This window comes from Ruegeria sp. AU67 (assembly GCF_900312795.1).
Taxonomy (GTDB): domain Bacteria; phylum Pseudomonadota; class Alphaproteobacteria; order Rhodobacterales; family Rhodobacteraceae; genus Ruegeria; species Ruegeria atlantica.
In genome coordinates, this window is record NZ_OMPH01000025.1 from 1 (window position 1) to 57671 (window position 57671).

Consider the following 57671-nt stretch of genomic DNA (forward strand, 5'->3'; position numbering starts at 1 on the left):
CACTACCCGGTCTCAACTAGCCAAATAGGCGGTAGACCAACGCAAACTGTCGCGGGATGGAGCAGCCCGGTAGCTCGTCAGGCTCATAACCTGAAGGTCGTAGGTTCAAATCCTACTCCCGCAACCAGCGTCGCAGAACGGCCCGAAGCACATCGCTCCGAGGCCGTTTTTGTTTGCCCTAACGCCAGCAATCCCGCTAGTTCCCCAACAAGTTCAATCGCATACTTTCCATCATCCGGGATCAACCTGATCTCCGATAGACAGCTGCGAATGATGGATGTCGCTTTCGCCTGAGATGACGGATCGCGCAGTGCCGTGGTCAGATTAGCGACTTGTTCACGATACACATCGGACAATCCGGGATGCAGCAAAACCGGCGGTTCATCTGACACTGAATTGATAATGCCTTCGAATTCGACTTTGCGCGCTTCTAACTCAGTCAGCTTTTCTTTCATGCTGGGGTGGAACATGCCATCGCTGATGGCGTTTATTAGATTGGCGATCTTACTCTCTACTTTCGCCAGATCCCGTTCGGCCTTACTCCGTTCCTGTTGAATGGACCCAGCAAGACGATTGTATTCCCCTTGATAGGCGATGGTGAATTCCGCGATCAGATCAGGGTGCAGCAACTGTTCCTTGAGGCCGGAGAGAACACGGTCCTCCAAGTCTGTGCGTTTTATCGTCAACCGGTTGCCGCAGGTGCCTTTATTCTTGTGAGCGGAGCACCCGTAATACTGCTTTCCGACTTGGATGACGCCGCCACCACAACACCCACAGGTCAGCATGCCGGAAAACAGATGCCGTGCCCGCTTGGTGCGGCCCAGCTTCTTGATGCCATCGCTGATCGCAGCATTGCGCGTCTTTTCCTGCCGCGTCTTTACCGCGTTCCACAGGTCATCGGGCACGATCCTCAGATCGGGTACGTCTTCGATTACCCATTCCTCGGGAGGGTTCGCTTGGGCTTGCCGTTTACCACTATTAGGGTCTTTGACGAAACGCTGCCGGTTCCAAACCAACCGCCCGATATAGAGTTCGTTGTTCAAGATGCCGGTTCCACGCTGGTGGTTGCCGTAGATCGTCGATGCGCCCCATGTTCCACGTGGGCCGGGAATGCCCTCATCGTTCAGGTGGGCAGCGATGTTGCGTGGGCTCAGCCCATGGCTGTAGTCCTGAAAGATACGTTGAACGATCTGGGCTTGGCTTTCATTGATCCGCCGTTCCCCTGTGGTGATGAACCCGTCTGCGCCCATATCTCGCACAACGTCATAGCCATACGTGATACCACCGGCTGATTTACCTTTGCGCACACGTCCTTCAAGGCCGCGATGGGTTTTTTGAGCCAGGTCTTTCAGGAACAGGCTGCTCATGGTCCCCTTGAGGCCGATATGCAGTTCGGAGATCTCTCCCTCTGCCACTGTGACGATCGGGATGCCTTGAAACCGTATTTGTTTGAAGAAGGCGGCGATGTGTTCCTGATCCCGGCTGATCCGGTCTAGGCCTTCGGCCACAACGACATCAAACACATTGCGTCGCGCGTCCTCCAGCAACCGTTGATACCCGGGACGAAGATGAGACGCTCCGCTCAGCCCCCGGTCGGAATAGGTCTCGGCCTCCTGCCATCCATTGCCATCGATCAGGCGTAGACACAGCCGATGTTGGTCCTCAATGGAGGCGTCACTTTGAAGATCGGTGGAGTAGCGGGCGTAGATGGCGGCTCGCATGGGCAGGGGCCTTTCGGTCACAGAAGTAAGTCGGCCCAACCCATTATAAGCATGGATCGGGTCGTGTCTTCCACTTTCGATTGCAACCCGTTGCACCAGTCTTTCGCTGCTGATCTCTTCGAAGCCCTTCTTTCTGTTGCAACAGTTGCAATGAGGCTTGGAAGCTTGAGAAGGCTACATGTGTAACAAAATCAGTGATTTAGGTATTGAAGATAAGTGTCAAATAAGACAGGCTGGGTTCGGGCGTCGGAGAGACCCGATGGAAGTGTCTTCCTTGGTGTTTCTTTCTTTCTGACAATCGAACAATGGATCTCCAAGGATCATTTGATCCTTGTGTTCATTCCGACGCCTAACATGCATCCTCACCAAAGAACCGATACGTATCAACGCTGAGACTTTTTGAGTTGATTGATGACACTCTGGTATGCGTCGCATGCGGATAGGCTGAAGCCGTGTCATCCACGATAGCCAGTACCCATAAATCTGGCGCCGTTTTTTGCGACTGCCGTCAGACCAATCAACGCATGGACCTGTTCCGTCAAAGATGTCGCCAGTTGCGAACAAGGCATTCCAGGCGGTTTTATCCGCTTGGGGCCAGTCTTGGTAAAGAAGAGCAAGAGGGATCGTCTTAGTCATCAGGCTTGCCTTTCCATTTGGAAAGAACCACTTCGTCATAGTGGTCATGTGCCCATTGGTTGCTGAGCGATGCGTAGAAGTCCATCATCGTCTGGAGCCGCCTATGTTTGAGCAGGCGGCGCACGGTCTCGAAGTCGCCGGGGCGTTCTTCTAGATAGAGCTTGGCCGCGATGTGGCGGAACAGATGTGGGTGAACCTTCAACCCGGTCTCACGAAAGACGCGTTGGGTGAGTTCACCACCAAAATTGCTGGGCGCCCGAGGCATTCCATCGCTGCTGCGTGGGAATAGAGCGCGCCCACCCGCTTGCGACACCTGCGGTCGGAACTGCATGATATAGCGGTGCAAAATCTTGGAACTGCGGGCATTCAGTTTGACCTCAATCGGCTCCCCATTCTTGACCTCGATCCCTTCGATACGGATGGAATAATAGGTGTGCGTCCCCGAGCGGACCGGGATCAAATGTTTGTCCAAATTAAGGTTCGCGAGGTTTTTGACGCGCATGGGACAGCTCAGGAGGATCGTAAGCGCTGCTGCATGCATCGCCGCCAGTGCGCTGTCGCGCCGGGTCGGACTGTCTTCCGCCCGTGCCATCAGCGTATCCGGCAGGCTCAACAACAGGGCCACGTTCTCCCAATCATTGAACTGCGCAAGGCGCTCGGCGTTCTTGGGGCTCATGCCGCGCGGGTTTACGGCGACCCGTTTGTGAATGTCTTTGAGTGCCTTGATGACGTCTTCTGGCGCGTTCAGGTGATGCCTTCCAATCGCGATAAAGGTTGCAGCTATATTGCTCAGCCCGGAAGGCACGCAATTGCTCCCATGTCGGTCCATCATCGCCTGCAAGGCAGTTTTAAGACAATCTGGTGTGACAATACAGAAAGGCTGGTGAAATCTTCCGGGTTGCGACCCGTTGTGATCAATGTGTCCAGCATTTGACGCAGATGCGCTTGGGTATTGCGCAGGCTGGTCTCGCGCAGCGGTCTATCCGGTCCGTCACCGCTGAACAGATCGCGTTGCGCCAAACGGTCTATATAGGCCTTGATCTCTGCTTGCAGGCTTTCCGGGTAATCCGTCAGTCTTTGGGTGTTGTAGTCGATCCTCCAGACTTCAATGACTTTCCGAGCTTCGGCGAGATTACCAAAGATGTGTTCGTTCAGGCATTTGTTTGTTGTAGCGCCACTTGCCGTATCGGACAGGCTTGTCGCGCGATTTCCGATCTAGGATACAGGACCTTATTTCTCCGTCATTAGAGGCTTCTCGGGAACAGTCTGCATCATAACCGGGATTCCCCATCAGCCAGTCAGCCGATGGTAGACTGTTCAAGAAGGCCCTTCTGGCCTCTGGGTAGTTTCTAACCTGCCAACGGGTTATGAATAAGCAGATGGGGCATCCATGGCTGTCAGTAACGGCGTTGTATCGTAATCATGCTCCCTTGGTGCAACTCTTTCTCTTCGCTGCTAACACCGTCTATCAGGCAGTGATCGGTCTGCCGCGCCCTCCCTTACAACCGCAGACTAGAGGCTGCTCGGTGCGCTTTGAGGTATGTTGCGTCAATCATGGCTGTCTTGTGATAGGTTCCTTGAGTAGCCAGGCTAGTCATGATCCGAGTGAATACGCCCAGATCGCTCCACCGTTTCCATCGGTTGTACAGGGTCTTTGGCGGACGATACTCGCGAGGCGCATCGGACCACCACAATTTATTGCGATTTATGAAGATAATTCCACTCAGTACACGTCGATCGTCAGCCTTTGGGTTGCGATGGTTTCCTGGAAGATAAGGTTCAGGGCGTACCATCTGCTCGTCGGCCAAACAGAATATATTTTTCATCAAACGCGTCCTGAATCTCGGGGGCTTGAAACATGTGAACCAAATACCGGCAGTCATAATAATGGATTCAGAGCCCAGCTTATCCAAAGATGTCTTCCAGCCAAGCTTCAAAACGCCGTTTAGCCACAACATCTTCTTTTGAGTTTCGTCCCGCAATCAAATAGTGGCTCTGTTCTATTGGAATTGGTTCACCAACTATTGCGATCTTTCTTCCCGTCTCAATGGCGGTCTTGGCAAACCTTTCGACAACGATCGCATTGCCGCCACCTGCGGCAACGAAATCCATCGCCGCTATTGTCGTATCAACCACAAAGGTTGATGAGTGCTGGGTTTGTTGAACCCCGATTGCAGAGAAATACCGTTCCCACATTTGTTGGAATCCCAGAATGTGAATTAGCGGCTGTTGTCCTAGATATTCGGGGGACGGGGGTTCTGCCCCAAGTACCTTGGGGGCAATAGGGACGATCCGTTCAGTGGATATTTTCCGAGCTGGGATATCAGTCCACTCGCCGCTTCCCACACGCAACTCGACATCGACATTTTCACGTCCTGCGGATTCAGCCCAAATGTTCGAGACCAGCTTTATGGAAATATCGGGGTGGATCCGCAAAAACTTGGGCAACCTGTGAACAAGAAACAAGGTCGCCGTGGATATTGGCGCGCGCACGACCAGCTCATGCTTCTGATTTGATCCGAACAGGCTGATCGTTGACAGATCGATGTCTCTTAGGGCTTGCCGCACAGAAAAAGCGTATGCCTGGCCAACTTCGGTCAGGCTTAGGTTGCGTGCGGCGCGATAAAACAAGGGGCAGCCAAGTTGCGCCTCCAATGAGCGGACATGAAGGCTAAGCGCCGATTGAGTGATACCCAACTCGGCCGCGGCCGTCGTAAAGCTGAGGTGTCGCGCGGCGCATTCAAATGATCGAAGCCAAATAGGGTTAGGAGATTGCGGCATTCTTAGCACCGAAAATTTTCGCTGATACTTGTCGATTTTATTCGTTTTACACAATGCCATCAACGTTTGTACTTTTTGCGAAGTAACATCTTTGCCGATCATCCGGCGGGAAATGAAACAGGGAACCACGCGCATGAAAGTTGGATTTATTGGTCTTGGAAATGTCGGCGGGAAACTCAGTGGCAGTTTGCTGCGCAATGGCATTGATCTAACGGTGCATGACCTCAACCCCAAACTTGTGGATGATTTCGTTTCGCGTGGGGCGGCCCGGGGTGAAAGCTCGGCGCAACTGATGCGCGATTGCGATGCCGTAATCACCTGTTTGCCATCGCCCGCTGCCTCTGATGCCGTCATGCAACAGATGCTGTCCGAGGTGAAGCCGGGTAAAATCTGGATGGAGATGTCCACCACTGACGAAGCCGATGTCAAACGCTTGGGCGCAATGGTGATGGACGCAGGAGGCGCAGCCGTGGATTGCCCGGTATCGGGCGGATGCCACCGTGCGGCGACGGGCAATATCTCGATCTTTGCGGGCTGCGACCGTGCTACGTTTGACCGCATCGCGCCTTTCCTTAAAACCATGGGGCGCCGCATTCTGCACACTGGCGATCTGGGCTCGGCTTCGGTTCTGAAAGTTGTGACGAACTATCTGGCCACGGCCAATCTTGTCACTTGCTGCGAAGCGCTGGTCACCGCCAAGGCGGCCGGTATGGACCTCAACACGACCTATGAGGCGATGAAGATTAGCTCCGGTACGTCATTCGTACATGAAACCGAAAGCCAGGTGATCCTAAACGGCAGCCGTGACATTTCTTTCACCATGGATCTGGTCAAAAAGGATGCCGGCCTGTTCCAGCAGGTGGCTGACCGTCACAATGTGCCGCTGGAAATCTCGCCTATGTTGGTTCAGATCTTTGAGGACGGCATCGAACGCTATGGCGAGCGTTGTTTTTCGCCCAACATCATCAAACGTTTGGAAGAGGCCACCGGTCTGGACATTCTCGCCCCCGGTTTCCCGCCGGAAATGATGGATGATGAGCCGGAAGAGCCCGGTTACGAGGTGATTCCGAAAGGGTCAGAACGCAAGGCCGCCGAATAAGAAAAGTGCGGCCGTAATGCAGCGGATCTATACATTCAGCGTGCACTCGGCGAAGCGCAAGCAGACGGTGGCGGATATCAAGGCAGGCAATCGCACCAATAAATTCGTGCAGACGACCGCCGTGAACCGCTCCGAGGCTGCCGTGGCTCAGGCTGGAGGGATCAGTCATCTTTAAATCGTCGATCATGACCTGACCGAAATGCGAGCAGGTGCACCTGGTAGGTTCACCACTGCCGCGCTGATGGTCGACGTAGGGGTGGCGTTTCAGGATCATCTGGGCCAGGTGCCCCGCCCTGTCGACCAGATCAGAGAATTGCGCGCCTAAGAATTTAGGTTTGTGTGCTTCAGCACTATTCAAAGAGATAGAAGCTTTTTGCCGTGCCGTGGAACACATCGTCCTGGTTTGATGCGGGGACGAGTTCCTGATGCCTGGAAACTACTTTTTTGTAAGTTGAACTGAGGCTGTCGACCGGAAAATTCGACCCGAACATGCAACGGTCGGCACCAAACTGTGACAGGCAGGTTGCAACGATTGGTGAGACGCTTTCAGCGCTCCAGTTATGATCAAACATTCCGAGGCCGGAGAGTTTGCAACAGACTTGAGGGAGGTTTGATAACGTTTTTAACCCGTCCGCCCATCTCTGCAAGCCTTGTGCGGTTCGGTCGTGGGGGGACCCTGCATGGCAAAGAGCAATCCGGGTTTCTGAGGCCTGCGACAACACATCTGCGGTCATTTCCATTAACTCAGGCAGAAGTTGAAGATCGAAGGATAGCCCGCGTGAGCCCAGTTGCTTCAGACCAGCCACGAACTTTGGATCTTCAAGCAGCGTATTTGTGCCGGTGATTGCATCCTCGCCCGGAGCGCGGCCGATGATTTGACGAACGCCGCGTACAGACGGCAGGGTTTGAAGGCGATCGAGTTGTTTGTCCAGATCATCAGCGGTCAGATCGCAGAACGCCACTTGCACCAATGGCCAGTCCGGGAACTGGTCGGCCACTGATTGCACCCATTGCGCTTCGGCCCAGGGGTCAGCCGCGCCCACCTGAATATGTACCGAAGCGCCGAAACCCTCGGTTTTGGCATCTGCTCGAAATTCCGGCAGCAAATAGTTTCGTTGGATGGGGGAGGGGTCGCCAAAGAAACGAGCGACGCCCTTTTCCATGAGCCAGGGATAGGTCACGGCAGACAGGTCCCACAGGTGGTGATGCGCATCTATCCTCATGGCGTTTCGACCTCTGTGGTTCGGGCCAGAATGTCGACGCCTTGCCCATTCCAGAAGTGCAGCAAGTCGATGAAGACCCAGTTTTCCGCCAGTTTGTCGCCCGCGCGGCGATAGATATCGATCACCCTGAATTCGCCGGGTTTACCAGTTGCGGGCATACCCATGAACCCGCCGGACGGAGTGGCCGTGAAATTGGGCCAGCCAAAGAACCCGCCATAATGCCCCTCGGCCATGCGGCAGACATGATTGGTTTTAGATCGGTCTGAGAAGGCGGCCCGGTACGGTCCAGAGTGTTGTTTGGCATAGCGTTCTATCGTGTAGGTCGCGCCGATCCCTTCGGGTCCCCACCAGATCATGTCTTGGTGCCAGGTTTGGGCCAATTCATCCTCAAGCGACAACCCACTGTCCCATTGCCCGAGATCCGAGATCATCGCATTGATGATCGCCAGGGTCTTTTCGCCTTCTTCAGCAGGTTGTCCGTTCAGCAGCAGGCCGTCATGGGGTCTTGGTCCGGGTTGCACCAAATGCGCCGCTGTTTGTGGGGGGAACGGATTCTGCCCGGCTTGCACCATCAGGTGCGGTATGTCGAAATACATCGCTGTTTCGACAATCCTGTCACCGGCGACCTTGTAGAACGCGCAATAGCGCAGGAATGCCAGCTTGCCAGTTGGGCGAATGCCCAGCCACGGACGGTCGAACAGCCCCATCAAATGCCCCATAGATACGACCCAGACGTCGGCCTCGTCCCGCAGAGAGTTTTGCCCCGCAAACAGGACATCTACACGGTTCTGCTGGCGGGTCAGGCTGCTCCTTAGTATTTGCCAGAACTGCCGGGCAACCTGTTCGGCGCCATTGATTTCGTTGAATGGGTGAAAGCCGCGCCACTTCAGTTCCGGGGCGCAGTATTGGCTCATTACCTTCGGGATTTCTTGTTCTGTCGCGGAATCCAACGCGGTGTGAAACGCAGAGACGAGTTTTTTTTCTGTCTGAAAGGTCACGATATTTGCCATTGTGATCAAAGTTTTACGAGAGGCACGAAGCCAGGTTGAGTCGGGTATTTGCGTCAGTTTTGCATACGTATGCAAAAAAGTCTTGCCTGAATTGACGTATGCGAATTACAGTTTTGCAAACGTATGCAAAATGATTCCTTGCAGGGGGCACCATGGCGGAAATTCAATTGCGGAACGTCGGCAAGCGATGGGGCTCATTCGTTGGGGTTCACAATTTCGACCTGACCATTGCTGATCGCGAGTTTCTGGTATTGCTCGGCCCCTCGGGCTGCGGCAAGACAACGACGATGCGGATGATCGCAGGTCTTGAGGACGTGACCGAGGGCGAAATCCTGGTCGACGGCAATGTAATCAACGATCTGGAGCCGAAGGACCGCGACGTTGCGATGGTGTTCCAGAGCTACGCGCTTTATCCCAACATGAACGTCTACGAGAACATCCGCTTTCCGCTGAAGGTGCGCGGCATCGACCCGTCGACCCACGACGAAAAGGTACGCCGCGCCAGCGCGATGGTCGAGCTGGACGATTTTCTGCATCGCAAACCCGCCGAGCTCTCAGGTGGTCAGCGACAGCGTGTGGCACTCGCCCGTGCCATTGTACGCGAACCAAATGTGTTCCTGATGGACGAACCGCTGTCGAATCTTGACGCCAAACTACGGGTCTCCACCCGGGCGCAGATCAAGAACCTCAGTCACGAGCTGGCGGTGACGACGATCTATGTGACCCATGACCAGATCGAAGCGATGACACTGGCCGACCGCGTAGTGGTGATGAAACAGGGCGTGGTGCAGCAGGTTGGCAGCCCCACGGAAATCTATGACATGCCGGCAAACACGTTTGTGGCCAGCTTCATTGGTTCACCCGCGATGAATTTAATGGATGGCGACGTTTCAGGCGGAATGTTCCGTGCCGAACACGTCGAAATCCCAGTGGATGCCCCAGACGGTCCTATGACGCTGGGCTTCCGCGCCGAGGATGCCAGCCTTGCCGAAGGGCAGGGCCAGATCACAGCGCCGATCTACACGCTGGAATTGCTGGGAGACGCGACCATGATCTCGGTCCGGGTCGGCGGTGCACTGGTTTCGGTCAAAGCCGATAAAGCCTACCGCGCCGAGATTGGCGAGACAGTCTCGTTCTCGGTGCCAAAAGAAATCTGTCACCTCTTTGAAGCTGAAAGCGGTGCGCGGATTGGGGACCACCCCCACAAACAGCCCAAACGGGCTTAACACCGGTCCGGACGTCGACGACGGACCGATCCTGACAGGGAGAAACGCATGAAACTCAAGACGATCCTTATGGCAGGTGCCATGTCCATCGCCGCCACCGGCGCATGGGCGGAATGCGCCTTCGAAAACGACGTGCCACTAAAGTCGCTGTCCGCCGGGTTTGAAGCCTGGAAAGCGGTCACCGATGCAATGGCGGAATGCGGCAACTTCAGCGCTTCGCTGGACCAGGAATTCCGCGAAAAGCAACCTGAGGCATTTGCGGCCGATCCAGCGCTTTATCAGATCGGCGGTGTTTCGAATGCAACTCTGGTGCCTTTGCTCAACGCCGGTACGATCCGTCCGCTGGACGATCTGGTCGAGAAGTACGGACAGGATTTGCTGCCCAACCAGTTGATCAAGGTGGACGGACAAACCATGGCGATCGCGATGATGGTGAACGCTCAGCACCTGATGTATCGCGACGATGTTCTGGCCGAACTGGGCATCGAAGAGCCCAAGACTTATGGCGATGTTCTTTCCGCAGCTGCCAAGATCAAGGAAGCCGGCGTCATGGACTATCCCATTGGTGGGACGTTCAAGACCGGTTGGAACCTTGGTCAGGAGTTCGTCAACATGTATTTGGGCGAGGGCGGTTCGTTCTTTGGTGACGGCAACATGCCTGCCATCAATAACGAACAAGGCGTAGCAGCGCTTGAGACATTGAAGGCCATGACCGAGTATATGGACCCGGAATACCTGGTCTCTGACTCGACCTATGTGCAACAGCAGTTCCAGCAGGGCAAGATTGCAATGGCGAACCTGTGGGCCAGCCGTGCCGCTGCGATGAACGATGAGGCCGAAAGCCAGGTCGTTGGCAAGGTGACCATGGCTGCGGCTCCAATGGGATCGGCGGTTCCGGCGACCACAATCTGGTGGGACGGTATTGTTCTGGCTTCGAACATGAGCGACGAAGAAGCGGATGCTGCCTTCCGCGTCGCACTTGAGGGCATGGACACCGATACGGTCAGTGCGAACAACGATGTCGCAGTATGGCTGAGCACGGCCTATTCGGCAGGTCCTTTGGCTGCAGGTGCTGCAGCGTCCGCTGAAGGCGGTGCCAAGGCTTACCCGGCTTCCGGTCCTATGGGCATCATGCACACCTCGTTGGGTAACGGGCTGGCCGACTACCTGACCGGTGCCAAAGACGCGCAGACGACTCTGGCCGATATCGAGGCAGACTACGTCACTGCCGCGAAAGAAGCAGGCCTGATCAGCAACTGATCCTCCCTTGGGAGGGCTCCGGCCCTCCCATCCCTTTCCCCCGAGAACCATTAGAAAGGCAGAGCCATGAACTTCCGGACATTTGCTGCTTTTGTCGGTCCCTCTGTCTTTATGATGCTTCTCTTCATCGCGTTCCCGCTGGTCAGCGTGTTCAAGCAGAGTTTCTATATCACCCAGCCGATCTATGAGACGGTTGAAAAAGAAACCTGTACCCCTGGTTTCCTGACCCAGACCTGTGTGACCGAAAAGGTGTCGCAGCCAAAGCTGGATGAGCATGGTGAGATCATCACGCAAACCCAATACGTGGGGTTGCAAAGCTATCGCAATGTTCTGGAACCTGACCGCGCATGGCGAGCCATAAGTGACGGCAGCTGGCATGTGCTGTCGACGATCAATTTCTGGAAGGCCCTGCGATTCACGCTGACGTTTACTTTGATCACTCTGCCGCTGGTGGTCGGTTGCGGGTTAGGGATCGCGATCCTGATAAACAATGCCGCGCGTTCTATCCGCGGCCCGGTGATATTCGTCTCTCTACTGCCTTTCATCATCACGCCGGTGATCGGAGTTCTGTCAATCAATTGGCTGTTTCGCGGCGACGGTATCCTGACTGCGATGATGGAATGGTGGCTGAACCGTGATATAGCCCTGTTCGCGCAGGCTTGGACGATTGAAGTCCTGATGATGATCTACCGCGTCTGGCACGTGGCGCCCTTTGCGGCCATCATCTTTTACGCCGGTCTGCAAACGGTCAATCAGGACAGTCTGGAAAGCGCGGTTATTGACGGGGCGACCCGCTGGCAGCGGCTGAAATACATCGTCATTCCGCATCTGATGCCGCTTATCATCTTCGTCTCGATGATTCACCTAATGGACAGCTACCGCGTGTTCGAAGAGATCGTTGGCTTCTCAAGCCAAGGCTATGTGATCTCGCTACAGTGGTTGACGTTTGACTACCTGACGCCGGATCAGGCGGGCAACCGGTCGATCAGCCGGGCCTCAGCCAACTCAATGCTGACCATGATTGGTGTTGTCATCCTGCTTATCCTTCCGCTGCGCCGCACATGGCGCGATCATAAAGGAGGCCACTGACATGTCCTCGCGCGCGCTTCGCCAACCGCTCAGCCTGCGGCTAACCTCGAACATCTTTCTGGCGCTTTGGTGCCTGATCGCGGCCTTCCCGATCTTCTGGATCGTGGTGATGAGCTTCAAATCGCCGGTCGATGCGTTCGACAGTAACGCGCTGAACGTGATTTTCGGCCCGGCCACGCTGGGCGTCGGTAAGGGGCTATCGCTACTAGATATCATTCTGGGCGTCGCGGTGATCTGGGCAACGATAATCATCGCCACCAAAACACTGCCGTCGATGGTAAAATCCTACTCGAAACCCGGACAGGAATGGTTCGGCTGGGTCATTGGCGTACTGGTCGTTTTGGTGGGCTTTCTCGTGGTGTTCTTTGTTGTCCTGCCTGCCGTTCTAAACGTACTGAACCCGTGGTTCGGGCCATTGGGTCGGGACGTGCTGGGACTAACCACGGAACACTACAAGACCGTTTGGATCGATCGGGGTTTTTCGAACAACTTCAAGAATTCTCTGATTGTGACGACAGGTGTGGTGACAGTGTCGCTGACAGTCGGCACGCTGGCGGGCTATGGCCTGGCGCGCTCGGGATCGACCTTAGCTTTCTGGATCCTGATCGTCGCTTTGGTGTTCCGCGCGCTACCGCATTCGGTACTGGTGGCGGGTTATCTGCCAGTGTTCATCAATTCGGCCGAATGGCTGGCCCCGATCCTGGGTGAAAACGCGCCGACGCTGTATGGCAAGCCCTTTGCGGTGATCGCCGTTCTGGTCGCGATCAATCAGCCATTCACCATCTGGATGCTGCGTTCGTTCTTCCAGAATATCCCGGCAGAGCTGGATGAGGCCGCCCGCGTTGATGGTTGCAGCCATTTTCAGGCCTTCCGCCGTGTGATCATGCCGGTAATGTGGCCGGGGGTGATCACCACAGGCCTGTTCAGTTTCCTGCTGGCCTATAACGACTTTCTTGTCACCGCGTTGCTGCTGGACGCGCAGAACCAGACGATGGTTCCTGCCATCGTCGGCATGTTCAACCGCGAGACGACTACAACCGACCAAGTGGTCGCGGTTGCCGCCGCCGTGTCGATCACTGCGCCGCTGATCTTCCTTGTTCTGATCTTCCAGCGCCAGATCGTCAGCGGTCTGACAGCCGGAGCGGTCAAAGGCTGATGAGCAACCATGCACGCCATAACGCCATGTCGCGCCACCCGGCGCTGAACAGGATGCCGAGGGACTTTCTGAGTATCGGGGCTGTGATCCCCAAACTCTCTCTCTGGCAACCTGAAAGGACATAGACATGAAAGGTTCCCGTCCCGAACAAGCGGTTCTGACCCGCGACACGGACATGAGCAAAACCGAAGACACGCGCCGCGTGATCGAAACCATGGTGGATGGTCTGAACGATCACCGCATTGATGACATCGGAGAATTCTTCACCCAAGGCTTCCGCTGGATGGGCAATCAAGGCTGCGGCACCAAAACCGGGCTGAAAGAGTTTCAGGAAAACTGGCAGCGCCCGTTTCAAGCGGCGTTTTCGGACAAAACTTGCATCGATGAGGCCCGTCTTTACATGGGCGAATGGGCAGCAGCCTTCGGCCGTCAGGAAGCAACCCATACGGGTGAGTTTCTGGGCATCGCCCCCACCGGCAAGCGGGTCGAGATCCGCTATATGGATTTTTGGAAAGTCGTTGACGGCAAGATCGTCGACAACTGGGTGAATGTCGATTTCGCACATGTCGCGGCGCAACTAGGCGTCGACCTGTTCAACGGCGAAGGCTGGGAAGCATTTGACCGGGGTGAGAAATGTCCACCCCGGCCCGAAAACTGAGGATTGGAAACATGGCAATCGAGTATCTTAAACGCGGCAAATCCGATGCGGACCGGGCTGAAGATGATGCCAAGACCCGCGCCGTGGTTGAGGCGACGCTGAAAGACATTGAAACCCGCGGTGATGCTGCGGTGCGTGAGTTGAGTGAGAAGTTCGACAACTACTCGCCAGCCTCGTTCCGCCTGAGCCAGAAGGAAATCGATGACTTAATCGGTCAACTGACCGATAGGGAACTGGCCGACATAAAATTCGCACAGGAACAGGTGCGCAACTTTGCGCAGGCTCAGCGGGATTCAATGCTGGACATTGAGGTCGAAACCCTGCCGGGCGTGATCCTTGGCCATAAGAATATCCCTGTGCAGTCCGTCGGATGCTACGTCCCCGGTGGTAAGTTCCCAATGGTGGCCTCGGCCCACATGTCCGTGGCCACGGCTTCGGTTGCGGGTGTACCTCGGATCATTGCCTGCACGCCTCCGTTCAAAGGCAAGCCGAACCCAGCGGTGATTGCGGCCATGCATTTGGGTGGCGCGCATGAAATCTACGTTATGGGCGGTATTCAGGCCATTGGTGCGATGGCTTTGGGCACCGAGACAATTGATCCCGTTCACATGCTGGTTGGTCCCGGCAACGCCTTTGTCGCGGAGGCCAAGCGCCAGTTGTTCGGGCGCGTCGGCATTGATCTGTTTGCAGGTCCCACCGAAACCATGGTGATCGCAGACGAGACCGCAGCAGATGCTGAACTGTGCGCAACCGACCTGCTGGGGCAGGCCGAACACGGCTATAACAGCCCCTGTGTGCTGCTGACCAACTCTCACAAGCTTGCCAAGGAGACACTGTCCGAGGTGGACCGCCTGTTGGGCATCCTGCCGACTGCAGACACCGCGAAAGTGTCCTGGGAGGAATATGGCGAGGTGATTGTCTGCGACACGTATGACGAGATGCTGCAGGTCGCTGATGATACCGCCTCGGAACATGTGCAGGTGATGACGGATCGTGACGACTGGTTCCTTGAGAATATGACCTGCTACGGTGCGTTGTTCCTTGGTCCGCGCACCAACGTGTCAAACGGGGACAAGGTGATCGGTACGAACCACACGCTGCCAACGAAGAAGGCTGGGCGCTATACCGGTGGGCTTTGGGTTGGGAAGTACCTGAAAACGCACAGTTATCAGAAAGTTCTGACCAACGAGGCGGCGACACTGATCGGCGAATACGGCTCGCGTCTGTGCATGTTGGAAGGTTTTGTGGGCCACGCAGAACAGTGCAACGTCCGCGTGCGTCGCTATGGCGGTATCAATGTCCCCTATGGCGAGCCGGCGCCTTATCGGGATGCTGCTGAATGAGTGACAGGCATACACAGCATAAGGCCCTGATCGCTCCGCTCAGGGCCGCGATGTATGATTTTTCCGAGGCCGGTGTTCGCGCGGCACTGGCCGAGGTAACGGCCTCGGACACCGTTTTCCACCTATGCCATCCCTTTGGCGACAGCATTGGCAGCGACGCTTTCTATGACTGCGCCTATAAAGACCTGTTGGTTGCCTGGCCCGATCTGGAACGGCGGGATTATATCGTCATGGGTGGACCGGATGAACATGGTTCTGACTGGATTGGATGCGGCGGCTACTACACCGGTACGTTCACCGGCCCGTGGCTGGACATCCCGCCGACAGGCCACCAGGTCACCATGCGGTTTCATGAGTTTTACCGTTTCGAAAACGGCAAAGTTGCTGAAATGCAAGCCCTTTGGGATATCCCCGAGGTTATGATTCAGGCAAGTGCCTGGCCAATGGCCCCCAGTCTTGGCCGCGAATGGCATGTGCCCGGGCCGGCCACGCAGGACGGGTTGGTGCCTGGGCCCTACGATGAGGTCAAAGGCAAAGAGACCTGTAAACACATCATAGACATGCTGGAGCACCTCAAGAAACACCCGTCGCAAGGCGGCCCCGAGGTGATGGAGATGGAGCGGTTTTGGCATCCCCGTATGAACTGGTATGGCCCCTCAGGCATCGGTACTGGACGAGGTTATGCAGGATTCCGCAACTGGCACCAGATTCCGTTCCTGAACGGGATGCCGGATCGCGGGAAATACGTCGAGGACATCACCTACCATTTCTTCGGCGATGGCGAATACGCTGCCGTGACCGGATGGCCCAATATGATCCAGACCGTCACTGATGACGGTTGGATGGGCATCGCGCCCTCGAGCAAGAAAATCACCATGCGCAGCCTCGATTTCTGGCGGCTGGAAAACGGGCGTATTCGTGAAAACTGGGTGTTGGTCGATCTTCTGGATGCGTATCGCCAGCTAGGCGTTGACGTCTTTGCCCGTCTGCGGGAATTCAACAAGGCCCGAAACATGGGGCGCATTGATATACCGGATGGAATGAGCTGATGACTGAACTGCCGCGCACCCCTTCGTTTTCCCTCACAGGAAAGACCGCCCTGGTGACAGGGGCCTCTTCGGGCATTGGGCAGGGCTGTGCCGTGGCGCTGGCCGAGGCGGGCGCGCATGTCGTCTGTGCGGCCAGAGGCGAAGATCGGTTGAATGCAACTGTCGCTGCTCTGCAGGCAGAGGGGTGGTCGGCCGAGGCGCTGGTTCTGGATCAGGGCGATCTGGATGCGCTAAAGCAGCTTTTTGAAACGCGCAGCTTTGATGTCGTGGTGAATTCGGCCGGGGTTGCACGGCACAGTGCTGCTATTGAGACAACGCCTGAGGATTTCGATGTTGTCACGGGCGTTAATCTGCGTTCGGCTTACTTCCTGTCGGCCTATGCCGCTCGTGCCTTGATCGAGGCTGACAGGCCAGGTTCGATCATCCACATCTCCAGCCAAATGGGGCATGTTGGAGGGGTCGAACGGGCGCTTTATTGTGCCACCAAGCACGGGCTTGAAGGGATGGTAAAATCAATGGCCATCGAGTGGGGCAAGCAGGGCATCCGAATCAACACGGTCTGCCCGACTTTCATTCGAACGCCTCTGACCCAATCCACCTTTGACAACCCCGAACGCGCCGCGTGGATCATGGACAAGATCAAACTGGGTCGCGTGGGAGAGGTCGAGGATATCATGGGTGCGGTACGTTACCTCGCTTCGGACGCCTCAGCGCTGGTTACAGGCACTTCGATGTTGATTGACGGAGGTTGGACGGCAGACTGATGGCCGAGAAAGTAACATCACTTCAGGTCGCCCAGCTTGCAGGTGTAAGTCAGTCTGCCGTTAGCCGCGTCTTCACGCCCGGTGCCTCGGTCAGCAAGAAGACGGAAGAAAAGGTGCGCAAAGCCGCGACCGAACTTGGCTATCGCCCCAATGTGTTGGCGCGCGCGATGGTGTCGGGCAAAAGCCGCATCATTGGTTTGGTCGTCGCCTATCTGGACAACTATTTCTATCCCGAAGCGCTTGAGAAGTTGTCGAACGAGTTGCAGGAGCAGGGGTATCACGTCCTGATCTTCATGGCCTCCAGAACCGCCGGAAACATTGACGACGTTATGGAGGAAATTCTTGATTATCAGGTTGATGGCGTGATCCTGGCCTCGGTCGCGATGTCGTCCGATATCGCAACGCGGTGCCAACAAGCTGGTGTGCCGGTCGTACTGTTCAACCGTAGTCAGGATATCGACGGGATCACCTCGGTGACCTCTGACAATTACTCCGGCGGTCGCAAGGTCGCTGAATTTTTTGTTGCCGCAGGCCACAGTCGCATCGCTTACATTGCCGGTTGGCAGGGTGCCTCAACCCAGCGAGACCGCGAGGCTGGGTTTCGCGCCGCTCTCGGTGATGCAGGGCAGGATCTGTACGCCTACGAAATCGGAGAGTTCCTGACCGAAAATGCGCGATTGGCCGCGCGCCGCATGTTTGATGTTGAACCGCAAAAACGACCCGACGCGGTATTCGTCGCCAATGACCATATGGCGCTTGCCGTGATGGACGTCATTCGGTTTGAACTCGGAATGCATATACCAGAAGACGTTTCTATCGTTGGATACGATGACGTACCGCAGGCCGGATGGCTTGCCTATAACCTCACCACCATTCGTCAACGCGCCAACCTGATGGTTGCGGAAACCGTTGATGCCTTGTTGGACCATATTGAAAACCCGGCAGTTGCCGCAGCCCGCAAGGTCGCGATTGATGGACCGTTGATCGTGCGCACTTCGGCACGGCTGCCCAAAGGCTGGACCCCGCAAAGGATGAAAACATGAAAGGCTTTGATCCCAAGTTCCGGGATTTTCCCGACTATATCATCGGAATTACCAAAGAGATCTGGGAAGACCGGGGCATCGCAACCCTGCACGAGTATTACAGCGAAGATATCGTCGTTCGCTCACCCGGTTCGGTTGTTTTGGGAAATCAGAATGTGATCGGCGCGACAATGGCGACCCTGGCTGAATTTCCGGACCGGCAGTTGATGGGTGAAGATGTGATCTGGTCGGGCGCGCCGGAAGAGGGCATGCTGAGCTCTCACCGCATCCTTTCCACGGCCACGCATCTGGCCGAGGGGGTTTATGGCAAGCCTACGGGTACAAAACTATGCTATCGAATTCTGGCCGACTGCCACGCCATCGACAACCAGATCAACGACGAATGGTTGATCCGCGATCAGGGCGCGATTGTGCGGCAGATGGGCTGGGACCCGAAAGAATACGCCGCTGATCTGATTGCGCGCGAGGGCGGTAAGGGCAGCTGCACCAAGCCTCTGACCCCCGAAATCGACCAGCCCGGTCCCTACAAGGGTCGCGGCAATGATAATGAGTGGGGGCAGCGATATGCTGATATCCTGACCCGGATCATGAGTGCCGATATGGGCACAATCGCGGCTGAATATGACCGTGCGGTGCAGTCTGAGTATGTGGGCGGCGTCACGGGGCACGGCCGGGATGCCGTCGACCGGTTCTGGATGGGGCTGCGGGCGAGTTTCCCGAATGCTGAATTCAAGATTGAACACCAGATCGGGCGCGACGACCCGGATATGCCGCCGCGATCAGCAATTCGCTGGAGCCTTTGGGGCAAGCATGACGGCTGGGGCATGTTCGGGGCGCCGACAGGGGCACAGGTTTATGTCCTCGGGATCAGTCACGCCGAGTTTGGCGCGTTGATTGCGGGGCAGCCGCAGCTGCGCCGTGAATATACTCTGTTCGATGAAACCTCGGTCTGGAAACAGATCCTGTTGCAGAGCGGTGAGGTCTGAGTGGCCCGCCCGGTCGCATATCGCATCCTTGCAGGTGGTCTGCGTGAAACCGGAGCATGTCGACGTTTCCATATGTTTCGTCAGAGCCTGCGGGCGCGGCGACTGAATCTGCGCCCGCCAGGGGAGTGAGCGCCTGTGCCGCCAGAGCACACGAGCTTGCATTCCTGAAAACAAAAAATCGGATCATACGTCATGACCAAGTCAGCCATCACTTCCCGCATTGTCCGCTACGGCGAGCTTCAACCCTGTAAAACCGCCTTTATCGATGCCCATACGCCGGGCAGCGATCAGAAAGAGAATTTCACGATCATCGGCGGTGGCGTCTCGGAATCTCCGGATCAGCACGTGCACATCACCGATAAGATCGGCTTCAACATCGGTGCCGCAGGTCAGCCGCCGAAATGCCGGAACTCACTGCACAGCCACACAACGGCCGAGGTTTTCTTTGTTGCCAAAGGACGCTGGCGCTTTTTCTGGGGCCGTTATGGCACCGCTGGTGAGTTCATCGCCGAGGAGGGTGATATTTTCAACATCCCGACCGGCATCTTCCGTGGTTTTGAAAACGTTGGCCAGGACTACGGTATGATCATGGCAATCCTGGGCGGAGACGACGCGGGAGGGGGCGTCACGTGGGCCCCGCAGGTCATCGAAGATGCGCAGGCGCATGGTCTGATGCTGGGCGACAATGGCGTTCTGTACGACACCAAAAAAGGGCAGGAGCTGCCTCATAATGTGCACCCAATGCCCTTGCTGACCGAAGAGCAGTTGAAGGGTTACCCTGAGGTTCCGGTTGAGGATGTCGTCGGCAAATATGTTGCACGGTATTGGGATCTGATGGCGTTGTCGGCCAATAAGCCTGCGCAGGTGATTGGTGAGAGCGGGTTGATCAAGGATAAGCCGGGGTTTGCGGTAGACTTCCTTGGCCGGGGGTCCTCTGTGACCGAACCGATTGCGGCGGATAAACCTGTGGTTCTGATGCCAGCCAGCGGTCACTGGCATATCTCGATCGACGAGCACGAAACCACAATTTCGACAGGTGACACGGCTCTGGTTTTGCCCGGTGAATCCTATAGCGTTCAGCCATCAATGACCGGGCAGGCGGGCCTGTACCGGATCACTGCAACCGATGAACCGGCAGGAGCGACCTGGACAGGATGAGCGCAGACCCGAACGACACCCAAGCCATATATGAGCGGCAAGCCACAGAGTATGACATGCGCCGCTCAAAAGCCCTGTTCGAGGCGCGCTGGCTGGCGCGCTTCACGGCCAGCCTCAAACCGGGTGACCACGTACTGGATCTGGGCTGTGGCACAGGCGATCCCATTGCGCGCTGGTTTATGGCCGAAGGGTTTGACGTCACGGGTGTCGATTTTTCCGCAGCCATGCTGAAAATCGCCAAAGAACGCTGGCCGGACGGGGATTGGCGGATGGCTGACATGCGGGATTTTGAGCTGGATCAGCAATTCGATGGGATCATCGCCTGGAACAGCTTTTTTCACCTGACGGCAGATGAGCAGAAGGGCTGCATCACCCGCATGGCACGCCATTTACATAACGGTGGAATGCTGATGCTGACCGTAGGCCCACGCGCTGGGGAAGTCAGCGGTACGGTCGGATCAGAGCTTGTCTATCACGCCTCGTTGTCCCCGGCCGGTTATGCAACGTGCCTTGAAGAGAACGGGCTGCAATTGACCGGCTTTTTGGCCGAAGACCCCGAAACGCAAAGCCATACTGTGCTGATGGCACGAAAACTGTAAGGAGGTCTTTATGGCCGTTAAAACCACACATGTTGGGTCTTTGCCCCGAACACAGGACGTCGTGGATCTTATCTTTGCCAGGGAAAACGGTGAACCATATGAAGCAGCCGCGTTTGACGCGTGCATGACCGCCGCAGTCTCTGAAACGGTGCGCAAACAGGTCGAAGCCGGCGTTGATATAGTCAGCGACGGTGAGACTTCGAAGATTTCTTACGCGACCTATGTCAAGGACCGCTACACCGGGTTTTCCGGCGACAGCCCTCGAAATGCGCCTGCTGATTTGAAGATGTTCCCCGGCTTTCTTCAGCGGCTGGCCAATGACGGCGGCACGCCGCAATACGCCCGACCAATGTGCACCGGCGAGGTGCGATCAAAAGGGCAGGGTGAGTTAGAGAAGGACATCGCTAACCTCAAGGCGGCTATGGCGCAGCATGGGGTCGAGCGCGGTTTCATGAATGCCGCGTCCCCGGGCGTGATCTCACTGTTTTTGCAGAACGATTTCTACCCCACACGTGAGGCATATCTGGCGGCGCTGGCCGATGCCATGAAAGAGGAGTACGAGACCATCGTGGCCGCAGGTCTGGATCTGCAACTGGATTGTCCCGATCTGGCCTTGTCGCGCCATATGCTGTTCACAGATCTTTCAGACGACGTGTTCGTCGAAATCGCCGATATGCATGTCGAGGCGCTGAACCACGCGCTTCAGAACGTCCCGCAGGATCGCGTTCGGGTGCATATCTGCTGGGGCAACTATGAGGGTCCGCATTGCTGCGACATTGCGATGGACAAGGTGTTCAACACCCTGATGGCGACTAAATCGCGCTATGTCCTCTTTGAGACCTCGAACCCGCGTCACGCCCACGAGTGGACCGTGTTCCGTGACCGCAAATCTGAGATACCAGATGACAAGGTTCTGGTCCCCGGGGTGGTCGACACCACCACCAATTTCGTTGAGCATCCCGAACTTGTGGCCCAACGGATCGAACGTTTTACGGGAATCGTCGGCGCGGACCGGGTGATAGCAGGCAGCGATTGCGGCTTTGGCACCTTTGCGGGCTTCGGCGCGGTTGACCCTCAGATCGCCTACGCCAAGTTGGCCGCGCTATCTGAGGGGGCCAAGCTGGCCTCAGCATGATACCCGTGATTTTCTTGCCGGGCATGATGTGTGACGCCCGCCTTTTTGGCCCGCAAATCGACGCACTGTCAGGCAGGATGCCTGTGATGACATTCCCGCTGTCGCGGCACGACAGCGTGCAAGCCATGGCAGATGACATTCTGCAAAACGCGCCGGCTGAATTCGCGCTGACGGGATTGTCGATGGGCGGTATCGTGGCAATGGAAGTATTGCGTCAGGCCCCGGAACGTGTTTCGCGCCTGGCTTTGCTCGACACAAATCCACTGGCTGAAAAGCCAGAGGTCAAAGCCCGCCGCGCGCCCCAGATTGCAGCCGTTCGCGACGGCAAGCTGAGGTCGGTGATGCGGGACGAGATGAAGCCCAGTTACCTGTCCGACGGGCCTAACCGGGGGGCTATCCTGGATCTGTGCATGGCAATGGCCACCGACTTGGGCCCTGACGTGTTCTTGCGCCAATCGCAGGCGCTGATGGATCGCCCGGACCAAAGCGCGACGCTGACAGCTTACACGGGAAAGGCTTTGGTCCTGTGTGGGCAAGAAGATCGGCTGTGCCCCATTGAACGCCACCAGTTGATGCACGATCTATTGCCAGACAGCGCGCTGGAGATCATCGAAGGCGCCGGGCATCTGCCGACATTGGAACAACCCCAAAAAACCACAGCGGCCTTGATCCGTTGGTTGGAGGACACATGACGCCATCCCTTTTGTCCCTGCTTCGCAAGGTCGATACCCCCACCGTCTGCAATGCCATTGAGGTGGCGCAGGGCAAGCGCGGGTTCGATGATTTCACGCGCGGAACCATGCTGTGTTCAGCGCCCGAAGAGCCCTCGATCGTCGGCTATGCCCGTACGGCAAAAATCGCGGCAGTCAATCCACCGACCGAACCGCCTGAAGTCATCAAGACCCGGCGTATGGCCTATTACAAATACATGGCCGAAGCCTCTAACCCGTACGTCGCCGTGATCGAGGATATGGATTTTCCGGATTGCATCGGAGCCTATTGGGGCGAAATCAATACATCCGTCCACAAGGGTTTTGGTATGTCCGGTGTCGTAACCAATGGCGTCATGCGGGATTTGGGCGACTTACCCAAGGGGTTCCCGGTCGTCGCAGGTTCCGTCGGGCCAAGCCACGGTTTCGTCCACGTCCGCGAGATTGATACACCGGTTTCCGTATTTGGTCTGACAGTTAATCCTGGTGAACTGGTGCACGCCGACCGTCATGGCGCGTTGGTCGTACCCGGTGATGTCGTCGATCAGTTAGAAGCCGCAATCCAAAAGCTATTGGTGACAGAACGCATCGTCTTGGATGCAGCCAGTCAGCCGGAGTTTGATTTTGACGCTTTTGAGACCGCTTGGGCGGCCTTCGAAAAAGCCAGGGTCTGATTATAGGGGCCGTCATTCCGCATGCTGCCGCGCCTCAGAGCTTTTGCTCGACGAGGGCGAACAGCTCTATTGGATGCGCAACGCCACGAATGTCGTGAAACCCGCAAGAAGCAAACAGATCATTCGAAGCGCCAGCAACGACTGACGTTGCCAAAACTCTTCGGCCAATAGATTTTGTCAAACCCTCAATTCGGCTGGCGACGTTCACCGCGCCACCAAGTACAGTAAAATCCAGTCTTCCGGGGCTGCCGATGTTGCCATAACTGACTTGCCCTGCGTTGATCCCGATACCAACGTCTAGAGCCGGTTTTCCGGCTTCCGCGCGACTGCAGTTGAGGGCGGTCAGACCAGCCAAAACACTTTGCGCGGCATACGAAGCTTTGCGACATCGTTCAGCGCGATCAGCCTGTGTGGCGATGGTGAAAATCGACAGAATACCGTCACCCATAAATTTAAGAACATCGCCTTCATTCTCCTCCACTGACTGAACAACTAGATCGAAGTATCCGCTCAGCGCATCAAAAACTTCCTCTTCAGGTGCGCTGTCCGATAGCGCCGTAAAGCCGCGCAAATCTGAGAACATGACCACGGCCTCAAGCGTTGTACGTTCCCCTCGTTTGATGCGCCCGTTCCAAACGCTGTCCGAGGGTCCATCGCCAAGGTAGGTTCGCAGAAGGCCTTTGGACGATTTGCGCATTGTGACAGGTTCCAAAGCCGAAGACAGCGCGGGCAGCGCGTCCTCGATCAATTTCAGATGCAGTGGTGAGAACCCTTCTGGTGCTTGGGTTACAAAAGTGCAGCCGTGTAGTGATCTGTCGCCGTAATAAAGCAGGGTGGCATAATAGTCGGTGCCGCCCTGCTCGGCGAAGTCCAGGTAGGATGAATGCTCTGTCTTTGAATCCAGCTGGCGTAGACTTTTGTGAAGTGGCTTTCGGTGTTCCAGAATATACTCAAATGAGCTTCCTACGTACCCGTCGGTCAACATCGTCTCATGTGTGACGTCATAGCTTTCAGTTCCATCAGGTGTCCAAACCACACCCCAAGCGATGAGTAGGGGATTGGCGAAGCGCTGGCCAATATTGACCCGCCAAAGCGGGACACCCGCCTTTATCAAGGACGAGCAGAAATGCGACACCACTTTCACGGGATCGCCTGATTGGCGCCCTTCAGTGATCATCCAGTTTGTCAGTTGGGCTACGGATTCCATTATTTTAAACTAGTCGCTAGGGCTGGATGCACAAAGGAAATTGGGTCTGTGATGGGCCGATTTGAACCAAATGAGGCCCGCGCATGATGCGAGGCGCGTTTAGGCTTGGCGCAAATTCAGGAGGCGATCCATTGAATATCTCAAAACACAAACAGCTTGTTTTGCACGATCTGGCCCCAGATTGGGCTAACCGCTTCAAGCGCATTGCAAATGACGGCTTGGCAAGGCCGTGGTCATGTCCCGCTTGATCCCCAGGATGCATTCGCGTTTTGAGGGTGGTCGTCAAAAACGGGTTTGTAACCACTCGCAAAAAGCGATCGAAATGTGTGATCCCGCCGTACCTGTTTTGTGTTGCAAGACGTAGTGGGCCTGACCTGTATCAACGGGGGTACCGACAATTCTGATCTGGCGCCCGCTTGCGATGGCCTGCTGCGCGAACCGGTTGATCATGATAGTGCAGCCGCATTCCGCGGCCACCAATTCGCAAGCGGCAACCGAGGTATCGACGATAAGGCGCGGGGATATATCAGCATTGGGCAGACCACGGGCCGACAGATACCGCGCCCAATGGTCGTCAAACCCCAGAACGTGGATGGCAGCGTGCGCCATCAGGTCCTCGGGTGTTTTGATCTTAGGCGCGGTGCGCGCACCGCAAACCGGCACGATGAACTCATCAGAAAGCTTGATCATTCGCGTGTCGGAATGGGTTTGCGGAGCCAGCAGGATGTCAATGTCCACGGGATGCCCTTCCTCGCCGCTCTGCCACAGAGAGGTGACAAGTTTGATCCCGATACCGGGATGGGCTGTCTGAAAGCTCGCAAGTTGCGGCGCCAGCCAAATGATCATAGCCGCCGACGCCCGCACAACGATCGTCGTCTCCAAGGCAGGCCCAAACAGCCCGTTTGTGGAAAATGCGATGTGCTCCAGTGAATCCCGGACCGATATCAAATAGGCCCGGCCGATTTCCGTCAGTTGCAGGCTTTTGGCCTTGCGAATGAACAGTTTCTGCCCCAGCTGACCTTCCAGCGCCTTCATGTGCTGACTGACAGCCGTTTGTGTCAGCCCCAGCTCTCGACTGGCGGCGGTAAAGCTTAAATGGCGTGCGGCGGCCTCGAAAGTGCGAAGCCAGTTCAGGTTGAGATTGCTTTTCATTGCCCATTCATAAGTTTTTTATGTGCATGGGCGCAAATTGTTTCATTTTCCTTCATTTCGGTCGGCAGTTAGACAAAAGCAACTGACGACGAAGTCGACCAGACAAAAGGGAGCGATCTATGCCGGAGATCAATCTAGATGCAGCCACCGACATGGTTTTGAGCCTTGTGGATCTGGAGCGCTATCCCATTGCGGATCTGGAAAGTGCCGAAGGCGCTGCGTTTCTCAAGGCCTGTCAGGACCAGATGGAGGAACATGGCTGGTGCAATCTGGATGGGTTCATCCGTCCCGGGGCACTGGCAGCTCTGGCCGATGAATCCAACGCCTTGCTACCCACCGCTGACGTACTGACCATCAAACGCAACATCTATCAGGGCGCAATTGACCCGTCGCTGCCCAAGGATGATCCGCGTCGTAAGGAATATACGCATGTGGCAACGCAATTGGCGGATGATCAGTTGCCGAATGAAACGCTTATTCAGCGGCTTTATCAGTCGCCGCGTTTGACGGACTTTGTGCGCCGCGTCCAAAAGAAAGAGGTGCTGCATCGCTGCGCCGATGAGTTTCAGGCGCTGAATGTCGTCGCCCTGCATCCAGGAAGCTGGCACGCCTGGCATTATGATACGACGGAATGCACCGTGACGCTGCTGTTGCAGGCCGCTGAAACCGGGGGTGATTTTGCCTTCTTGCCGAACTCGCGCACCGACGAAACCGAAGACCGTGAGGCGGTGGATCGTTTGCTTGCTGGTGATATGTCCCATGCGCAGAAGTTTGACCGGGGTGCCGGTACTTTTACCCTGTTTCGCGGTGGCTATTCATTGCACGGGGTGACAGAGGTCGAAGGGCCGACCCCCCGTGTCACCGCGATCATGACTTATGACGAACAGGAAGGCCGCGTGATCAGCGACGACATCAACATCCGGATCTATGGTGATCGCGTCAAAAATATCCTCGCGGAACGCGCAGCCTCCAACATCAACGCATAAAGGACCAAGCCATGAAAACTGCTCTACTCGTCATTGATGTGCAAATGGCACTGGCTCATGAGGATGCCGCCGGTGCCGTGCGATCTTGCCCCGAGGCAGGCGACAATATCGGCCGGCTTCTCAGCCGGTTTCGCGCGCACGGTGACAAGATCGTCCATGTGCATCACCACGGGCTTGACCCGGGCGATCCATTTCATGCGGATGCGCCAGGCGCGGCTGTTCAACCCTTTGCGGCACCGCAGGGGGACGAGCCGGTGATCATCAAAAACGTCTCCAGCGCCTTCGCCGGAACTTCGCTCGAAGCTGATCTGCGCGCCGACAATATTGAGCGTGTGGTCATTTGCGGGGCCACGGCCAATCACTGTGCCGAGTCTGCGGCGCGCTCTGCAAGCAGTCTGGGCTTTGAGATGGTCTATGCCTCTGACGCCGTCTGGGCTTATGACGCGACCGGGCCGGACGGAGTGACCCACAGCGCCGAACAGATCCATTCCGTCACGCTTGCCAATCTGCAGGGTGAGTTTGGTGAGGTATGTTCGACCGACACCATCCTGAACGCGTAAGCAATATAACTAACCCCGAGGACGGCGAAGATGCGCATTGGATTTATTGGGCTTGGCACCATGGGCGGCCCGGCAGCCCTGAACCTGATCAAGGGCGGGCACGACCTAACGGTCTGCGACCTTGATCGGAACCGGGCAGAAGAGCACCTGGCGCTTGGGGCGAAGTGGGCAGAGACCCCTGCGGCAGCCGCGCAAGCGGCGGACATCGTGTTCACCATGGTCTTTGGACCAAAACAAATCGAACAAGTGGTAGGCGGCGACGATGGGCTGCGATCCGCCATGTCCGCGGGGCAGGTTTGGGTGGATATGACAACAAACAAACCCGCCTTTGTGCGCGAGCTTGCAGCCACCTTTGCTGAAAACGGTGTACAGTTGATTGATGCGCCGGTCACAGGTGCCGTCGATGGTGCACGCACCGGCAACATGCCCCAATTTGCAGGTGGGGATGAGGCGACCGTCGCGCGTATTCGCCCCGTGATGGAACTGATGGGTCCGCTTCATTACATGGGCCCCAGCGGCAGCGGGTCCGTGACGAAACTGGCCAGCAATCAGCTTTGGGCCATCCACGCGACAGCCATGGGTGAAGCACTTGTCATGGCGGTGAAATCAGGTGTCGATCTGTCACGGGCCTGGGACGCGCTCAAGATCGGGGCCAGCGAAAGCTGGTGCATGCATCACGACGCCCCGTCCGTTTTTGCCGGACATTATGATCCGTCTTTCACACTGGACTTGTGCCAAAAGGATCTGGGCCTGATCGTTGAGGCCTGCGACGACGCCGGCACCGCCGCCCCGGCCACACGGCTGGTGTGCACGCAATTCGAAGCGGCCCGCGAAAAATACGGGGGCGACAAGGGAGAATTGCATGTGGTGAAGCTTGAAGAAGACAATGCTGGCGTGTCACTTCGCCTTGACGGGGATTGGGTCCCGCACTGGGAAAAATAACGAGGGGCCCAATCTGGGCCCTAACCCGGAGGACGCGTGGCGCTGGTTCATGAACACATCTGCTGCCCACCATTCGAAGGGCCGCTTTGAAGCGGTAGCTGACGCAAATGTTGATTCTTATTATTCTAACCCAACATCCTGAACAGGAATGCCCAAACCGACTTTCTTTCTCCCCATGACAACAGATGTGCGAAAGCGACGGACGTTTGAGTTGTCGAAGAACAGTCGCTTCGTGAGTTCCTGAAAATCATCCATATCCTTTGCTGTGCAGACCAGACAGAAGTCGGCGTCTCCGGTGATGTAATAGCACTGCTGTACCATAGGCTCTGATTGCGCCTGACGTGAGAATGCGTCGATCTGATCCTGACGCTCACGCTCCAATTCGACCATAACGATGAAACTCATCGCGACACCCAGCTTTTTGGGGTCAACGATCGCGACTTCCGAAAGAATTGCGCCCGAGGTTCTGAGCGCCTTTAACCGCCGCTGAACAGAGGCCACGGACAAGCCTGTCTCGGACGCAAGCGCTTCGAGGCCTATCTTGGCATCGGTTTGCATCAACTGAAGCAGATTTCGGTCAAACTGATCAAGTTTCATGAGAATTTCCTTTTTAGCGAGAAAATTTCCCGAAAATTAGTAAACATTGACCATAATAGATCACCTTTCGCGTGTACAACTTTCGGTATGAAAAATCCAACGATACTCGATGTCGCAAAACCGCTGGCTCTACTGGCTGCATGCCCCGCCTATAAACCAAGTCCGTTGGAGACACGCAGTCTCCAAGACAGACCTATTCTGATCAAGGACGAAACCAACAGGATGGGATTGGGCGCTTTCAAAGCGCTCGGAGGCGTTTACGCTGTTGCCAAGCTGATAGAAGCGCGCGTCGGCCGCCCTTTGGAAGCAAACGCCTATTTGGATGATTCCGTAAAAACCATCGCACGCACGATGACTTTTGTCTGTGCCAGTGCAGGCAATCATGGCATGGCCGTGGCGGCCGGAGCGCGGCTGTTTGGCGCAAAGGCCCGCATTCACCTTGCTGAAACAGTGCCAGAGGATTTTGCAATTCGCCTGCGGGAAAAAGGCGCGGAAGTTGTCCGATCGGGTGACGATTATGAGGCGAGCGTTGCGGCAGCCATAGCCGACGCCGAGGCGTCCGGCGCAATCCACCTCGCCGATGGATCTTGGCCTGGATATACCGAACCTCCGCGGTTGGTAATGGAAGGCTATACCGTCATCGCCGAAGAAATGCGGACAGAGTTGGAAAGCTCTGGGAATTGGCCCAGCCACGTTTACTTGCAGGCAGGCGTTGGTGGGCTGGCTGCGGGGATCGCTTACATGATCCGGTCCACCTGGGCGGTTCAGCCAAAGATCATAGTGGTCGAACCTGATGCGGCCCCTTGCCTTGCCGAAAGCGCCCGGGCCGGACAGATCGTAACGGTTGAGGGCCCGGTGTCCAATATGGGGCGCTTGGACTGCAAAACGCCTTCTATGTTGGCTTTGGAAATTCTGGAACGGTGCGCCGACGACTGGGTTACGGTCACTGACCTGCAGGCCTTGGACGCTGTAAAACACGCGCGCGATCTGGGCTTTTCCACCACGCCATCTGGCGCAGCGGGGCTTGCAGCCTTGTTGACGGACGAGGCTAAATTGCCGTTGATCGTGCTGTCCGAAGGAGACGTTCCCGATGCTTGATCTCGTTGCGTTTCGCCGTGATCTGCATGCCCACCCTGAAACAGGCTTCGCCCTTGACCGGACCTCGAATCTGATCGCGGCCGAGTTGGAACGCGCGGGACTTGAAGTCAGCCGGGGTGTAGGCCGCACGGGTATTGTGGCCACCCTGCGCCGTGGTCCGGACGAAACCGCAATCGGTTTTCGAGCCGACATGGACGCGCTGCCGATACACGAGGCCACCAACTTGCCGTACCGCTCGGGAACGGAAGGCAAGTTTCATGGATGTGGCCATGATGGCCACAGCACCATGCTGCTGGGTGCCGCGCTGGAGCTTTCGGCGGACCCGTCTTTTGACCGCACCATTCACTTCATCTTTCAGCCGGACGAAGAGAACGGAAACGGGGCAGCCGCGATGATCTCGGACGGTTTGTTTGAACGCTTCCCGATGGCCGCAATCTTTGGCCTTCACAACATGCCCGGAATGGAGCTTGGTCACTTTGCCACTCAAGCGGGCTCATTCTGCGCGTTCGAGGATAATTTTGAGATACGCGTTCAGGGTCAGGGCGGGCACGCGTCGATGCCGGAAAAAGGCGTTGATCCGATTGTGACAGGTGCCGCAATTGTGCAGCAGTTGCAATCGATCGTCTCTCGCTCGGTTCCGGCGAGCGAGCATGCAGTGGTTTCCGTAACGGAGTTCCTGACAGACGGCGCGCGCAACATTCTGCCTAGCAACGTAACTCTACGGGGGGATTGCCGGGGCTTTTCCAGAGATGTGTCCGAGAATATCGAGCGAAGAATGCGCGCCATAGTCGCCGGTGTATGTGCAGCACAAGGCGCTGAGGCGGAGGTTGATTACTCAACTTCCTTCCGGCCATTGGTGAACTATGCCAGAGCCACAGACATGATCGCGGGTGCCGCTCGTGATGTTGGTAGCGTTGATGCGGATTACGGTCGGGTAGGATTCTCAGAGGATTTTGCAGAGTTTCTTGCGCACCGCCCCGGGGCCTTCATCCTGATGGGCAACGGATTGGAAGGGAACAATTCGATGCCGCTTCATAACCCGTCGTATGATTTCAACGATGAAGCAATCAGGCACGGGATTGCGTTTTGGACCAGCACGGCACGACGGGAATTTTGATGGCAAGTGACGCCTGAGCAAACGTCAATAATGGGCAATTTTTCCACCCCTGCTGTCCCCAATCGAACCTTCGGCTGATCTCATGCGGCAAATGTTCTCTTTGTTGGGCCACTTCATCTGGTGACCACCGCTAGGGTCGGTCGCATCGAGACCCAGAAACATTGTGGGAAGCAGGTGACGCAAAGCCTCATGGTCACGAACTTCGACCCGGCAGATCGCGGCGACTCTGTTTCGTATCGTCTTCCGCGCCATATGAACCAAAACCTGCGGGGCGGGTGCTTTTTTCTTACGCCGACGGCAGATCCCAAAGGTTAATAGATGGTTAACATATCTCGGTACTTGATTGCGCGGCGATCTTCTTGTTTTACTGAAAATCAAATCAACCTATGCCCAAACGCGGTGTGAATATACAGTGACAATCGGTAACAAAACTCTGAATCTACAGAACTTTATGACGATGCGGGCAATGGAGTAGCAAGATGAATCAAGACGATGGATCATCACGCAATGAGTTTGGGAACCCCGGCTCGATTGACGATATGGTGGAGATGTATCTGGAAGCGCTTGAGGGTGTTCTAGGCTCGCTGCGGGACTACAGCGAAAAGGGTGCGCGGGTCGAACCCGACGTGATGTTTCTGCTTGCACAGGCACAAGCGCGTTGGCTCAGTTCAGCTTTGCGGTACTGGCAGCAGATTGCGACCATCGTCTCGACCCAAGGGACAGACGCGATCGAAGCAACCATACCCAGTGCGGATGGCCCGTCATTGGAGGCCAGACAGCTGATCGTGCTGGACAAGGCCCGTGCCGTGTTGCGCGAAATATCGGATCTGTCGCTGAGCGAGGCAAAACTGTTGCAACGTGATCTTATGGAAATCGAGGCTGAGCTTCGCAAGTCAGTCGGCCCCGAGGGTGACGACCGGGAAGGCCCCCATCGCTATGCAAAATCCAAACCATGAATAACGAAGGTGCCCGCGCCGATTGGGTGATACCGGAACTGGGATTTGAGTCTGAGACCGAACGGTTGCGCACTGCCATCGGCGCGTGGGTTGAATCTACACCCGAGGAGATGCGGCCGCAGTTGGAAGAGCAGTTTCTGGCCGGCTCAAAGTATTTTCGCCCATTGACCATCTTTGCCTGTCAGACGGCTGTCGGCAGCGAGGAGATCACGGATGAAACCATACAGGCAGCCGTAACGCTTGAGCTGTTTCATAACATGACGCTGGTTGTGGACGACATTCTGGACCAGTCGGACGAACGGCGCGGCAAACCGACCATGCACACGGCCTTTGGGCAACTTGCGGCGCTGATGACGTCCGGGTTCATGGTTGCGGAAGGCTATCGGATGATGACGACCGAGCCGCAGGTGGTCGGGTTGTTGTCCGAGCTAATGTCCCGGCTTGGCGCGGCCGAGATCGCGCAGTGGAACAGCCGCACGATGCCGCGCGGGGTCGAGGATTGGCGCAAGCTGGCGCAGGAAGACACTGGTTCGATGTTCGAGGTCGCTGCTTGTCTCGGCGACCGTAGCGAGGGGTTGCGCCATTTCGGTGGTCTGCTGGGCACCCTGTATCACGCCTGCGATGACGTGTCCGACGTGCGTGGAACTGAAGCCCTGGGTGGCGGCGGTGAAGAGGACATTCGCGACGGGATTCTAACCCTGCCGGCCGCGATAGCTGTACGCGAACCTGCAATTGCCGAGATGTTCCGCGATCCGAACCCGGGCAATTACGACGCGCTGGCCGAGGCCTTTCGCGCCGCTTTGCCAGAAGCCGAGGCCGAACTGGACCGGATCGCTGCAAGGGCGATAGCTGAGGCAAATCGATTTGCCCGGAACCCCAAAAAGCTGATCACACTTGTGGATCGCACGCGGGCTTTGGGCGAAGCCCGCTGATCACAAATAGGCGCGTGCCGCTTTCAGATACTGGCTGTCGAACCCTTCTTCGAACTGCGCCACCAGCGGTTCGACAAGCGCGCGTTGTGCGTCTTTCGCGGGCTGCAAAGATGCCAGACCCAGTGCCGCGCGCAGTTGCCATGCCAGCGCGGAACGGCTTTCGGCCGCGTCAAATGCAGCGCGATAATGTCGCTCTGCGCCACTGGTATCGCCACGTTTCTGCGCCAGTTCCCCTTTGACCAGACTCAAGTCAAGGACGTGGTTCAGTTCGCCTCCATCTTGCAATGGTTGGTCTAGCCCGTCCAGAACACGTGCGGCATCCTCGATCCGGTCCTGCGCCAGCAGCAAGCGCGCGTGATTGGCTTCGAAGCAGACGCGGTGGTAATGGACACCAGCATTCTTACAGGCAGCAACAGCCGTGGCCGTGATCTTTTCGGCCTCTTCCAGTTGACCGAGTTTTGCCATCGCCCGGGCGCGCCAGAACGATGCCCAGACACCCAGGAACCTGTAGCCATATTCTCCGGCAACCGCGCTGCATTCTTCGGTCAGGTCCATGACCTGTTTCCAGTCACCGTTCCAGTCGTGAATGCGGATCACACCGTTGGACAGAGCATAGACAAGCGAATAGGGGTCTGGCAGCGACCGGGTGTAATTAAGGATGTCGTTGCCGACCTTCACCGCCTGATCCGGGCGGCCCAGAGACCAAAGCGCCGCTGCCCGGAAACATTCTGAGATCACTTTGGGCTCTGCGGCCGACAGGCGCGGCCCCGGCTGGTCCCAAATGCCTTCTTCATAAAGCTGCAGCACCCGTTCGCCATAACGCACCGACTCGGCGTAGTCGCCACGGTTGAAATGGGACCATGCCTGCATCGAGGCGGAATAGACTTCATAGCGGGCATTGCCGCTGCGCGTCGCCTCGTCAGCAAGCGCCGCAAAGGTCTCGTGCCCCGAGCTTACATCGCCACGCATGGTTTCAAATGCCCCGATGCCGTAAAGAACCGCAACGCGCAGGTCGGGGTCGTCAACATCCACAAACAGCTCGCGGGAACGCTCAAAAGCGGTCTGTGCCTGTGGCGAGGCATAGCTGGTCGCCGCAAAGTGCACGACGCCGATGGTTGACTGCAATTGCAGCTCCAACTTGGCGCGATCAGCCAGGTCGTCGACCTCGCCGACATATTCCAATCCGTTGCTAAGCTGCGCCAGTGCCTCCTTCATCGAGGCCCGGCTCCAGGCAGATTTACCAGCTGTCAGCCAATAGGGAACTGACCGGTCGCCCAGACCGGCGGCAACAAAATGGTTTGCCACCTGTTCCGGGCCGGACTTGCAGCGTTCGGGGAATTTTTCTTCCAGTGTTTCGGCAATCTTGCCATGCAATTGTTGCCGCCGCCGCCGCAATATGGACCGGTACGCGGCCTCCTGAATCAAGGCATGGCGGAACATCAGGCTGTGACCGGTTTGGTCCGGGTATGCGAGGTCTGCGTCACCCAGTTGCGAAAGCGAGTCTGAGAGCTCGGGCAGCGGAGTTCCGGTCACCTGAGACAGCAGGTCGACATCGAATTCCCGGCCGATCACGGCCCCGATCTGGGCGTATTCGCGGGCGGCCCCCAACTTGTCGAGACGCGCCATCAAACTGTCTTGCAAGGTTTCAGGCACCAATTCCGCGCTGTTTCTGGATTCTATCGCAGAGCGGGTCAGTTCTTCGGCGAAAAGCGGTACGCCATCCGACCGTTCCAGCAATTGCTGGCGCTGTTCGGCCGAAAAGGCATCCGATCCTGTCATACTGTCCAGCAGCTCTTCGACTTCGGCAGGCTTGAGGCGCGCCAGTTCCCAGGTTTCCAGGTGATCCACCTGCCAGTCATGAGTAAATTCCGGCCTACAGGTCACAAGCAGCAGGATCTGGCAATCGGCGAGTTTGGCCGCAAATTTGGTCAACAAATCCAGCGATGTAGGGTCGATCCAGTGCAGGTCTTCAAAATGCACCAACAATGGTGCCCGCTTGGACAGAACGATGACCTGCTCGATCAGCATGTCGATCGTGCGGGTCTTTTGCAACTCGGGCGAAAGGTTCAGCGGCGGATACCTGTCACAGGGCAGCGAAAACAAAGACGCCATCAGCGCGCGGGCTTCGTTTAGATCGTCTTCGGCGACGACAAGTTTTTCCAGCTTGTCCAGTCGGGCTTCGCTGTCATCGTCCTCCTTGAACCCGAGCACGGTTTCGATCTGACGGCGGATGGGGTACAGGGCCGTGTTCTCAAAATAGGGTGCGGATTGCAGGTGAAGAACGGTGGCACCTTCGCCTTTGGCCTGATCCACCACTTCATACGTGAGGCGGCTTTTGCCGATGCCAGCCTCACCTGAGACAAGGCAAACACTCCCCTTCTTAGATTTGGCGTCCTCCCAGGCCGACATCAGGCGCGTTCGTTCCGGCGTGCGCCCGACCAGAGGCGTAAGCTGCCGCCGTGCCGAGGTAACGGCGAACCGGTCCTGGCGCTGTGCTGTGGATATGACACGCCACGCCACCTGGCCGGGCTCAAACCCCTTCAGATGGATGTTTTCCAGCGCCTCATAGACGAACATATCCCCCAACAGAGACTGAGTTCTTTTCCCAATGACAATTTGCCCTGGCTTTGCCAGACCCTGCAATCTGGCTGCAAGGTTGGGCGTATCGCCGGCCACTGCTGAGGTTGAGTTTACCCCGTTCTGGTCAAGATCACCGGCCACAACCAACCCGGTTGCAATGCCAATGCGCACCTGTAGGCGTTCACCGGCTGCAGTATCCAACGCGGCGACGGCCTCGACAATTTCCAAAGCCGCGCGGCACGCGCGTTCTGCCGCGTCCTCCTGCGCAACCGGGTAGCCAAAATAGACCACAACGCCATCGCCAAGGTATTGGGCCACGTGCCCTCTGGCCTCTTTAACCAATTGCGAGACCGTATCCTGATACAGCGCCATGAGGTCGCGATAGTCTTCGGGATCAAGCCGCGCCGACAGGGCGGTCGAGCCGACCAGATCGCAAAACATAATGGTGAGGTGTCGCCGTTCGGCGCTTTCCTCGCCCGTCATGGCACCGCTGGGTCTGGGCTGCGCCGCATCCGGTTTCAGCGCGGTGATTGCCTTGCTGATCTTGAGTCGATGACCCAGCACCGTGACACCCATTTCTCTGAGATGGTCGCCGGTCACATCTTCAAGAATGTCCAGGTCGATGCCGTTCTCATCAAACAGTTCGGTGTATTGTGGCAGGCCAATTTCGTTCAGCCATGCCGCAATCGATTTAGTAGTCATCAGTCGTCTCTTACTCGTGCGAGGTATTCTTGGTTACTTTTTACGGGGCTTGCCGTCTTCTGTATAGTTCCAGAACATTGGACCCAGGCCCAAAGTCTTTTCGTTCCACTTACTTGCAGGCAGCCAATCCGTAAACAGTGAACCAAGGTCCTCGGGATTCGGTGTGAATTTCGACTTCGGAAACTTGAAGTCCTTCGGCGGCCATAGCTTATTAATCCCCAGCGCCTTGTCCGCAAGCGTCCAAGCTTTTGCACTGGCGGCATAGGGTGCCCAGGCGATCTTGAGGGTCTGAAACATCTGGCTGGGATAAAAATCGGGTGTGATCACTTCCACTGGTTTACCCGCATCGCCTTTGTCTGGTTCTCTCTGCGCGGCCTGACGTACGCCTTCGGCCGCGATCAACCCAGTTGCACAAGCGCCTTCGACAGTCGAGACATCCGCGAAATTCCTGACGTAAGTCCCGGCAAGAAACAGGTTCTCGAACTTGGTGTTGACCTCGGGGCGATGTTCCCAGCTGCCGGTGAGATTGGCGAAAAGCTCTTCGCCAGTATTTGTATCGACCGAAGTCTGGAACAGATCGATATCCGCCTCGGTTATCTCTAACTTGGCAGTGATTTCTCGCAGAATATAGTCGATTGCGGTTTTGGGATTTTTGAGATCTAGAATGAGGTTCTGGTTTTCGTCCCGGCGTTCGGGTTTTACAGACAGAAGCGATTTGAAATCCGAAACTGTCACATAAAGGAAGGTGTTTTTGAGGCCCCACGTCGCCGAGTAGTTGAGGAACGTCATCTCATAGGGTGTATCCATGAACACCACCACATCCGAAGGGATGCCGGGCAGTTTCCGCTTGAGATAAAGCTCGACCGACGCCATCGGCTCGGCCTCCAGGTATCTCAGCTGCCCAAGATCCGGATCGGCGTTGTAGAGATCATCAGTTACCATTGAGGCCATCGCACCGGGGGTGATGCTGATGATCACATTCTCATCGCAGACATCCACTTCGATGTCTTTCTTTGCGATCCCCCATTTGGGGTTAACTGATGGCGATTTGGTTACCTTGTCAAACACCAGCCGTTCGATCCGAGTGCCGTCTGCGTTGGGATGCACTTCGCGAATTCGGTGGCGGTACTTGAGCTCAAACCGGTCTCCGAACTGATCGAGCTTTTTGTGGAAGGGATCAATCAGAGTTTCTTTCTTGGACCCATCAAACAGCCAAAGCTGCGGAACCGGAACGCGGTTGCCGTACTTCAGGAAGGTTTTGTAGCTGCGCGCCGAAGCTTGCCAGCTGTCAATCGCCCACACGGTTTGCCAGATCTTCTCATGAAGCTTCGCCACAACATCGGTGCAATAGGGCCGCCCGCGCAGCCAGCCGTTGAACGACATCCGGTCAAGCTTGTCATCTTCACTGTCCGGGATCGAAAGCAGATCGACCATCGAATACATGAACAGGAAGAGTTCAGCAGGCGGCGCTGCGCCACCGGTGAGGTTGCGGTAAAAATCCTGAATGCCGCCGGGGTTCACCATTTCGGGCATGTTGTCGAGATCACCGTCATAGAGGAACTTGAAGGCTTCGCGTGGTGTGAAGTTGTCTTCAATTCCCAGGTCTTCTGCGACCGACCAGAAGTTGTAATACCAATTGCACAGCATGTGATAGCTATGTTCGCGCGGATAATCGCCGTGGTCGTGCTCCTTATGGGACCGCAACATTCCACCAATGAAATTGTCCTGCTCATACAGCGTGACGTGGTATCCCCGCTCCAACAAACGAAGAGCTGCGGTGAGCCCGGCGATCCCGGCCCCGACGATAGTTACCTTATGCATGCTCACTCCCTCGGTTTTCTGCGTCACAAGCCTGCAAACCCAGACCGGTGCCGTCAAAACTTATCTAAGGTTACGCTGCTTGAGCCATCAAAGGAAACTATTTCAGAGTGTTGCAGGAAAATGATCCGCGGGACGAAAGGCAACGGGATGTGTCACTGCCGTGAAGCAAGTTTGCTTTGGCAAGGGTAGGGGGCTGGGCTGCATCAGATACTACAAGATTCAAAGGCCGAGACTTAGGGCCGACGATGTTCCCTTCGATTTGACAGAGCTCGTGAAATTGCAACAGCAGTTGGCAGCCGAGCCACCAGTTATTAATCTGCGCAAATAACCGTCTCGGCCCAATCGAAATGTAGTTTGTTCAGACAGACGGAGCTATCAGAGCTGATTGATATGACTTGAGGGCCGGCTTTGAACAAACCAAACCCACAAGGCCAGACACAGTATTTCCTGGGCGCCCGGTTACGCTGATACCGCCGATGATGGCAGCTGTGCCGAAGATTATGGGCGGCCTTTTCTGCCACGTGGTTCGTAAAAAACAAATGGATGCTCTTTCTTCGGGCCGGGGCAACTAAGGGAACCGCCTCGTTTTTGACCACTCTGTTTCTACGGGGGCGACTATTACGGTCGCAAGACGAACCTTTAAGGGGTGGGTCCGAGGCGGGCCGAAGCCCGTGGCGTTGACTGGGATCATGTCACGGCTCGAAGCTTTCTACCGGTTCTCGATTTCACCAGGCCCGCAGACCACACCGTCTTTTCAGTTCATTGAAGACCAAATGCTGAATCTGGCGCAATCCAGCGTCTCCCTGATCGACCTGCGGGCGCGGATCGTTTTGTGACGAAAACCTGGCCATTTTTTCGCGGCAAGCGGCGCTTGGAGCAGAGTTTGTCGCCCCTCAGGTGGATGATTCGTGTGGTCACCCGAGTGTCAAATCGTTTGTTTTCGATTTTTTTGTAATATTCGCCATAAAAATGGGATAAATTTCAATTATTTACATCCATCTACGGGAAACCCCCAATTCCTGAAGGCAGGTCGATTCGTTAAGGTCAAATCATCCAAAGAGTTACTGCGGACAATACCACTTTTCCCCGATGAGGGGCTGGCTACTTACCCCCTCGGCCGGCCCCTCAACCGCCTACCCAAATCCCCCTGCCAGCAAATTTCTCCCCTATCCCTGCAATGCCTCCAGGACGAGTGCGGGTAGTTTATGCGTGTCATCGTAGCTCAACCTGTGTGGGATCTCTTCCACCGGAGTTTTTCGGTAGCCTTCCGAAAACAAAAGAAAGGGCACGTTTGCACGGCGCGCAGTTTCGGCATCCACTTCGCTGTCTCCGACATAGAGCCGGGGTCCAGCGTTGGCGACCGCGTTGAAGCTTGCCTCAAGGTGCACGGGGTCTGGTTTGCGAACGGGTAGTGTGTCGCCGCCAAACACTGTTTCGAAGTGATGCGCCAGATCCAGTGCGTCCAGAATATGACGTGCGGGTGCCTCAGGTTTGTTTGTGCATACGCCCAGAACGCAGCCCATTTCGCGCAGTTGCGTCAGAGCTTGCGGGACGCCTGGGTAAGGGATCGTTTTGTCGCTGGAGGCGGCAGAGTAATGGGCGAGTGTGAGTTTGGTCAATTCGCTATGCTGCTCGATCGGCAGGTCGTGATGGCGGATCATGCGTTCGACCAGTTTTGGCAGGCCGTTGCCCACAAATTGTTTGATCGTGCTTTCCGACAACGGGTCGATGCCGATATCTAGCAATGTCCGGTTGGCGGCCGCTGCAATGTCCGGAAGACTATCCACCAGCGTTCCGTCCAGGTCGAACATGATTGTTGCGGTCATCGGTTTCCCCGTCGGTAAATGCGCGTGAGCCAGACCTAACCTGCATAAAATCCTTGCGCAATCACCCCACATCCGCGGTTTCCATCGAATAGGGTTGACATACCTGACTAAATTAATCAGATTAACGGAAAGACCCCCTCAGCCAACCCAGTTCGGGTCAGCCATATTGTTGAAAGCGCGAACAAATTAAGGCCCTTCGCCCGAGAACCTACTGGAGTTGTCCTGATGAATGTGCAGACCCCGAATCCCAGCCAGTCCTATGCGGTGTCCATGCTTCCGGCACATAAGGCCGAAGATCTGACCAAGGGTGGTAACCTGGCCCATATCGAACTGGGCGATCAACTATATACCTTGCGTATCACGCGCGCCGGCAAGTTGATCCTGACAAAATGAGCACAAATTCCTCGCGCGGTGGCGCTGCGGTTGGGCGTCTGTCCGACCTCAGCCCAATCGAAGCCGGTGCTGTGATGTATCTGCGATTGTGGAGCGAAAGTCCCGAGGCCCGTTCGGATGCTGCAAGCGATTTCGAGATCGCTCTTGGTCTGGATCAGGGGCGGGCTGCAATGATGACGCTGGATCGTTTGTGCGGGCTGTGTGCCCATCACGGCCGTCGCCCGTTGGTGCGGCATGGTCTTGGCTGTTCCTGCCTTGGTGCAGATGAAAACTGTTTCGCCCAGATGATTGCTGCCGCCTCGGAAGGGGCGCGTGAAGACGCGATGATGATGGCAACGCTGATCGTTCGACCAGACTTTGCCCCGGCACTGGCGTCACTGTCCGAAGAGATGGGTATGGTGCTGCGCCGGATGACTGCGTCAGTACCCTTGCCGACAACCGGGCACAAAACCCCCTCGGCCGTGCTGCATTAAGCGGCAGGCGGCTTCAAAACCCCGACTCTGGCGAGCCGGGGTTTTGTTGTTTCAGCAGCACCCGCAGCCCGCGTGATGATGATCATGATCGCAAGTCGGGGCAGGGGCAAAGTCACCGACTTCGGACAAAACCTCGCGCAGGGTCCAAAGGATCATGTCGACGTCTTCCGCCTCGATGGTTAAAGGAGGGCGGACTTTCAGGATGTTGTCCTTGGGTCCTTCGCTGCCGATCAGGATACGGTGATCGCGCATCCGGTTCTTGACGTAACTGCAGATTTCGGTGCCCTCGGATCCGTCTGGATTGATCAGCTCCACACCAAGAAACAAGCCCATGCCGCGCACGTCACCGACACAGGTGAAATCAGCCTCGATCTGTCGGAGCCCATCCATCAGCTGCCCACCCATGACACGTGCGTTGTCCTGAAGGCCTTCGTCATCGACGATGTCCAGCACCTCTTTGCCGATCCGGCAGGACAAGGTTGAACCGCCAAAAGTCGAAAAGAACTCGATCCCGTTGTTGAAACTGTCGGCGATGGCTTTGGTCGTGACCAGTACGCCCAACGGATGCCCGTTTCCGATGGGTTTGCCCATGACAACGATATCCGGCAACGCACCCTGGTGTTCAAAGCCGAAATAGTAGTCACCAAGGCGACCGAGACCCGTCTGTACCTCATCAGCGATACAAACCCCGCCGGCCGCGCGGATTTTTTTGTAGACGGCTGGCAGATACCCTTTGGGTGGGATGATCTGGCCGCCAACCGAAGGGAAGGTCTCGGCGATGAAGCCGGCCAACCCTTGGCCTTTATCCTGTAGCGCGGCAATAGCCGGATCCACAAGATCGGCGAATTTCCGTACCCGGTCAGGATCATCGCGCTTGAATGAGCCCCGGAAGTCGTCTGCAACCTCGACCAGTTCGACCCAATCGGCCTGACCAATCCCGCCCGGTTTGTTGAACTTGTAGGCAGAGATCGCCACCGCCGCATTCGTATTGCCGTGGTACCCGTGGTCAGGCGTTACGATGCCTTTGGCCCCGGTATGCGCGCGCGCCAGACGCAAGGCTAGCTCGTTGGCCTCGGTGCCCGAGTTGACGAAAAAGCACACCTCGAAATGATCCGGTAGCTTGGACAGGATTTTGTCAGCAAAGGCTGTTTGCGCCGGGTGCAGGTAGCGAGTGTTCGAATTCATCCGCTTCAACTGATCCGCCGCCACCGATTGAATGCGCGGATGCGCGTGGCCCACATGGGGGACGTTATTATAGGCGTCCAGATAAGGACGGCCCCATTCGTCGAACAGATGATGCTTCCACCCGCGCACCAGCATGACCGGATCATCGTAGGTCAGGGATAGGTTGCCACCGAAATGGTCATGCCGACCTTGCAGGATCGCCTGCTTGTCGGTTGGGCGATAGAACACTTTTTCGTCCGGCAGGTTCAATAGCGCTGCCGGGTTGGGACAAACGGCGTGCCACAACTCCATCTCGTCTGGGTCGCCGACACCGGGCCAGTCGTTCTGCATCCCGTCAGTTGTCAGGGCCAGTTGGAAATGCACATGCGGGGCCCAGCCGCCATTCTGCGTGGCGTCCCCCAGCCGTGCAAAGGCCGCACCCTGCGCGACCGGATCGCCCGGTTTCAGCCGGTCACAGACCTCGGGGTCGAGATGACCGTAGAGCGTATAGAACGGATCACCCTCGGGTGTTTCATGGTGCAGGATCACTACGCCGCCATAATCCAGATGCGTATCGCGGTTTTCGACTGCCTCGATCCGGCCACTCATCGGTGCATGCAAAACAGTTCCGTCAGGGGCGAATACGTCTACGGCCAAATGCACCGTTCGCCTGTCAGAGGCCTTCCACGGTCCTTTGCGGAACGCCGGCTCGGCATAGATCAGGCGCGGTTCGTTGTAGTAACCCAGCCAAAGGCCTTCTCCGAACTCTTCGCCCACGCGCGCGGCTTCGTCTAGCGGCATGTGGAACGGGTTCTGGGGCCAGGTCGAGTTTTCAACCGACAGCGATCCCATCGGAACATCGCTCAGGTCCTGCTCGAACATCTGCGCGAATTGTCCGCGATGCTCGGACAGATAGGCGTGGATGCGTTCGGCCCCGTCGGTCACCGGCAACCCGCAGGCCGCGCGCAGCCGGGCGGACATCAAGCCGCCATTCATCGTATCGTTCTCTAGGAAGCGCCACGCAGGGGCCTGACTGATAGTTACATAAGGATCGTCCGGATTGTCCGCGGCCATCAAGGTCGAGTTGACCACGGACACGGCCAGCCGCATCCGCAGCAGCGGCCAGATCAGATCGACCTCGTCAGCACGCAGGCGATTGGCGGCGTGATAACCACGCACCAACGCCGTCAATGCCCGCTCGGGTTTTGGGTGGTCCAGAACGATATACGCCCCGGCAATTGCCAGATCGCAGATACGCGGTGCGGCGCACATATCACCAAGATCGATCAAGCCAGAGACGGTTTGCCGCTGACCCAGTTCACCGTCGACCAATATGTTGTAGTCGTTGGCATCATTGTGGATGGCTTGTTTTGACAATCCAGCCAGAAGGCCCGAGATGGCATCGAATTCAACGCAAATCTCTGACAACATCGCCCGCCGTGCAGGATCGGCAATGGCGTCCAGCTTGTCCGAAATCCAGCCCGCTTGTGTCAGATCCCATTTGAATTCCGTGCGGTGCAGCCCGTCATGGTTAAACCGTTCCATTGCCCGGTCGGTTGCCCCCAGAATGCGGCCCAGTTTCAGGATCAGTTCTTCGGATTTCGGCGCAGCCTTGGCATAGCATTGGCCGGGCAGGCATTCGAGCAACCAAACCAGTCGGGGCTGCCCATCTTGATCAGAGATTTCCGGCAGCAGCGCACCGTTGATATCCGGAAAAACACTGGGAAAGGGCAGTCCCGGTGCCTCGGCGTCCACGTGTTTCAGCGCCTTGATCTGCAGGTCAATGAACTCTGCCTCGCAACCCGCGCGCATGACTTTCAGTACGTAGTCCTGACCATTGGTTGCCTTGACCAGAAAGTTGAGGTCATATTCGCCGTCCAGCCGGTTCAGTTTGGCCTCAAGCCCCCAATGGATGCGCAGGGCGTGGGCCCAGAATTCGGTCAACTCGGTCATCAGTGCGACGGTCCTTTAATCCAGCGCGCGCAGGCGTTTGATCAGCGAGGATGTGTCCCAGCGTCCGCCGCCCAGTTTCTGAACGTCCTTGTAAAACTGATCGACCAGAGCGGTCACAGGCAGCGAAGCCCCTGTTTCATTGGCCGTATCCAGACAGATGCCAAGATCCTTACGCATCCAGTCCACCGCAAACCCATGTTCGAAATGGTCATCCAACATTGTCTCATATCGGTTTGCCATCTGCCAACTGCCTGCCGCGCCCTGACTGATAACTTCAACAACTGCGCGGCCATCAAGGCCCGCCTTCTCGGCAAAGTGCAGCGCTTCGCTGAGGCCCTGCACCAGACCGGCAATAGCGATCTGGTTGCACATCTTGGTCATCTGACCTGCACCGCTGTCGCCGATACGACGGCATATCTTGGAATAGACCTGCATAATCGGTTCAGCCGCGTCATACGCCGCCTGATCCCCACCGCACATAATCGACAGAGCCGCGTTTTCTGCCCCTGCCTGACCGCCCGAGATCGGAGCGTCCACAAAAGCGATGCCTTTTGTTTGCCCAACTTCGTACAACTCGCGTGTCACCACGGCCGAAACAGTGGTGTGATCAACAAAGGTCGCCCCATTGGACATGCCGCTGAATGCGCCGTCTTCACCTGTACAAACCATCCGTAGATCGTCGTCATTACCGACACAGGCCATGACGAAATCTGCACCCTGCGCGGCCTCTCGGGGCGTTGTCGCCATGGCGCCACCATGTTGGGCGACCCAAGCTTCGGCCTTAGTGGCGGTGCGGTTGTAAACGGTCACCTCATGACCTGCGGCCTGCAAGTGACCGGCCATGGGGTATCCCATGACGCCCAGACCCAGAAACGCGACTTTTGCCATTTGGAGATCCTCTCTGCTGTCCGGTACCCGTCTTTTTCAGCGGGCCGGATTGTTTAGCAGAGACAAAGCAAAGCTGCGTCCAAAGGGCAACCCCGCGTCACGCTTTGCCGCCCAAATCCTGTAGGATCGGGCAATCGGGTCTGTCGTTCCCTGCGCAAGCGTCGATCAGATGGCTCAGAGTGTCCCGCATGGCGTTCAGGTCAGCGATCTTGGCTTCGATCTGAGCCATATGCGCGCGGGCCACCTTTTTGACATCGGCGCTGGCACGGGTTTCGTCCTCGTACAATGCCATCAGCGTCCGGCAATCCTCGATCGTGAATCCTAAGGCGCGCGCGCGGCCCAGAAAATTCAGTTTGTGCACGTCCTGACTGCGAAATCTGCGGTATCCGTTGTCATCGCGCAGGGGCTTTACCAGGCCGATATCTTCGTAATACCGGATCGTCTTGGCGGGTAGGCCGGTCTGGTTTGAAACATCGCCGATATTCATGAGGTCACCGTTTGCGTTGCATGGCCTTGCGGGGTGTCAGGCAGGCTGGCCCGGACGCGCCGCAAACGCAGTGCATTCGAGACCACGAAAACACTGGACAATGCCATGGCCCCAGCCGCGAGGGCGGGGGACAGCAGATGGCCGCCAAAGGGGTAAAGAACACCTGCGGCAACCGGAATGAGCAAGATGTTGTAGCCAAACGCCCAACCGAGGTTCTGCTTGATGTTGCGCATGGTTCTGAGGCTGATCTCGACCGCGTTTGCGACGCCGCGCAGATCGCCCGACATCAGCACCACATCCGCAGTTTCAATCGCTACATCGGTGCCGGTTCCGATGGCGATACCGATATCCGCCGAAGCCAACGCCGGGGCATCGTTGATGCCATCCCCGACAAAGGCCAGTGCGCCGAACGTGTCGCGCAGCGCATTGATCGCGGCAAGCTTACCATCGGGCAGCACTTCGGCCGTGACATGATCAATGCCCAGCTTGTCCGCCAGAGCCTGCGCCGTCCGGGCGTTGTCGCCTGTCACCATCGCCAAGGTTAGCCCCATTTCGTGCAACCGCCCAAGCGCCTGCACAGTGCCGGGCTTGATCGGGTCCGCGACCGCAAGCATCGCCGCCGCCTGACCGTCGATGGCAACAAACAAAGGGGTTGCGCCCTCTTCGGCGCGCTGGTTGGCCTCGGCCATCAGGTCCGTGACGGTTATGTCGTTCTGCTCCATCAATCTGGCCGAACCGATCAGCAACTTATGCCCCTCGACCACAGCTCGAACTCCCAGCCCCGTGAGAGACTCAAATTCTGATACCTTGGGCAATTCAGATGGTCCGGCACGAGTGATGGCAGTGGCAACGGGATGCTCTGACCTTGCCTCGACGGCGGCCGCCAAACGCAGAACACTGTCGCGGTCAAAGCCGTTTGCAGTCGTAACACTCTCCAGTTCCGGCCGGCCCAACGTGAGTGTTCCGGTCTTGTCCAGTGCGACCACCTTGGCTTGCTGCAACTGCTGCAACGCATCGCCTTTGCGGAACAGCACACCCAATTCTGCCGCGCGGCCGGTGCCGACCATAATTGAGGTTGGTGTCGCAAGGCCCATGGCGCAAGGGCAGGCGATAATCAGAACCGAGACGCCGGCGACCAGCGCCAATGGCAATGCCGGTTCCGGGCCGACGAACATCCAAATGGCGATCGTCAGCAGCGCAACAGCCATCACAACGGGCACAAATCGCCCAGTAATCCGGTCGACCAGCCCTTGGATCGGCAGCTTCGCCCCCTGCGCCTGTTCGACCATGTGGATGACCTGCGCCAGTACCGTATCGGCACCAACGCGCGTTGCGCGTACCCGTAGCGCTCCGGTGCCATTCACCGTACCGCCAACGACCTGATCCGATGGCGACTTGCCCACCGGCACCGGTTCGCCCGTGATCATGCTTTCATCCACATAAGAGGTGCCGTCCAGAACCTCGGCATCTACGGGAACTCGTTCGCCCGGGCGGATCTGCAGGGTATTGCCTACTGTTATGTCGGCGATGGGGCGATCAATGAAATTTCCGTCCTGTTCGACCCGCGCTGTTTTGGGCTGCAGCCCAACCAGCTTGCGGATCGCGGCCCCGGTCCTGCCTTTGGCGCGCGCTTCCATGACCCTGCCCAGCAGTATGAGAACCACGATGACAGAGGCGGCCTCGAAATACACATTGGCGCTACCCTGCGGCAGGATCTGCGGGGCGAAGGTTGCGGTGACGGAAAACAAATAGGCGGCCCCCGTTCCCAAGGCGACCAGCGCGTTCATATCGGGCGATCCGCGCATCAGTGACGGGATCCCCTTGGCATAGAACACGCGCCCGGGGCCAATTAGTATGGCCGAGGTCAGTGCGAACTGGATGAGGTGGCTGGTTTGCGTGCCGATTGTGGCCTGGACCCAATGGTGGAAGGCCGGGATCATATGCCCGCCCATTTCCAGAATGAATACAGGCAGAGCCAATACCGCTGCGAAGATCGTCGTGCGGGTCAGCGCATGCGCTTCGTCGGATTTCGTGTGGTCTGTTTGGTCAGCCGTCATGCTGTCTGCCACGCGCGCAGGGTATCCCGCTGCCTCAGACAAACTGGCCAGCTTTTGCGGGTCGGTGGCCCCGTCGATAAACGTGACCACAGCGGTTTCGGTCGCAAGATTGACTTGTGCGTCGACGACCGCAGGATCAGCGGTCAGCGCGTTCTCGATCTTTGCCACGCACGAGGCGCAGGTCATCCCGCCAATTTTCAGGGTCGTCTGCTTGCTGGCCGCCGGGTACCCGGCATTGCTCAGGGCGTCAGTCAGTGCGTTGATCGGCCCGGTATGTGTGACCTGCGCCGTTTCGGTCGCAAAGTTGACCGAGGCGTCGGTCACTTCTGGCACCGATTGCAATGCGGCTTCTACACGCCCCACGCAGGACGCGCAGGACATGCCCGAGATTTTAAGTTGTGTTGTTTGCGGCGTAGCCATGCGACTCGTCCCGATGTGTTATCTGCCCTCCAAATGGGGGTTCCAGTCACGGGAAGGTCAAGAGGTATCGCGGATTTTCTTTTTTTCAACCCGCGCGTTGGCGTCACCTGTTCGCAAACATTTCTAGCAAGAGGGAGTTGTAGGTATCCGGTGGCGGCGATCTGACGGCCTCGGGGGAGGCAAAGAACGCAAGAGACATTGCGGCCGTGGTCAGCGCAATGCCTACAAGAATGAAACCGGCCATATTCAATGAAGATCGCGACATGGGCAAAGTCCTGGTTCGAGAGGTTCATCAGGCGCTGTTGGGTCAGGACTGTTTTGCCAGCTCTTGCTTCAACCTGTCATTTTCGGCCTGAAGTTGCGCCAATTGCTGCCCTAGCGAATTCAGATGTGGGCGAAGCTCGGCCTCGGTAAAGCGGGGCGTGATGTGGCGCGGGCAGTTCCAGTCCAGCGCTTCGACCCGGATGATCACGGCGCGTTCAGCCGGGGCATCGGCACCGTCAGGATATAGGCTGGTCGTGGCATCTTCGCCCTCGGTGAACGCGACCCGGCCAAGGATTTTCAGGCGCCGCCGATTGGCGTAATCCATCAGGATCATTGCAACCCGGTCATTTCCATCCAGGTTGCCGCGCGAGATATACTGTTTGTTGCCCGAAAAGTCGGCATAACCGATTGTCTGCGGTCCCAGAACTTTGAGAAACCCGGTCGGTCCGCCGCGGTATTGCACATATGGCCAACCCGTTTCGGACACGGTGGACTGATAGAACCCGTCCCGCGCTTCGATAAAGGCCTTTTCAGGCTCGCCGATTTCGTGGCCTTGCTGCGGGCCACTTTCGATGAATTTGGCATAGGTCTTGGCAGACCCCATCCGTTCCTGATGGGCGCGGACGGCAGGGGTGAAGGTCAGTTCGGAAAAGGCGCGAGGCATGAGATGTCCTTTCAAAGTCCCAGATCGGACAGGCTGGGGTGATCGTCGGGGCGAGGGCCTTGCGGCCAGAAAAACAGACGTTCGGTTTCCGTAATCGGCAGGTCGTTCAGCGATGCGTGGCGTTCGGCCATTCGACCATCTTCGGCAAATTGCCAGTTTTCGTTGCCATAAGACCGAAACCACTGACCGCTGTCGTCACGCCATTCATAAGCATAACGAACCGCAATGCGGTCACCGGAAAAGGCCCATAGCTCTTTGATCAACCGATAGTCCAGTTCCTTGTGCCACTTGCGTGTCAGAAAGGCATGGATGTCTGCATGACCGCTTAGGAATTCTGCCCGATTTCTCCACTGGCTGTCTTCGGTATAGGCCGGGGTCACGACGTCCGCATCACGGCTGTTCCAGGCGTTTTCCGCCAATCGCACTTTTTGCGTTGCGGTTTCCAAGGTGAACGGGGGTAGAGGAGGACGGTTCATGCGCGGGTCTTTCAGGTCAGAGAAGCCGCCATCAAGGCGATGGTCAAAAGAAGGGGGATGTACTGGTGCGAGAGAGGTCTGGTGCGGGGTCTCATATGTTCGTTCCTGAGTTTACTGATCGGTACGCTATGTCTTAAATGTGTACAGATCGGTAACCTTTTTCAAGTGTTGAGTTGGATTTATTTGACCGTGCATTTGAGTCTCCTAAGGGGAGTAAGTGAAAACAGCAGTTTAGGCTGTGTCTGTTGCAGCCATCGCTGCGGTGCTTTATGTACCGATCAGTACATACAGGAGCTGACAGATGCGCCCGAACAAACGTGACGAGCTGGTCCGCAAGGCATTGCAGGTCTTCTATCGTGACGGATTTCACGCCACCGGCATGGACAAGTTGGTGGTAGAGACGGGCGTGTCCAAAACGTCGATGTACAAACATTTCCGTACCAAGGAAGAGCTGATCCTGGCGGCGCTGCGGCTGCGAAACGATAATTTTCGCGAATGGTTCATGGCACGGATTGATGCACTTGCCGATACGCCTGCCGAACGGTTGATCGCCAGTTTCGATGCGCTGGGCGAATGGTTCCAGGAGGACAGCTTTCGCGGATGCATGTTCATCAAAGCGGGCGCAGAGTATCAGGAACAAGATCACCCAATCCATGTGCAAGCAGCCGAACACAAGCATCTGATGCTCGAGTTTCTAACCGATTTGGCCCGCAAGGCAGGCGCACGTAATCCCGTTGCATTGGGATGCCAGCTGCTGCTCTTGCAAGAGGGCGCAATCGTAACGGCCGTCCTGGTAAAAAGCTGCGATCCAGCGCGAGATGCAAAGGCAGCGGCACTGGTTCTGCTGGACAATGCCCTGGCTTGACCGGGTTTAAACCTGTGAACGTAAGGTCTTGTGCGAAAAAGACGTTGCGTAGCAATCCGGTGGATGGGTTGGTTTGCGCGATGCCCAACGCTACCCTTATCGAAATTCGATTTGGGAGAAACCTACATGTCGCTATTCAAGCCAACCGCCAACTGGGTCACTGACGAACATCAGATGTTTGCCGAAATGGCAAACCGGTTCATGGACGACGAACTTGTACCCAATATCGAACGCTGGAACCAAAACGGCATGGTCGATCGCGAATTCTGGAACAAGGCCGGGGATATGGGTTTGATGGCCGGCGCTATTGCCGAGGAATATGGTGGCGTAGGCGGCGGGATTGGATTTGACGCGGTCACGATGTACGGGCAAGCCGCACGCGGTGACTCGGGTTGGGGTTTTGGAATTCAGTCGATTGTTGTCCATTACCTGAACGCCTATGGCAGCGAGGATCAAAAACACAAATGGCTGCCTCGTTTGGCATCCGGTGAAATGGTTGGCGCTTTGGCTATGACTGAGCCGGGAACAGGTTCGGACGTTCAGTCCGTTCGCACCACCGCAGACAAGGACGGAAATTCCTATCGCCTGAACGGATCCAAGATCTTTATCACCAACGGACAATCCGCCGATTTGATCCTGGTGGCCGCAAAGACGGATAAATCGCAAGGATCTAAGGGCGTATCGCTGATCGCAGTAGAAACCGAAGGCGCAGAAGGATTTCGCCGGGGCCGTAACCTCAAGAAACTGGGGATGAAGGCCAACGATACGGCCGAGCTGTTCTTTGAAGACGTCAAGGTTCCGATGACGAACCTGATCGGACCTGAGGAAGGTCAGGGCTTCTATCAGATGATGAAGCAACTGCCCTGGGAACGCCTGACCATCGGTATCATGGCGTTGGGCGCGATCGACTTCGCAATTGCCGAGACAGTGCGTTATACGCAGGAACGCAAGGCTTTTGGCCAGCGCGTTATGGACTTTCAGAACACGCGTTTCAAACTGGCCGAGTGCAAAACCAAAGCCGAAGTTCTGCGCAGCTTCGTCAATGACTGCATCGCACAACTCGAGGCTGGCACATTAGATGCGGCGACGGCTTCTATGGTGAAATACTGGGGTTCAGAAGTGCAGAACGAGATCATGCACGAATGCCTTCAGTTGTTCGGTGGTTACGGGTTCATGATGGAATACCCGATCGCCCGGCTTTATGCGGATGCGCGGGTGCAGATGATCTACGGCGGCACCAATGAGATCATGAAGGAACTGATCGCCCGTTCTCTGGACAAGTAACGCACCCAAAGGGCTCCCGCCTGTCGCCAACGTTTCTGGAAAACGTCTCATCCCGTTGGGTCGGGCAGGTGCGGGCGCAGCCCGCACCTGCCCGACCCCTCTGCTGTCCGCAGGACGCAAAGCCGGAGGCTGCGCAGTTTTGGATCAGAATGGGCCAACCTGACCTTGCAGCCATATCCGAAATGACCGTAGCGGTTCGGATTCCGGTCGAGTCTGTGGCCAGACCAGAAAGAATTGCCCAAGGCTGATATGGGGCCCTTTCCATGCTGGAACCAATCTTTTGGTTTTCAGTTCGTCTTCGATCAGATAGCTGGGCAATAGCGCCGCTCCCAGCCCGTGAATCGTGGCCTGCACCATGGTCGAGAACTGATCGAACAGCATTCCCCGCATCCCTGATACGTCACGCCCTTGTGCCGCAAACCATCGCTCCCAAGCGTCCGGTCGAGTCTCTAGATGTAGCAATGGGGCCGTCATCAGCCAGCCCAAGTCCTGCTCCTGATCGGGCAACAGGTCCTGCGCGCAGACCGGAACCACATCTTCACGCATGATCGGCAGGTAGTTGACGCCCGGCCAGTTCTTTTGGCCGAAGTGGATGGCGGCATCAAAATGTTCGGTCTCGAAATCAAACGGCTTGAGGCATGTGCTCAGGTTCACGGTCACTTCGGGGTGGCGACGGGCAAAATCCTGCAGGCGCGGCGCCAGCCAGTGCATTCCAAAGGCGGGCAGGATGGACAGGTTCAGCGACCCGCCTGTTGGGTTGGCCTTCAGTTTCAGTGACGCTTGCGCAATTTGGTTTAGCGCTGTGCGCGCCACCTGAACATAATCTTTCGCGGCGGGGGTCAGGTGCAATCGCATCTGGTTTCGCTGAATGAGCGCAACGCCCAGTTGGTCCTCCATGGACTTCAACTGTCGGCTGATCGCGCTTTGGGTCAATGACAGCTCCTCGGCTGCAGCCGAGGCACTGCCGAGGCGATCAACCGCCTCCAGTGCCAGAAGTGAGGGGATCGAGGGTAGAAACCGACGGGGCGCAATCATATTACAAATCCTCATACCTTTCACACGGAATATCACTGGCAATTGCCGTGCACCAGCCCGATACAGAGGCGTGGAATCCAATGTGGATGTGGATCAATGACCCTAACGACCAGTATTCAAGAGTTTCAGCCCGCCGACCGGCTGGACGGTATTGAGCTGTCAGAGATCGTTCGCATTTCCGAACAGGCCGCGCGCCTTCGGGCGCAGGGTGTCGACGTGATTGCGCTCAGCACTGGCGAGCCTGATTTCCCAACGCCGTCGCATGTTGTTGAGGCGGCCCACCGCGCAGCTATTGACGGGCAGACGCGATACCCCGCAACGGCAGGAACGCCCACTTTGCGATCAGCGATCGCGACTGAGGCTGGCGCGCATCCCGAGAACGTAGTCGTTTCGACGGGTGCCAAGCAGGTTTTGTCCTGCGCAATGATGGCAACTCTGAACCCCGGCGATGAAGTGATTATGGCTGCGCCATTCTGGACAAGCTATGCGGATATGGTCAGTTTGGGTGGCGGTGTCCCCGTAGTCGTCAGCTGTCCGGCGACGCAGAAATTCAAACTGACGCCGGATCAATTGGAAGCCGCGATCACCCCGCGCTCGCGTTGGCTGCTGCTGAATTCCCCGTCCAATCCAACTGGCGCGGTCTATTCCAAGGCGGAATTGCAGGCGCTGGGCGCGGTATTGCAAAACTATCCTCAAGTCTGGGTGATTTCTGACGAGATTTATCAACACCTGTCTTTTGTGCCTTTCACGCCCTTTGTGCAGGCCGTTCCCGAATTAGCGGAACGAACGTTGATCGTAAACGGCGTGTCCAAGGCCTATTCCATGACAGGCTGGCGCATCGGGTGGGGAATTGGCCCTGCTGAGTTGATCAAGGCGATGGTGGCTGTGCAGGGGCAAATCACGTCGGGGGCGTGTTCGATTGCCCAGGCTGCAGCATTGGAGGCCATCACCGGGCCGCAAGGCTTGCTGGCAGAACGCCGTCGGGCAATGCGAGCGCGCCGCGATTTGGTCGCCGAAGGGCTAAACGCCGCTGGTCTGGAATGTGCCGTGCCGGATGGCGCGTTTTACGTCTTTCCCAAAACTCATGCGAAAATGGCCACAGACCATGAATTCTGTCGCTTTCTGCTGGATGAGGCGGGTGTGGCGCTGGTGCCAGGGCGTGCGTTTGGGATGCCGGGGCATTTGCGGCTTTCTTTTGCCTATGCCACTGAAAGCCTGCAAGAAGGTATGCGCCGTATCGCGGACGCTACCGACAAGTTGTAACCAATAAGACCGGAAGACACCCAATGGACCGCGCCCAGATCGTTCACGAGAATTTCCTGACCCGGGTCGCCAATCGCGACTTTCCCGACGGAGCAAAGCCGCGGCAGGGTCTGAGCAATACCGATGGGGTGTCGCTTTTCCGGTCACAGGTCCTTAGCCGAGCGTTGGACAGGACCAGCCGGGCCATGCAGAAGGCGGGGCAGGGGTTTTACACCATCGGATCATCCGGCCACGAAGGGATGGCCGCCGTGGCGCATGCCTTGCGCCCGACCGATATCGCCTTTCTTCACTACCGGGACGCGGCGTTCCAGATCGCGCGGGCTGAGCAGGTGCCGGGCCAGCAGATCGCGTGGGACATGCTGCTGAGTTTTGCCTGTTCGAAAGAGGATCCGACCTCGGGCGGGCGGCATAAGGTACTGGGGTCCAAAGCGTTGACGATCCCACCGCAGACCTCGACTATCGCTAGCCACTTGCCCAAGGCGGTGGGCGCTGCGTATTCGCTAGGTGCCGCGCGGAGACACGATCCTGAACACCGTGAACTGCCCTTGGACGGGATTGCGATGTGTTCCTTCGGGGATGCCTCGGCCAATCATTCTACAGCGCAGGGCGCGATCAACACCGCAGGCTGGACCAGTGTGCAGTCGACGCCTTTGCCGCTGTTGTTTGTGTGTGAGGATAACGGGATTGGAATCTCGGTCAAAACGCCAAAAGGCTGGATACAGGCGTCGATGGAACACCGCCCCGGAATCAAGTACTTTCAGGCCAACGGTCTGGATATCTATGAGACCTTCGCGGTGGCGCAAGACGCCGCCGAGTATGTCCGTACCCGCCGGAAACCGGCCTTCCTGCATCTGAAAACCGTGCGTCTTTACGGCCATGCGGGCGCAGATGTGCCGACCACGTACCTGCCGAAGTCCGAGGTTGAGGCGGACGAGGCCAACGACCCCCTGCTGCACTCGGTGCGCTTGCTGGAACAGGCCGGGGCGTTGGCGCCGGAACAGGCGTTGAAAATCTTCGAAGATACCTGCGCCCGTACTGATCGCATCGCGGCGGAGGCCGCAACCCGTCCGCACCTGACCACCGCCTCTGAGGTTATGGCCAGCCTGATCCCGCCAAAACGGGCTTGTAAGCCGACCAACGGTCCCAGCGCCGAAGCGCGCGCCAAAGCCTTTGGCGGCGACACGCGGGCAATGGATGATCCGCAACCCATGAGCCGTCTGATCAACTGGGCGCTGACCGATCTGATGCTGGAACACGGCGAGGTCGTCTGCATGGGCGAAGATGTCGGCCGCAAGGGCGGCGTCTATGGCGTTACCCAGAAACTGCAACAACGCTTTGGCCCGGACCGGGTGATCGACACGCTGTTGGATGAGCAGTCCATTCTGGGACTGGCCATTGGTATGGGGCATAACGGGTTCATTCCCATCCCCGAAATCCAGTTCCTCGCTTATCTGCACAATGCAGAGGATCAGATCAGAGGCGAAGCCGCGACCCTGCCCTTTTTCTCGAACGGGCAGTTCACCAACCCGATGGTTCTACGCATCGCGGGGCTTGGCTATCAGAAAGGGTTCGGCGGCCATTTCCACAATGACAACTCGCTGGCTGTCCTGCGCGACATTCCCGGCGTGATCATTGCCTGTCCATCGACAGGCGCGGATGCGGCGAAGATGCTGCGCGAATGCGTACGGCTGGCGCGCGAAGAACAGCGGGTCGTGGTCTTTCTGGAACCTATTGCGCTTTATCCGATGCGCGATCTGCACGATGTACAGGACGCAGGCTGGATGACGACGTATCCGTCGCCTGACCAGAGTATCGCGCTGGGTGAGGTTGGCGTGCATGGCGAGGGTAAAGATCTGGCCATCGTCACTTATGGAAACGGGCACTACCTGTCGAAACAGGCTCTGCCCGAGTTGGAGGCAGCAGGCGTGAAAGCCCGTATCATCGACATGCGCTGGCTGGCACCTCTCCCGATTGAGGCTCTGCGTCAGGCCACAAAGGGTTGCAAACACGTCCTTATCGTCGACGAGTGTCGCCGGACCGGCAGCCAGTCTGAGGGGCTGATGACCTTTTTCACTGAAAATAGTCCCACGACCCCAACTGCGTGCGTCGCGGCCGAAGATTGTTTTATCGCCACTGGCCCCGCCTATGCCGCTCCGCTGCCATCGAAGGACGGGATTATCACCGCTGCGCTTAAACTGACCGGAGGCCGCTCATGACCCGCACAGCGGTCGTCATCTGCCCTGGTCGGGGTACATACAACAAGCCCGAGCTTGGCTATCTGCATCGCCATCACGCGCAGCAGAATGCGATGTTTCGGGGCTTAGACGCGATACGTGCGGAAGCAGGGCAAGAGGCCGTTACCGCATTGGATGGCGCAGCGCGGTTCACAGTTTCCAAGTATTCAAAAGGCGACATTGCATCACCGCTCATCTACGCAGCTTCGATGGCGGACGCGCAATCGCTGGCCGATGATATCGAAGTGGTCGCGGTCACCGGGAATTCGATGGGGTGGTATATTGCGCTGGCCGCTGCCGGGGCGTTGTCGCCTGACCACGGGTTCCGCGTCGTGAACACGATGGGAACACTGATGCAGGATCACCTGATCGGTGGCCAGCTGGTTTATCCCGTTGCCGACGACGGTTGGGCGAACGACGCTGTTCGCAAGGCAGAGCTGCTGGCGGATGTGAAACGCATCAATGCGATGGACGGTCATGACCTTGCTTTGTCCATTGATCTGGGCGGAATGCTGGTTCTGGCAGGCAATGAGATGGGGCTGAAGGCTTTCGAGGCGTCACAACCCACCGTGCAGGACCGTTTCCCGATGCGCTTGCCAAACCATGCCGCGTTTCACACATCCTTGCAGGCACCGGTCGCTGCCGAAGGGCGTACGCTCTTGGGCGCGGATTTGTTCGGACAGCCTGAACGCCCCCTGATCGACGGTCGCGGAAAGATTTGGTGGCCGGGTGCGACGGATACGCATGCGCTTTGGGATTATACCCTGGGCCACCAAGTGACCGAACCCTATGACTTTACCCGTGCGATCCAGACCGCCGCGCATGAGTTCGCGCCAGACGTGTTCATTGTTACCGGCCCCGGTGCGACCTTAGGTGGCGCAGTGGCGCAATCTCTTGTTCTGGCGAACTGGCGTGGCATGGGTAACAAGGCTGATTTTCAAGCGAAACAGGATGCGCAACCCTTCCTGATCGCCATGGGGCGCGAGGATCAAAGAGCGCTTGCAACCGGCTGACACTGCCCTGATGATCCGCGCAATTTCAAGGAGCGCGACGTGAGCGACCACAACCAGTCCCTTTGGCTGAACACATGCCGTGAACTTGTCGAACCCAGTGTTTCGACCGGTGATATCACTGTTGATCTGGCGGTGATCGGGGGTGGGTACACCGGCTGTTCTGCGGCCCTGACTGCGGCTAAGGCTGGTGCTTCGGTCTGTCTGCTTGAGGCGCATGATGTCGGTCACGGCGGATCGGGCCGCAATGTAGGGCTGGCGAATGCAGGGCTGTGGTTGCCGCCCGATGAGATTCGCGCGCATCTGGGTGACATGGTTGGGGATCGGCTGATTGACCTTCTGGCTGCTGCCCCATCAGAGGTGTTCAGCCTGATCGACCAGCATGGGATAGACTGCGAACCTGTGCGCAACGGAACTCTGCACTGTGCGCATTCGGCTGCGGGTTTTCGGGATCTGCAGGCCCGCCATGCGCAACTCAGCGCTGCTGGCGCACCGGTTGAGTTGCTTTCTGCGAAACTGATAGCCCAGCGCACCGGCAGTGCGGCCTTTGGTGGCGCCCTGTTCGATCCGCGCGCCGGAACCATCCAACCATTGGCATATGTGCGTGGATTGGCCCGTGCCGGGGTCGAGGCTGGCGTGTCAGTTTCCACGCAAGATCCGGTTCTGTCCATGCAGCAGATGGATGGAATCTGGGAGGTGAAGACTGCTCGGCGCACAGTGCGCGCCAAATGGGTCATCCAGGCGACCAATGCCTATCACCGTGATCTGACCGCATCGGCCCCCGCTTATGTGCCGGTCTATTATTTCCAATATGCCACGGCCCCATTGTCCGACAATCTGCGCGCTAGCGTTTTGCCGGGGGATGAGGGGTGCTGGGACACAGACCTGATCATGACCTCGTTCCGAATGGATCAAGAGGGGCGGTTTATCATCGGTGCCATGGGT

53 protein-coding genes, 1 tRNA gene and 1 pseudogene (1 of these 55 running past the window's edge) are annotated in these 57671 nt (G+C 57.0%); 35 read left to right on the forward strand and 20 right to left on the reverse strand.

The window, feature by feature from the left end; all coding sequences use genetic code 11:
* Positions 1–50 precede the first annotated feature (50 nt).
* Positions 51–127 (forward strand) — tRNA-Met (locus DK510_RS12295).
* On the opposite strand, the gene DK510_RS12300 is transcribed toward DK510_RS12295, so the two are convergent.
* The 5 genes and pseudogenes from DK510_RS12300 to DK510_RS12325 all read right to left on the reverse strand — a co-directional run bounded on the left by DK510_RS12300 (position 84) and on the right by DK510_RS12325 (position 5240).
* On the reverse strand, positions 84–1721 hold the full coding sequence (locus DK510_RS12300) for a recombinase family protein (RefSeq protein ID WP_109312448.1): 1638 nt from the start codon (positions 1719–1721) through the stop codon (positions 84–86). The two genes, DK510_RS12295 and DK510_RS12300, sit on opposite strands and share 44 nt — an antisense overlap.
* 628 nt (positions 1722–2349) lie before the next feature.
* On the reverse strand, positions 2350–3162 hold the full coding sequence (locus DK510_RS12310; protein WP_160116509.1) for a site-specific integrase: 813 nt from the start codon (positions 3160–3162) through the stop codon (positions 2350–2352).
* Positions 3163–3185: 23 nt separating this feature from the next.
* Complete coding sequence (locus tag DK510_RS23635; RefSeq protein ID WP_109312449.1) at positions 3186–3572, reverse strand: integrase core domain-containing protein; 387 nt, start codon at positions 3570–3572, stop codon at positions 3186–3188.
* Positions 3517–4183, reverse strand: a pseudogene (locus DK510_RS23325) (transposase); the annotation flags it as partial. The pseudogene DK510_RS23325 and the gene DK510_RS23635, both read right to left, overlap by 56 nt.
* A gap of 79 nt (positions 4184–4262) precedes the next feature.
* The gene (locus DK510_RS12325; protein ID WP_234999058.1) at positions 4263–5240 is read right to left on the reverse strand and encodes a LysR family transcriptional regulator; all 978 of its coding nucleotides are present in this window, start codon (positions 5238–5240) and stop codon (positions 4263–4265) included.
* A gap of 10 nt (positions 5241–5250) precedes the next feature.
* On the opposite strand from DK510_RS12325, the gene DK510_RS12330 reads away from it, so the two are divergent.
* Genes DK510_RS12330 through DK510_RS23505 form a run of 3 tightly spaced genes read left to right on the forward strand, consistent with a single transcriptional unit; the run spans position 5251 to position 6562 of the window.
* Positions 5251–6237 (forward strand): NAD(P)-dependent oxidoreductase, encoded by a 987-nt coding sequence (locus DK510_RS12330; RefSeq protein ID WP_109312346.1) that lies wholly within the window; start codon positions 5251–5253, stop codon positions 6235–6237.
* Between the two features lie 16 nt (positions 6238–6253).
* Entirely contained in the window at positions 6254–6412 is a 159-nt protein-coding gene (locus DK510_RS22810) for a hypothetical protein (RefSeq protein ID WP_160116511.1), read from the forward strand.
* Positions 6413–6436: 24 nt separating this feature from the next.
* A complete protein-coding gene (locus tag DK510_RS23505; RefSeq protein ID WP_255414873.1) occupies positions 6437–6562 on the forward strand; it encodes a hypothetical protein in 126 nt (41 codons plus the stop codon).
* Positions 6563–6587: 25 nt separating this feature from the next.
* Here the strand turns inward: DK510_RS23505 and DK510_RS12335 are convergent, their stop codons facing one another.
* Both DK510_RS12335 and DK510_RS12340 read right to left on the reverse strand, forming a co-directional pair.
* Positions 6588–7460 carry an amidohydrolase gene (locus DK510_RS12335; protein ID WP_109312347.1) on the reverse strand — a complete coding sequence of 291 codons (873 nt, stop codon included), beginning with the start codon at positions 7458–7460 and terminating at the stop codon, positions 6588–6590.
* Positions 7457–8461: a nuclear transport factor 2 family protein gene (locus DK510_RS12340; protein ID WP_234999073.1), complete on the reverse strand. Its 1005-nt coding sequence runs from the start codon at positions 8459–8461 to the stop codon at positions 7457–7459. Before DK510_RS12340 ends, DK510_RS12335 begins: the two co-directional genes overlap by 4 nt.
* 161 nt (positions 8462–8622) lie before the next feature.
* Here DK510_RS12340 and DK510_RS12345 point away from each other — a divergent pair, with 161 nt between their 5' ends.
* The 15 genes from DK510_RS12345 (at position 8623) to DK510_RS12415 (ending at position 23320) form a co-directional block, all read left to right on the forward strand.
* Positions 8623–9696 (forward strand): ABC transporter ATP-binding protein, encoded by a 1074-nt coding sequence (locus DK510_RS12345; protein ID WP_109312348.1) that lies wholly within the window; start codon positions 8623–8625, stop codon positions 9694–9696.
* A 48-nt stretch (positions 9697–9744) separates the two neighbouring features.
* Positions 9745–10956 (forward strand): ABC transporter substrate-binding protein, encoded by a 1212-nt coding sequence (locus DK510_RS12350; RefSeq protein ID WP_108859138.1) that lies wholly within the window; start codon positions 9745–9747, stop codon positions 10954–10956.
* Positions 10957–11022: 66 nt separating this feature from the next.
* Positions 11023–12045, forward strand: a complete 1023-nt coding sequence (locus DK510_RS12355) for a carbohydrate ABC transporter permease (RefSeq protein WP_058273413.1) — start codon at positions 11023–11025, stop codon at positions 12043–12045.
* Position 12046: 1 nt separating this feature from the next.
* The gene (locus DK510_RS12360; RefSeq protein ID WP_109312349.1) at positions 12047–13201 is read left to right on the forward strand and encodes a carbohydrate ABC transporter permease; all 1155 of its coding nucleotides are present in this window, start codon (positions 12047–12049) and stop codon (positions 13199–13201) included.
* A 127-nt stretch (positions 13202–13328) separates the two neighbouring features.
* On the forward strand, positions 13329–13859 hold the full coding sequence (locus tag DK510_RS12365) for an ester cyclase (protein ID WP_108859141.1): 531 nt from the start codon (positions 13329–13331) through the stop codon (positions 13857–13859).
* Positions 13860–13870: 11 nt separating this feature from the next.
* Complete coding sequence (gene hisD, locus DK510_RS12370) at positions 13871–15202, forward strand: histidinol dehydrogenase (RefSeq protein WP_109312350.1); 1332 nt, start codon at positions 13871–13873, stop codon at positions 15200–15202.
* Entirely contained in the window at positions 15199–16251 is a 1053-nt protein-coding gene (locus DK510_RS12375) for an ester cyclase (protein WP_109312351.1), read from the forward strand. The genes hisD and DK510_RS12375 overlap by 4 nt, the downstream gene beginning before the upstream one ends.
* On the forward strand, positions 16251–17015 hold the full coding sequence (locus DK510_RS12380) for an SDR family NAD(P)-dependent oxidoreductase (protein WP_109312352.1): 765 nt from the start codon (positions 16251–16253) through the stop codon (positions 17013–17015). Before DK510_RS12375 ends, DK510_RS12380 begins: the two co-directional genes overlap by 1 nt.
* Positions 17015–18058 carry a LacI family DNA-binding transcriptional regulator gene (locus DK510_RS12385; RefSeq protein ID WP_200833237.1) on the forward strand — a complete coding sequence of 348 codons (1044 nt, stop codon included), beginning with the start codon at positions 17015–17017 and terminating at the stop codon, positions 18056–18058. The genes DK510_RS12380 and DK510_RS12385 overlap by 1 nt, the downstream gene beginning before the upstream one ends.
* A complete protein-coding gene (locus DK510_RS12390; protein ID WP_109312353.1) occupies positions 18055–19044 on the forward strand; it encodes a polyketide cyclase in 990 nt (329 codons plus the stop codon). Before DK510_RS12385 ends, DK510_RS12390 begins: the two co-directional genes overlap by 4 nt.
* 192 nt (positions 19045–19236) lie before the next feature.
* Complete coding sequence (locus DK510_RS12395) at positions 19237–20202, forward strand: cupin (RefSeq protein WP_109312354.1); 966 nt, start codon at positions 19237–19239, stop codon at positions 20200–20202.
* Complete coding sequence (locus DK510_RS12400; protein WP_109312355.1) at positions 20199–20801, forward strand: class I SAM-dependent methyltransferase; 603 nt, start codon at positions 20199–20201, stop codon at positions 20799–20801. The genes DK510_RS12395 and DK510_RS12400 overlap by 4 nt, the downstream gene beginning before the upstream one ends.
* Positions 20802–20811: 10 nt before the next feature.
* Entirely contained in the window at positions 20812–21936 is a 1125-nt protein-coding gene (locus tag DK510_RS12405; RefSeq protein ID WP_109312356.1) for a cobalamin-independent methionine synthase II family protein, read from the forward strand.
* Positions 21933–22628, forward strand: a complete 696-nt coding sequence (locus DK510_RS12410) for an alpha/beta fold hydrolase (protein ID WP_109312357.1) — start codon at positions 21933–21935, stop codon at positions 22626–22628. The genes DK510_RS12405 and DK510_RS12410 overlap by 4 nt, the downstream gene beginning before the upstream one ends.
* On the forward strand, positions 22625–23320 hold the full coding sequence (locus DK510_RS12415) for an RraA family protein (RefSeq protein WP_109312358.1): 696 nt from the start codon (positions 22625–22627) through the stop codon (positions 23318–23320). The genes DK510_RS12410 and DK510_RS12415 overlap by 4 nt, the downstream gene beginning before the upstream one ends.
* Positions 23321–23354: 34 nt before the next feature.
* On the opposite strand, the gene DK510_RS12420 is transcribed toward DK510_RS12415, so the two are convergent.
* Together DK510_RS12420 and DK510_RS12425 are read right to left on the reverse strand one after the other, a co-directional pair.
* Positions 23355–24527, reverse strand: coding sequence for an adenylate/guanylate cyclase domain-containing protein (locus DK510_RS12420; RefSeq protein WP_109312359.1), 1173 nt, complete (start codon positions 24525–24527; stop codon positions 23355–23357).
* 282 nt (positions 24528–24809) lie between these two features.
* Positions 24810–25679 carry a LysR family transcriptional regulator gene (locus DK510_RS12425; RefSeq protein ID WP_109312360.1) on the reverse strand — a complete coding sequence of 290 codons (870 nt, stop codon included), beginning with the start codon at positions 25677–25679 and terminating at the stop codon, positions 24810–24812.
* 119 nt (positions 25680–25798) lie between these two features.
* Between DK510_RS12425 and DK510_RS12430 the strand changes: the two genes are divergently transcribed.
* From DK510_RS12430 to DK510_RS12440, 3 genes are read left to right on the forward strand one after another with little or no spacing between them, the layout of a single operon-like run.
* On the forward strand, positions 25799–26665 hold the full coding sequence (locus DK510_RS12430; RefSeq protein WP_109312361.1) for a hypothetical protein: 867 nt from the start codon (positions 25799–25801) through the stop codon (positions 26663–26665).
* Positions 26666–26676: 11 nt separating this feature from the next.
* Positions 26677–27225: an isochorismatase family protein gene (locus DK510_RS12435; RefSeq protein ID WP_109312362.1), complete on the forward strand. Its 549-nt coding sequence runs from the start codon at positions 26677–26679 to the stop codon at positions 27223–27225.
* A gap of 30 nt (positions 27226–27255) precedes the next feature.
* The gene (locus tag DK510_RS12440; RefSeq protein WP_109312363.1) at positions 27256–28167 is read left to right on the forward strand and encodes an NAD(P)-dependent oxidoreductase; all 912 of its coding nucleotides are present in this window, start codon (positions 27256–27258) and stop codon (positions 28165–28167) included.
* Between the two features lie 120 nt (positions 28168–28287).
* Here DK510_RS12440 and DK510_RS12445 read toward each other — a convergent pair whose 3' ends face one another.
* Positions 28288–28764 carry an Lrp/AsnC family transcriptional regulator gene (locus tag DK510_RS12445; protein ID WP_108859156.1) on the reverse strand — a complete coding sequence of 159 codons (477 nt, stop codon included), beginning with the start codon at positions 28762–28764 and terminating at the stop codon, positions 28288–28290.
* 87 nt (positions 28765–28851) lie between these two features.
* On the opposite strand from DK510_RS12445, the gene DK510_RS12450 reads away from it, so the two are divergent.
* The 4 genes from DK510_RS12450 (at position 28852) to DK510_RS12465 (ending at position 32867) form a co-directional block, all read left to right on the forward strand.
* On the forward strand, positions 28852–29862 hold the full coding sequence (locus DK510_RS12450; protein ID WP_109312364.1) for a pyridoxal-phosphate dependent enzyme: 1011 nt from the start codon (positions 28852–28854) through the stop codon (positions 29860–29862).
* Positions 29855–30979, forward strand: a complete 1125-nt coding sequence (locus DK510_RS12455; RefSeq protein ID WP_109312365.1) for a M20 aminoacylase family protein — start codon at positions 29855–29857, stop codon at positions 30977–30979. Before DK510_RS12450 ends, DK510_RS12455 begins: the two co-directional genes overlap by 8 nt.
* Before the next feature lie 479 nt (positions 30980–31458).
* On the forward strand, positions 31459–31935 hold the full coding sequence (locus DK510_RS12460; RefSeq protein WP_109312366.1) for a hypothetical protein: 477 nt from the start codon (positions 31459–31461) through the stop codon (positions 31933–31935).
* A complete protein-coding gene (locus DK510_RS12465) occupies positions 31932–32867 on the forward strand; it encodes a polyprenyl synthetase family protein (RefSeq protein WP_109312367.1) in 936 nt (311 codons plus the stop codon). The genes DK510_RS12460 and DK510_RS12465 overlap by 4 nt, the downstream gene beginning before the upstream one ends.
* On the opposite strand, the gene DK510_RS12470 is transcribed toward DK510_RS12465, so the two are convergent.
* Both DK510_RS12470 and DK510_RS12475 read right to left on the reverse strand, forming a co-directional pair.
* The gene (locus tag DK510_RS12470) at positions 32868–36149 is read right to left on the reverse strand and encodes an adenylate/guanylate cyclase domain-containing protein (protein ID WP_109312368.1); all 3282 of its coding nucleotides are present in this window, start codon (positions 36147–36149) and stop codon (positions 32868–32870) included.
* Positions 36150–36182: 33 nt separating this feature from the next.
* Positions 36183–37970, reverse strand: coding sequence for an FAD-dependent oxidoreductase (locus DK510_RS12475; RefSeq protein WP_109312369.1), 1788 nt, complete (start codon positions 37968–37970; stop codon positions 36183–36185).
* A 689-nt stretch (positions 37971–38659) separates the two neighbouring features.
* On the opposite strand from DK510_RS12475, the gene DK510_RS22815 reads away from it, so the two are divergent.
* Entirely contained in the window at positions 38660–38806 is a 147-nt protein-coding gene (locus DK510_RS22815) for a hypothetical protein (protein WP_160116512.1), read from the forward strand.
* 330 nt (positions 38807–39136) lie between these two features.
* On the opposite strand, the gene gph is transcribed toward DK510_RS22815, so the two are convergent.
* Positions 39137–39796, reverse strand: a complete 660-nt coding sequence (gene gph / locus DK510_RS12480; protein WP_109312370.1) for a phosphoglycolate phosphatase — start codon at positions 39794–39796, stop codon at positions 39137–39139.
* Positions 39797–40021: 225 nt separating this feature from the next.
* Here gph and hemP point away from each other — a divergent pair, with 225 nt between their 5' ends.
* Both hemP and DK510_RS12490 read left to right on the forward strand, forming a co-directional pair.
* On the forward strand, positions 40022–40189 hold the full coding sequence (gene hemP, locus DK510_RS12485) for a hemin uptake protein HemP (RefSeq protein WP_081894606.1): 168 nt from the start codon (positions 40022–40024) through the stop codon (positions 40187–40189).
* On the forward strand, positions 40186–40662 hold the full coding sequence (locus tag DK510_RS12490; protein WP_109312371.1) for a hypothetical protein: 477 nt from the start codon (positions 40186–40188) through the stop codon (positions 40660–40662). The genes hemP and DK510_RS12490 overlap by 4 nt, the downstream gene beginning before the upstream one ends.
* A 51-nt stretch (positions 40663–40713) precedes the next feature.
* Here DK510_RS12490 and DK510_RS12495 read toward each other — a convergent pair whose 3' ends face one another.
* The 6 genes from DK510_RS12495 to DK510_RS12520 all read right to left on the reverse strand — a co-directional run bounded on the left by DK510_RS12495 (position 40714) and on the right by DK510_RS12520 (position 49035).
* Positions 40714–43779 (reverse strand): aminotransferase class III-fold pyridoxal phosphate-dependent enzyme, encoded by a 3066-nt coding sequence (locus DK510_RS12495; RefSeq protein ID WP_109312372.1) that lies wholly within the window; start codon positions 43777–43779, stop codon positions 40714–40716.
* Between the two features lie 15 nt (positions 43780–43794).
* The gene (locus DK510_RS12500; protein WP_109312373.1) at positions 43795–44667 is read right to left on the reverse strand and encodes an NAD(P)-dependent oxidoreductase; all 873 of its coding nucleotides are present in this window, start codon (positions 44665–44667) and stop codon (positions 43795–43797) included.
* A 97-nt stretch (positions 44668–44764) separates the two neighbouring features.
* A complete protein-coding gene (cueR, locus tag DK510_RS12505; protein WP_109312374.1) occupies positions 44765–45154 on the reverse strand; it encodes a Cu(I)-responsive transcriptional regulator in 390 nt (129 codons plus the stop codon).
* Positions 45151–47631: a heavy metal translocating P-type ATPase gene (locus tag DK510_RS12510; protein WP_109312375.1), complete on the reverse strand. Its 2481-nt coding sequence runs from the start codon at positions 47629–47631 to the stop codon at positions 45151–45153. The genes cueR and DK510_RS12510 overlap by 4 nt, the downstream gene beginning before the upstream one ends.
* Positions 47632–47938: 307 nt before the next feature.
* Positions 47939–48559, reverse strand: a complete 621-nt coding sequence (locus DK510_RS12515) for a pyridoxamine 5'-phosphate oxidase family protein (RefSeq protein ID WP_058275310.1) — start codon at positions 48557–48559, stop codon at positions 47939–47941.
* Between the two features lie 11 nt (positions 48560–48570).
* Entirely contained in the window at positions 48571–49035 is a 465-nt protein-coding gene (locus DK510_RS12520; protein WP_109312376.1) for a nuclear transport factor 2 family protein, read from the reverse strand.
* 301 nt (positions 49036–49336) lie between these two features.
* On the opposite strand from DK510_RS12520, the gene DK510_RS12525 reads away from it, so the two are divergent.
* Both DK510_RS12525 and DK510_RS12530 read left to right on the forward strand, forming a co-directional pair.
* Positions 49337–49900 carry a TetR/AcrR family transcriptional regulator gene (locus tag DK510_RS12525; RefSeq protein ID WP_109312377.1) on the forward strand — a complete coding sequence of 188 codons (564 nt, stop codon included), beginning with the start codon at positions 49337–49339 and terminating at the stop codon, positions 49898–49900.
* Positions 49901–50026: 126 nt separating this feature from the next.
* The gene (locus tag DK510_RS12530; RefSeq protein ID WP_108859173.1) at positions 50027–51184 is read left to right on the forward strand and encodes an acyl-CoA dehydrogenase family protein; all 1158 of its coding nucleotides are present in this window, start codon (positions 50027–50029) and stop codon (positions 51182–51184) included.
* 144 nt (positions 51185–51328) lie between these two features.
* Here DK510_RS12530 and DK510_RS12535 read toward each other — a convergent pair whose 3' ends face one another.
* On the reverse strand, positions 51329–52219 hold the full coding sequence (locus DK510_RS12535) for a LysR substrate-binding domain-containing protein (RefSeq protein ID WP_109312378.1): 891 nt from the start codon (positions 52217–52219) through the stop codon (positions 51329–51331).
* Positions 52220–52315: 96 nt separating this feature from the next.
* Here DK510_RS12535 and DK510_RS12540 point away from each other — a divergent pair, with 96 nt between their 5' ends.
* The 4 genes in view from DK510_RS12540 to DK510_RS12555 are tightly spaced (at most 39 nt apart) and all read left to right on the forward strand, a layout consistent with a single transcriptional unit that may run on beyond the window.
* The gene (locus DK510_RS12540) at positions 52316–53482 is read left to right on the forward strand and encodes a pyridoxal phosphate-dependent aminotransferase (RefSeq protein ID WP_109312379.1); all 1167 of its coding nucleotides are present in this window, start codon (positions 52316–52318) and stop codon (positions 53480–53482) included.
* A gap of 23 nt (positions 53483–53505) precedes the next feature.
* Positions 53506–55698, forward strand: a complete 2193-nt coding sequence (locus tag DK510_RS12545; protein ID WP_109312380.1) for a dehydrogenase E1 component subunit alpha/beta — start codon at positions 53506–53508, stop codon at positions 55696–55698.
* Positions 55695–56729 (forward strand): acyl carrier protein, encoded by a 1035-nt coding sequence (locus tag DK510_RS12550; protein ID WP_109312381.1) that lies wholly within the window; start codon positions 55695–55697, stop codon positions 56727–56729. Before DK510_RS12545 ends, DK510_RS12550 begins: the two co-directional genes overlap by 4 nt.
* A 39-nt stretch (positions 56730–56768) precedes the next feature.
* On the forward strand, positions 56769–57671 hold the 5' portion of the coding sequence (locus DK510_RS12555) for an FAD-binding oxidoreductase (RefSeq protein ID WP_109312382.1). 369 nt of this gene lie beyond the right edge of the window; only the first 903 of its 1272 coding nucleotides appear in the window; its start codon is at positions 56769–56771; the stop codon falls past the right edge of the window.

Coding starts and splice junctions, on each gene's coding strand:
- DK510_RS12300 (WP_109312448.1), bottom strand. CDS start 1,721: ATGCGAGCCGCCATCTACGCCCGCTACTCCACCGATCTTCAAAGTGAC.
- DK510_RS12325 (WP_234999058.1), bottom strand. CDS start 5,240: ATGATCGGCAAAGATGTTACTTCGCAAAAAGTACAAACGTTGATGGCA.
- DK510_RS12330 (WP_109312346.1), top strand. CDS start 5,251: ATGAAACAGGGAACCACGCGCATGAAAGTTGGATTTATTGGTCTTGGA.
- DK510_RS22810 (WP_160116511.1), top strand. CDS start 6,254: ATGCAGCGGATCTATACATTCAGCGTGCACTCGGCGAAGCGCAAGCAG.
- DK510_RS23505 (WP_255414873.1), top strand. CDS start 6,437: ATGCGAGCAGGTGCACCTGGTAGGTTCACCACTGCCGCGCTGATGGTC.
- DK510_RS12335 (WP_109312347.1), bottom strand. CDS start 7,460: ATGAGGATAGATGCGCATCACCACCTGTGGGACCTGTCTGCCGTGACC.
- DK510_RS12345 (WP_109312348.1), top strand. CDS start 8,623: ATGGCGGAAATTCAATTGCGGAACGTCGGCAAGCGATGGGGCTCATTC.
- DK510_RS12350 (WP_108859138.1), top strand. CDS start 9,745: ATGAAACTCAAGACGATCCTTATGGCAGGTGCCATGTCCATCGCCGCC.
- DK510_RS12355 (WP_058273413.1), top strand. CDS start 11,023: ATGAACTTCCGGACATTTGCTGCTTTTGTCGGTCCCTCTGTCTTTATG.
- DK510_RS12360 (WP_109312349.1), top strand. CDS start 12,047: ATGTCCTCGCGCGCGCTTCGCCAACCGCTCAGCCTGCGGCTAACCTCG.
- DK510_RS12365 (WP_108859141.1), top strand. CDS start 13,329: ATGAAAGGTTCCCGTCCCGAACAAGCGGTTCTGACCCGCGACACGGAC.
- hisD (WP_109312350.1), top strand. CDS start 13,871: ATGGCAATCGAGTATCTTAAACGCGGCAAATCCGATGCGGACCGGGCT.
- DK510_RS12375 (WP_109312351.1), top strand. CDS start 15,199: ATGAGTGACAGGCATACACAGCATAAGGCCCTGATCGCTCCGCTCAGG.
- DK510_RS12380 (WP_109312352.1), top strand. CDS start 16,251: ATGACTGAACTGCCGCGCACCCCTTCGTTTTCCCTCACAGGAAAGACC.
- DK510_RS12385 (WP_200833237.1), top strand. CDS start 17,015: ATGGCCGAGAAAGTAACATCACTTCAGGTCGCCCAGCTTGCAGGTGTA.
- DK510_RS12390 (WP_109312353.1), top strand. CDS start 18,055: ATGAAAGGCTTTGATCCCAAGTTCCGGGATTTTCCCGACTATATCATC.
- DK510_RS12395 (WP_109312354.1), top strand. CDS start 19,237: ATGACCAAGTCAGCCATCACTTCCCGCATTGTCCGCTACGGCGAGCTT.
- DK510_RS12400 (WP_109312355.1), top strand. CDS start 20,199: ATGAGCGCAGACCCGAACGACACCCAAGCCATATATGAGCGGCAAGCC.
- DK510_RS12405 (WP_109312356.1), top strand. CDS start 20,812: ATGGCCGTTAAAACCACACATGTTGGGTCTTTGCCCCGAACACAGGAC.
- DK510_RS12410 (WP_109312357.1), top strand. CDS start 21,933: ATGATACCCGTGATTTTCTTGCCGGGCATGATGTGTGACGCCCGCCTT.
- DK510_RS12415 (WP_109312358.1), top strand. CDS start 22,625: ATGACGCCATCCCTTTTGTCCCTGCTTCGCAAGGTCGATACCCCCACC.
- DK510_RS12420 (WP_109312359.1), bottom strand. CDS start 24,527: ATGGAATCCGTAGCCCAACTGACAAACTGGATGATCACTGAAGGGCGC.
- DK510_RS12425 (WP_109312360.1), bottom strand. CDS start 25,679: ATGAAAAGCAATCTCAACCTGAACTGGCTTCGCACTTTCGAGGCCGCC.
- DK510_RS12430 (WP_109312361.1), top strand. CDS start 25,799: ATGCCGGAGATCAATCTAGATGCAGCCACCGACATGGTTTTGAGCCTT.
- DK510_RS12435 (WP_109312362.1), top strand. CDS start 26,677: ATGAAAACTGCTCTACTCGTCATTGATGTGCAAATGGCACTGGCTCAT.
- DK510_RS12440 (WP_109312363.1), top strand. CDS start 27,256: ATGCGCATTGGATTTATTGGGCTTGGCACCATGGGCGGCCCGGCAGCC.
- DK510_RS12445 (WP_108859156.1), bottom strand. CDS start 28,764: ATGAAACTTGATCAGTTTGACCGAAATCTGCTTCAGTTGATGCAAACC.
- DK510_RS12450 (WP_109312364.1), top strand. CDS start 28,852: ATGAAAAATCCAACGATACTCGATGTCGCAAAACCGCTGGCTCTACTG.
- DK510_RS12455 (WP_109312365.1), top strand. CDS start 29,855: ATGCTTGATCTCGTTGCGTTTCGCCGTGATCTGCATGCCCACCCTGAA.
- DK510_RS12460 (WP_109312366.1), top strand. CDS start 31,459: ATGAATCAAGACGATGGATCATCACGCAATGAGTTTGGGAACCCCGGC.
- DK510_RS12465 (WP_109312367.1), top strand. CDS start 31,932: ATGAATAACGAAGGTGCCCGCGCCGATTGGGTGATACCGGAACTGGGA.
- DK510_RS12470 (WP_109312368.1), bottom strand. CDS start 36,149: ATGACTACTAAATCGATTGCGGCATGGCTGAACGAAATTGGCCTGCCA.
- DK510_RS12475 (WP_109312369.1), bottom strand. CDS start 37,970: ATGCATAAGGTAACTATCGTCGGGGCCGGGATCGCCGGGCTCACCGCA.
- DK510_RS22815 (WP_160116512.1), top strand. CDS start 38,660: ATGTCACGGCTCGAAGCTTTCTACCGGTTCTCGATTTCACCAGGCCCG.
- gph (WP_109312370.1), bottom strand. CDS start 39,796: ATGACCGCAACAATCATGTTCGACCTGGACGGAACGCTGGTGGATAGT.
- hemP (WP_081894606.1), top strand. CDS start 40,022: ATGAATGTGCAGACCCCGAATCCCAGCCAGTCCTATGCGGTGTCCATG.
- DK510_RS12490 (WP_109312371.1), top strand. CDS start 40,186: ATGAGCACAAATTCCTCGCGCGGTGGCGCTGCGGTTGGGCGTCTGTCC.
- DK510_RS12495 (WP_109312372.1), bottom strand. CDS start 43,779: ATGACCGAGTTGACCGAATTCTGGGCCCACGCCCTGCGCATCCATTGG.
- DK510_RS12500 (WP_109312373.1), bottom strand. CDS start 44,667: ATGGCAAAAGTCGCGTTTCTGGGTCTGGGCGTCATGGGATACCCCATG.
- cueR (WP_109312374.1), bottom strand. CDS start 45,154: ATGAATATCGGCGATGTTTCAAACCAGACCGGCCTACCCGCCAAGACG.
- DK510_RS12510 (WP_109312375.1), bottom strand. CDS start 47,631: ATGGCTACGCCGCAAACAACACAACTTAAAATCTCGGGCATGTCCTGC.
- DK510_RS12515 (WP_058275310.1), bottom strand. CDS start 48,559: ATGCCTCGCGCCTTTTCCGAACTGACCTTCACCCCTGCCGTCCGCGCC.
- DK510_RS12520 (WP_109312376.1), bottom strand. CDS start 49,035: ATGAACCGTCCTCCTCTACCCCCGTTCACCTTGGAAACCGCAACGCAA.
- DK510_RS12525 (WP_109312377.1), top strand. CDS start 49,337: ATGCGCCCGAACAAACGTGACGAGCTGGTCCGCAAGGCATTGCAGGTC.
- DK510_RS12530 (WP_108859173.1), top strand. CDS start 50,027: ATGTCGCTATTCAAGCCAACCGCCAACTGGGTCACTGACGAACATCAG.
- DK510_RS12535 (WP_109312378.1), bottom strand. CDS start 52,219: ATGATTGCGCCCCGTCGGTTTCTACCCTCGATCCCCTCACTTCTGGCA.
- DK510_RS12540 (WP_109312379.1), top strand. CDS start 52,316: ATGACCCTAACGACCAGTATTCAAGAGTTTCAGCCCGCCGACCGGCTG.
- DK510_RS12545 (WP_109312380.1), top strand. CDS start 53,506: ATGGACCGCGCCCAGATCGTTCACGAGAATTTCCTGACCCGGGTCGCC.
- DK510_RS12550 (WP_109312381.1), top strand. CDS start 55,695: ATGACCCGCACAGCGGTCGTCATCTGCCCTGGTCGGGGTACATACAAC.